Source organism: Streptomyces sp. NPDC017202 (assembly GCF_044331705.1).
Lineage (GTDB): Bacteria > Actinomycetota > Actinomycetes > Streptomycetales > Streptomycetaceae > Streptomyces.
This window is the reverse complement of sequence record NZ_JBIRNP010000007.1, coordinates 57,672-115,342: the sequence shown is the minus strand read 5'-3', so window position 1 is coordinate 115,342 and position 57,671 is coordinate 57,672. Positions and strand designations below refer to the sequence as shown.

Below are 57,671 nucleotides of genomic sequence, written 5' to 3'. Positions count from 1 at the left end.
CCTCAAGCAGATGGTCGCCCGGGCCGACGAGGCCTACGGCAAGTACGACCTCGAGGCCAAGGCCAAGGCGCTGAAACTGGAGAACCCGCTCCAGGTCATCACGGTCGCCAGCCTGGTCCAGGCGGAGGGCAAGACGCACGACGACTTCCGCAAGATGGCGGAGGTGGTCTACAACCGCCTCAAGCCGACGAACACCGAGACCAACCAGCTGCTCCAGTTCGACTCGACCTTCAACTACCTGAAGAACGAGAGCAACATCCACATCAGCGAGTCCGAGATCAACAGCAACCAGGACCCGTACAACACGTACACCCAGAAGGGCCTTCCGCCGGGACCGATCGGGAACCCCGGGGCCGAGGCGCTGACGGCGGCGCTGACCCCGACGAGCGACGGCTGGATCTACTTCGTGGCGACCGACGGCGAGAACAAGACCGAGTTCGCCAAGACCTACGCGGAATTCGAACGGCTCAAGGACAAGTTCAACGAGAGCGCCGGTAACTGAGGACATGACCGACACCACCCGGACCGAGCACGTCCACCGGCACCGCGCCGCCGTGCTCGGCAGCCCCGTCGCCCACTCCCTCTCCCCGGTGCTGCACCGTGCCGCGTACCGGGCGATGGACCTGACGCAGTGGACGTACGACCTCTTCGACGTGGACGAGGCGGCCCTGCCCTCCTTCGTCGAGGGGCTCGGGGCCGAGTGGGCGGGACTGTCGCTGACCATGCCGCTCAAGCGCGCGGTCGTCCCCCTGCTGGACGAGGTCAGCGAGACGGCGGCCGCCGTCGAGGCGGTCAACACCCTGGTGTTCACCGAGGACGGCCGCCGCGTCGGCGACAACACCGACATCCCCGGCATGGTCGCCGCCCTGCGCGAGCACGGCGTCGAGCAGGTCGACTCGGCCGCGATCCTCGGCGCCGGCGCCACCGCCTCCTCCGCGCTGGCCGCGATGTCCAGGGTCTGCGCCGGCGAGGTCGTGGTCTACGTGCGCAGCGCGGACCGCGCCGCCGAGATGCGGCAGTGGGGCGAGCGCCTCGACGTCGACGTCCGCACGGCCGACTGGGCCGACGCGGCCGAGGCGCTGCGCGCCCCCCTGGTGATCGCCACCACGCCCGCCGGCACCACCGACGCGCTCGCCGCCGCCGTGCCGGAGCGGCCCGCCACCCTCTTCGACGTGCTCTACCACCCCTGGCCGACCGAACTGGCCGCCCGCTGGTCGATGTTCGGCGGCGCCGTCGTCAGCGGCCTCGACCTGCTGGTGCACCAGGCGGCGCTCCAGGTGGAGCGGATGACCGGGCGCTCCCCGGCCCCCCTGGACGCGATGCGCAAGGCCGGAGAGCACGCGCTCGCCTCCCGCCCGTAGCGGGATCCCCGCGTCCGGTCCGGCTCGCGGGAGCCCGCCCGCCGGTACTCGACGTCCGCCAGATGGACCGGCGGCCGGTTGCGGGCGGTGGACGTGGGAGGATCGGGGGTGGCGGACCAGGGTCGCGCACCCGGTCGCGCCGTTGCCGTACGCGAGGACGCGCGTACGCAGGGCAGGACCAGGCGCGAGACTGAGGAGCACCGTTGAGCAGGTTGCGCTGGCTGACCGCGGGGGAGTCCCACGGTCCCGCACTCGTGGCGACGCTGGAGGGCCTTCCCGCCGGCGTGCCGATCACCACGGACATGGTGGCGGACCATCTGGCGAGGCGCCGGCTCGGCTACGGGCGCGGTGCACGGATGAAGTTCGAGCGGGACGAGGTGACCTTCCTCGGCGGTGTCCGCCACGGCCTCACCCTCGGTTCCCCGGTCGCGGTCATGGTGGGCAACACCGAGTGGCCGAAGTGGGACCAGGTCATGGCGGCCGACCCGGTCGACCCCGAGGTGCTCGCCGGGCTCGCCCGCAACGCACCGCTGACCCGCCCCCGCCCCGGCCACGCCGACCTGGCCGGCATGCAGAAGTACGGCTTCGACGAGGCCCGGCCGATCCTGGAGCGCGCCTCCGCGCGCGAGACGGCCGCCCGCGTCGCCCTGGGCGCCGTCGCCCGGTCGTACCTGAAGGAGACGGCCGGCATCGAGATCGTGTCCCACGTCGTGGAGATCGCCGCCGCCAAGGCGCCGTACGGCGTGTACCCGACCCCCGCCGACGTCGAGAAGCTCGACGCCGACCCGGTGCGCTGCCTGGACGCGGACGCGTCGAAGGCGATGGTCGCCGAGATCGACCAGGCCCACAAGGACGGCGACACCCTCGGCGGAGTCGTCGAGGTGCTGGCCTACGACGTGCCGGTGGGCCTGGGCTCGCACGTGCACTGGGACCGCAAGCTGGACGCCCGGCTGGCCGGTGCCCTCATGGGCATCCAGGCGATCAAGGGCGTCGAGGTCGGCGACGGGTTCGACCTCGCGCGCGTGCCCGGCTCGCAGGCGCACGACGAGATCGTCGGCACCCCCGAGGGGCTCCGGCGGGCCTCCGGCCGCGCCGGCGGCACCGAGGGCGGTCTGTCCACCGGCGAACTGCTGCGCGTGCGCGCGGCCATGAAGCCGATCGCCACCGTGCCGCGCGCGCTGCGCACCGTGGACGTGGCCACCGGCGAGGCGACACAGGCCCACCACCAGCGCTCCGACGTCTGCGCCGTGCCGGCGGCCGGCATCGTCGCCGAGGCCATGGTCGCGCTCGTCCTCGCGGACGCCGTCGCGGAGAAGTTCGGCGGCGACAGCGTCGCCGAGACCCGCCGCAACGTGCGGTCGTACCTCGACCACCTCCCCGTCCGATGAGCGGGCCGCTGGTCGTCCTGGTCGGGCCGATGGGTGTCGGCAAGTCCACCGTCGGTCAGCAGCTGGCCGAGCGGCTCCAGGTCGCCTACCGGGACACCGACGACGACATCGTCGCCGGGCAGGGCCGCGCCATCGCCGACATCTTCGTCGAGGAGGGCGAACCCGCCTTCCGCGCCCTCGAGAAGGCGGCCGTGCTGCGCGCGCTCGCCGAGCACGACGGCGTCCTGGCGCTCGGCGGCGGCTCGGTCCTCGACGAGGAGACGCGCGGCCGGCTGGCCGGGCAGCGGGTGGTCTACCTGTCGATGGACGTCGAGGAGGCCGTCAGGCGGACCGGCCTCAACACGGCCCGCCCGCTGCTCGCCGTCAACCCGCGCAAGCAGTGGCGCGAGCTGATGGAGGCGCGCCGGCACCTCTACGAAGAGGTCGCCACCGCGGTCGTTCCGACGGACGGCCGTACGCCCGAAGAGGTCACCCAGGCAGCCCTGGACGCGTTGGAGTTGAAGGAAGCATGAGTGAGGCAGTGACGCGGATCCGGGTCGGCGGCAGCGCCGGCTCCGAGCCGTACGAGGTGCTGGTCGGCCACCGGCTCCTCGGCGAGCTGGGCGGGCTGATCGGCGACCGCGCGAAGCGGGTCGCGGTGATCCACCCCGAGGCGCTCGCCGAGACCGGGGAGGCGCTCCGCGCCGACCTGGCCGGACAGGGCTTCGAGGCGGTCGCCATCCAGGTCCCCAACGCGGAGGAGGCCAAGACCGCCGAGGTCGCGGCCTACTGCTGGAAGGCGCTCGGCCAGTCCGGGTTCACCCGCACCGACGTCGTGGTGGGCGTCGGCGGCGGCGCGACCACCGACCTCGCCGGGTTCGTGGCCGCCACCTGGCTGCGCGGGGTGCGCTGGATCGCCATCCCGACCACCGTGCTCGCCATGGTGGACGCGGCCGTCGGCGGCAAGACCGGGATCAACACCGCCGAGGGCAAGAACCTCGTCGGCGCCTTCCACCCGCCGGCCGGCGTGCTCTGCGACCTGGCCGCGCTGGACTCCCTGCCGACCCACGACTACGTCTCCGGGCTCGCCGAGGTCATCAAGGCCGGCTTCATCGCCGACCCGGTCATCCTCGACCTCATCGAGGCCGACCCCGAGGCCGCCCGCACCCCGGCCGGCCCGCACACCGCCGAGCTGATCGAGCGCTCCATCCGGGTCAAGGCGGACGTCGTCTCCTCCGACCTCAAGGAGTCGGGCCTGCGGGAGATCCTCAACTACGGCCACACGCTCGCCCACGCCATCGAGAAGAACGAGCGCTACAAGTGGCGGCACGGCGCGGCCGTCTCGGTCGGCCTGCACTTCGCCGCCGAGCTGGGCCGCCTGGCAGGCCGGCTGGACGACGCCACGGCCGACCGCCACCGCACCGTGCTGGAGTCGGTGGGACTGCCGCTGCACTACCGGCACGACCAGTGGCCCAAGCTGCTGGAGAACATGAAGGTCGACAAGAAGTCCCGCGGCGACCTCCTGCGCTTCATCGTCCTCGACGGCCTGGCCAAGCCCACCGTCATCGAGGGCCCCGACCCGGCCGTGCTGCTCGCAGCGTACGGCGAGGTGGCCGAGTAAGTCCGCAGGGTCCCCATCCGTCCGATTCGCTTGCCGCACCGGGCACTTCGCACCGCCCCCGGCCGTTCACCAAAGGACGGCCGGGGGCGGTACCGTTCGGGGGGAAGTGAGGGCCCGCACCCTCGCGGCCAGCGTCAATCGCCTGTACGAGACGGACCTGTACGAGACGGAGTGGCACCGGATGCAGCACGCAGTGGGTTCTCCGCTGCCGCCGCCCCATCAGCCGGGGCACGGACCGGCCGTCGGCTGGTCGCCGGCCGCGCAACACCCGGGTCCGCACCAGCCCGCCGGCACCCCCGGACGGCCCGTGCCCCCGCCGCCGCCTCCGGGCTTCACCGCCCCGCCGCCGGGCCCGCTCCGGCCCGCGCCCCCGGCCCCGCCCGCCGCGCACCCCCCGGCTCCGCAGCACGCTCCGCCCCCGCGGCACGCCCCGCCGCCCGGCGACGTCACCGGACACGTACCGCTGCCCCCCGGCGGCCCCGTCGGCATGCCGAGCGCACCGCCGGCCCCGGCGGCGCCCGACCCGGCGGCCACCACGCTCGCGGTACTGCTCATCGGGCCGGCCGGCGCCGGGAAGACCAGCGTCGCCAAGTTCTGGGCCGACCACCGCCGGGTGCCCACCGCCCACATCAGCCTCGACGACGTCCGCGAATGGGTCCGCTCCGGCTTCGCCGACCCCCAGTCGGGCTGGAACGACCACTCCGAGGCGCAGTACCGCCTGGCCCGCCGCACCTGCGGCTTCGCCGCGCGCAACTTCCTGGCCAACGGCATCTCGTGCATCCTCGACGACGCGATCTTCCCCGACCGCCCGGCCGTCGGGCTCGGCGGCTGGAAGCGGCACGTGGGGCCGGGCCTGCTCCCGGTCGTCCTGCTCCCCGGCCTCGAAGTCGTCCTGGAACGCAACGCGGAGCGCTCCGGCAACCGCCGCCTCGCGGACGAGGAGGTCGCCCGCATCCACGGGCGCATGGCCGGCTGGTACGGCTCCGGACTCCCGATCATCGACAATTCCCAGCTGGACGTCCCGACGACGGCACGGGTCCTGGACGACGTGCTGGCGCGAGCGATAGCCAGCCCGCCGAGCTGGTGATCACACCGGTGACCACCGCGATGCGGTAGCCGCGGCACCAGCGCCCCGTCCTCCCGCCCACCCCGCTCGGCGCAGCCCAACCGGCACAATCCGGACAGGCCTCCTACGCTCGACACATGTCAGAGGTGTACGCGGCTCGCCGCAAACGGCTCAGGGAACGGTGCAGTGCCGGCGGCAGCGCGAGCGCACTGGTCTCCCGTCCCTCCAATGTGAGATACCTCGCGGGCGCGGCCCCCCAGGGCGCCGTCCTGCTGCTGAGTGCGGACGAGGAACTCCTCGTGTGCACGGACCCACCCGACGACCGGCCCCACGAGGGCAGGCCCGACGAGGCCCTCGAGGTCCAGGTGCTGTCCCGCTCCGGAGGCGATCCCGCGGTGGCCGCCGCGGGCATCCTCGCGGACCGCGGCACCGATTCCCTGGCGGTCGAGGAGCACCACCTCACGGTGGCCCGGCACCGCGCCCTGCGGTCGGTCGCGCCCCGGCTGCGCCTCGCCGACCTCGGCGGTGCCGTGGAGCAGCTGAGGGTCGTCAAGGACGAGGAGGAGATCTCCTGCCTTCGCATCGGCGCCGAGATCGCCGACCAGGCCCTCGGTGAACTGCTGGAGTCCATCCTCGTCGGCCGTACCGAACGCCACCTCGCCCTGGAGCTGGAGCGCCGCCTCGTCGACCACGGAGCCGACGGCCCCGCCTTCACTCCGTCCGTGGGCACCGGCCCGAACTCGGGGCGGCGGGGTCACCGGCCCACCGACCGGCGTGTGGAGGAGGGCGATTTCCTGTCGGTCTGCCTGGGGGCGACGTACCGCGGCTACCGCTGCGAGATCGGCCGTACGTTCGTCATCGGCACCTCTCCCGCGGAGTGGCAGATCGAGCTCTACGATCTCGTCTTCGCCGCTCAGCGGGCCGGACGCGAAAGCCTGATGCCCGGTGCCGCGTACCGCGACGTGGACCGTGCGGCACGGCAGGTGCTGGACTCCGCGGGGTACGCCGAGGGCCTCACGGCACTCACCGGGCACGGTGTGGGACTCGAAATCGAGGAGGACCCGCAGCTGGGCCCCGCGGCCATGGGTAAACTGGACGCTTGCGTGCCGGTCACCGTCGAACCGGGGGTCCACCTCCCGGGCCGGGGCGGTGTCCGGATCGATGACACGCTCGTCGTGCGCCCCGAGGCGGACGGCGGACCCGAGCTACTCACCATCACGACCAAGGAGCTGCTCGCACTATAGCTACAGGCAGGTGCGTGCCCCCGGGGTCGTCCACGTCAGTCCAGGAGATTCCGCAACCGTGGCTTCCACGAACGACCTCAAGAACGGCCTGGTGCTCAAGCTCGAAGGCGGCCAGCTCTGGTCCGTCGTCGAGTTCCAGCACGTCAAGCCCGGCAAGGGCCCGGCCTTCGTGCGCACCAAGCTCAAGAACGTGCTGTCCGGCAAGGTGGTCGACAAGACCTTCAACGCCGGCGTCAAGGTCGAGACGGCCACTGTCGACAAGCGCGACATGCAGTTCTCCTACATGGACGGCGAGTACTTCGTCTTCATGGACATGGAGACCTACGACCAGCTCATGGTCGACCGCAAGGCCGTCGGTGACGCCGCCAACTTCCTGATCGAGGGCTTCACGGCCACCGTCGCGCAGCACGAGGGCGAGGTGCTCTTCGTCGAGCTGCCGGCCGCCGTCGAGCTCGTCGTGCAGGAGACCGAGCCCGGCCTCCAGGGCGACCGCTCCACCGGTGGCACCAAGCCCGCCACTCTGGAGACCGGTCACCAGATCCAGGTCCCGCTCTTCATCACCACCGGTGAGAAGATCAAGGTCGACACCCGTACGAGCGACTACCTCGGCCGGGTGAACAGCTAACCGTGGCTGCCCGCAACACGGCCCGCAAGCGCGCCTTCCAGATCCTCTTCGAGGGCGACCAGCGCGGCGCCGACGTCCTGACGGTCCTCGCGGACTGGATCCGGCTCTCCCGGGCCGACACCCGGCAGCCTCCGGTGAGCGAGTACACGATGCAGCTGGTCGAGGGATTCGCGGAGCACGCGCGGCGCATCGACGAGCTGCTCTCCCAGTACTCGGTCGGCTGGACGCTCGACCGGATGCCGGTCGTCGACCGCAACATCCTGCGGCTCGGCGCGTACGAGCTGATCTGGGTCGACGAGACCCCGGACGCCGTCGTCCTCGACGAGATGGTGCAGCTGGCGAAGGAGTTCTCCACGGACGAGTCGCCCTCGTTCGTGAACGGCCTGCTCGGCCGGCTGAAGGAGCTCAAGCCGTCGCTGCGCCGGGAGGCGTGAGCGGTACCGCCGACGCCGGAGGGCCCGTGGACAGCACGTCCGCGGGCCCTCCGGCATGTTCCGGCCGTCCCGGCCCGTCGGTGTTCCCCTCGGCCTTGAGGGGCCTTGAGGGGCCTTGAGGGGCCTTCCGGGACCCCTGGGGCTCCACGGGCCGGGACAAAGCCGCCGGGGCGGCCGGAACCTTTCGGTCCGGCCGCCCCGGCGGCACGTTTCTGCTGAGGCGCCGCGGCGCTCAGCCCTCCTCGTGGGAGACGGCGCGACGCGCGTCCGCGTCCAGGACGCCCCAGCTGATCAGCTGCTCGGTCAGGACCGAGGGCGACTGGTCGTAGATGACGGCGAGCGTGCGCAGGTCGTCCTGGCGGATCGAGAGCACCTTGCCGTTGTAGTCGCCGCGCTGCGACTGGATCGTGGCCGCGTACCGCTGGAGGGGGCCGGCCTTCTCGACCGGCACGTGGGCCAGCCGCTCCAGGTCCAGGACCAGCTTCGGCGGCGGCTCGGCGGCACCGCCCGGAGTGGTGCCCGGGAGCAGCTCCTGCACGGGAACACCGTAGAAATCGGCCAGCTCCGCAAGGCGCTGCACGGTGACGGCGCGGTCGCCGCGCTCGTACGAACCGACCACGACCGCCTTCCACCGTCCCTGGGACTTCTCCTCGACACCGTGGAGGGAAAGGCCCTGCTGGGTGCGGATCGCCCGGAGCTTGGCCCCGAGCTGTTTGGCGTATTCGCTGGACATATAGCTCCCCGGCACTGGGTCGACGCGACTGGGTGAGGTTTCCATGCCGCGCGGCTGGTAACTCACTGTGAGGTTACGCAGCGTGATTCTTCTGCGTCAAGCCGAATGGTCCACACCGACTCTTCCGTGGTATCCGCGGCCCATTGGGCCAATGGGGTGAACAAAGGTGTCCCCCCGGCCTGCTACCGTGGATGGCGCAAATCCGACGTCCTTTAAGGTCCGTCCCGTGAGGCGGAGAAGGAGGTCCGTTTCCTATGGACACGTACGACAATCAGGACGGGCGGGACCCGCAGGGCCCGCACGCCGCCCAGGACGCGCGGCCCGTCCTCGAAGGCCCCGACATCGCGCGGGTGCTGACCCGCATCGCCCACGAGATCGTCGAGCGCGCCAAGGGCGCCGACGACGTGGTCCTCCTCGGCATCCCGACCCGGGGTGTCTTCCTCGGCCGCCGGCTCGCCGCCAAGCTCGAGCAGATCACCGACCGCAAGATCCCGGTCGGCTCCCTCGACATCACCATGTACCGCGACGACCTGCGCATGCACCCGCCGCGGGCGCTCGCCCGCACCGAGATCCCCGGCGACGGGATCGACGGCAAGCTGGTCGTCCTCGTCGACGACGTGCTCTTCTCCGGCCGCACCATCCGCGCCGCCCTCGACGCCCTGAACGACATCGGGCGCCCCCGCGCGGTGCAGCTCGCGGTCCTCGTCGACCGCGGTCACCGCGAACTGCCCATCCGCGCCGACTACGTCGGCAAGAACCTCCCCACGTCGCTGCGGGAGACGGTCAAGGTCCAGCTGGCCGAGGAGGACGGTCGCGACACCGTGCTGCTCGGTGTCCGGCAGACCGCCCCGGGCGCACAGCACTAGCACTCCGACGTACGCCCCCGAGTGCGTGCCTCCACGCGCCCGCATGCCCGAAAACTCCCCATGCCCTACGGAGCCTGACAGATGCAGAGTCATCTCATCTCGGCCGCCGACCTCACCCGCGACGACGCCGTCCATGTCCTCGACACCGCCGAGGAGATGGCCCGGGTGGCGGACCGGCCCATCAAGAAGCTGCCGACCCTGCGCGGCCGCACCATCGTCAACCTCTTCTTCGAGGACTCCACCCGGACCCGCATCTCCTTCGAGGCCGCCGAGAAGCGCCTGTCCGCGGACGTCATCAACTTCTCCGCCAAGGGCTCCAGCGTCTCCAAGGGCGAGTCGCTCAAGGACACCGCCCAGACCCTGGAGGCCATGGGCGTCGACGCCGTCGTCATCCGGCACGGCGCCTCCGGAGCGCCGTACCGCCTCGCCACCTCCGGGTGGATCGACGCGGCCGTCGTCAACGCCGGTGACGGCACCCACCAGCACCCCACCCAGGCGCTGCTGGACGCCTTCACCATGCGCCGCAGGCTCGTCGGCCGCGACGCCGGTCTCGGCCAGGACCTGTCCGGCAAGCGGATCACCATCGTCGGAGACGTCCTGCACAGCCGGGTCGCCCGCTCCAACGTCGACCTGCTGCACACCCTCGGCGCCGAGGTCACCCTCGTCGCCCCGCCCACCCTGGTGCCGGTCGGCGTCGAGACCTGGCCCTGCGAGGTGTCGTACGACCTCGACAGCACGCTGCCCAAGTCCGACGCCGTGATGATGCTGCGCGTCCAGCGCGAGCGGATGAACGCCGCGTTCTTCCCGACCGAGCGCGAGTACTCGCGGCGCTACGGCCTCGACGGCGACCGGATGGCGCGGATGCCCGAGCACGCCATCGTGATGCACCCCGGCCCGATGGTCCGCGGCATGGAGATCACCGCCGAGGTCGCCGACTCCGACCGCTGCACCGTCGTCGAACAGGTCGCCAACGGCGTGTCGATCCGGATGGCCGTCCTCTACCTGCTCCTGGGCGGGAACGAACCCGCCGTCAGCCACGCCCGTACCACCGAGGAGAAGTAAGAACCATGAGCAAGACCCTTATCCGTGGTGCGCGGGTCCTCGGCGGCGAGCCGCAGGACGTCCTGATCGACGGCGAGGTCGTCGAGGCCGTCGGCAGCGGGCTGTCCGCCGAGGGCGCCGAGGTCGTCGAGGCCGGGGGCAAGGTGCTGCTGCCGGGCCTCGTCGACCTGCACACCCATCTGCGCGAGCCGGGCCGCGAGGACTCCGAGACCGTCCTGACCGGCACCCGCGCCGCCGCGAGCGGCGGTTTCACGGCCGTCTTCGCCATGGCCAACACCTTCCCCGTCGCGGACACCGCCGGCGTCGTCGAACAGGTCTGGCGACTGGGCCGGGAGCACGGCTACTGCGACGTGCAGCCGATCGGCGCCGTCACCGTCGGCCTGGAGGGCAGGAAGCTCGCCGAGCTGGGGGCGATGCACGAGTCCGCCGCCGGCGTCACCGTCTTCTCCGACGACGGCAAGTGTGTCGACGACGCCGTGATCATGCGCCGCGCGCTGGAGTACGTGAAGGCCTTCGGCGGCGTCGTCGCCCAGCACGCACAGGAACCGCGGCTGACCGAGGGCGCCCAGATGAACGAGGGCGTCGTCTCCGCCGAGCTGGGGCTCGGGGGCTGGCCGGCCGTCGCCGAGGAGTCGATCATCGCGCGGGACGTGCTGCTCGCCGAGCACGTCGGCTCCCGCGTCCACATCTGCCACCTGTCCACCGCCGGCTCCGTCGAGATCGTCCGCTGGGCCAAGTCCCGCGGCATCGACGTCACCGCCGAGGTCACCCCGCACCACCTCCTCCTCACCGACGAGCTGGTGCGTTCCTACGACCCGGTCTACAAGGTGAACCCGCCGCTGCGCACCGAACGCGATGTGCGCGCTCTGCGCGAGGCGCTCGCCGACGGCACCATCGACATCGTCGCCACCGACCACGCCCCGCACCCGCACGAGGACAAGGACTGCGAGTGGGCCGCGGCCGCCATGGGCATGGTCGGCCTGGAGACCGCGCTGTCGGTGGTCCAGGAGACGATGGTGGAGACGGGCCTGCTGGACTGGGCCCAGGTCGCCGACCGCATGTCCTTCACGCCGGCCCGCATCGGGCGGGCCCAGGGGCACGGCCGCCCCGTCTCGGCTGGTGAGCCCGCCAACCTCACGCTCGTCGACACGGCATACCGTGGGCGGGTGGACCCCGCGGGCTTCGCCTCGCGCAGCCGGAACACCCCGTACGAGGGGCGTGAGCTGCCGGGCCGTGTGACGCACACCTGGCTCCGGGGCAAGGCCACGCTCGTCGACGGGAAGCTCACGTGACATCTGTAATCCTGCTCGCGGCCGAGAGGGAATCGGCCGAAGTGACCGACTGGGCCGCCCGCGTCGGCTGGGTCGTCGGCCTCGGCCTCTTCGTCGCGCTCGTCTACTGGCTGATGCGCGAGGGCTGGAAGTGGCGCGGCACGCTCCAGGGCGACCTGCCGGAGCTGCCCGCCGCGCCCTCCGAGCCCGGCGAGGCGAAACCGACTGTGCTGTCGATGAGCGGTCGCTACCACGGCTCCACCACCGCAGGCCAGTGGCTGGACCGCATCGTGGCGCACGGCCTGGGCACCCGCAGCAGGGTCGAGCTCACCCTGACGGACGCGGGACTGGACGTCGTGCGCCCCGGCGCGAACGACTTCTTCATTCCGGCCGGCGCGCTGCGCGAGGCGGTGCTCGGCAAGGGCATCGCCGGCAAGGTCCTCACCGAGGGCGGACTGCTCCTGGTGACCTGGGAGCACGGCGGCACACTGATCGACTCCGGTTTCCGCTCGGACCACGCGGCCGAGCACACCGAGTGGGTCGAGGCCATCAACTCCATGATCAACAAGAGGGAAACGGAAGGCGCACGATGACGACCTCCATCCAGGGGATCGCCTCGCAGAGGCACAAGGCGGCTCCCGCCGTACTCGTCCTGGAGGACGGCCGCACCTTCCGCGGCCGTGCCTACGGGGCCGTGGGGGAGACCTTCGGCGAAGCGGTGTTCTCCACCGGCATGACCGGCTACCAGGAGACCCTGACCGACCCCTCCTACGACCGTCAGATCGTCGTGGCGACCGCGCCGCAGATCGGCAACACCGGCTGGAACGACGAGGACGACGAGTCGGGCCGCATCTGGGTCTCCGGCTACGTCGTCCGCGACCCCGCGCGCGTGCCGTCCAACTGGCGCTCCAGGCGCTCCCTGGACGACGAGCTGGTCGCGCAGGGGGTCGTCGGCATCTCCGGCATCGACACCCGCGCCCTCACCCGGCACCTGCGCGAGCGCGGCTCCATGCGCGCCGGCATCTTCTCCGGCGAGGCGATCGCGGCCGGCCCCGAGCTGCTCGCACGGGTGCAGGCCCAGCCGCACATGAAGGGCGCGAGCCTCTACGAGGAGGTCGCCACCAAGGAGGCGTACGTCGTCCCCGCGGTCGGCGAGAAGCGGTTCACCGTCGCCGCCATCGACCTCGGCATCAAGGGCATGACCCCGCACCGCATGGCCGAGCGCGGCATCGAGGTGCACGTGCTGCCCGCGACCGCCACGGCGGACGAGGTGTACGCCGTCGGCCCGGACGGCGTGTTCTTCTCCAACGGCCCGGGCGACCCGGCCACCGCCGACGGCCCCGTGGAACTGATGAGCGAGGTGCTCCGGCGCCGGACGCCCCTGTTCGGCATCTGCTTCGGCAACCAGATCCTCGGCCGCGCCCTCGGCTTCGGCACCTACAAGCTCAAGTACGGCCACCGCGGCATCAACCAGCCGGTCCAGGACCGTACGACCGGCAAGGTCGAGGTCACCGCGCACAACCACGGGTTCGCCGTGGACGCGCCGCTCGACAAGGTCAGCGACACCAGGTTCGGGCGCGTCGAGGTCTCGCACGTCTGCCTGAACGACAACGTCGTGGAGGGGCTCCGGCTGCTCGACCAGCCGGCCTTCTCCGTCCAGTACCACCCCGAAGCGGCAGCGGGCCCGCACGACGCCGCCTACCTGTTCGACCGCTTCACGTCTTTGATGAACACTGTCCTGATGGAGGGCCAGCGTGCCTAAGCGCACCGATATCCAGTCCGTCCTGGTCATCGGCTCCGGCCCGATCGTCATCGGACAGGCAGCCGAGTTCGACTACTCCGGCACCCAGGCGTGCCGCGTCCTGCGCGCCGAGGGCCTGCGCGTGATCCTCGTCAACTCCAACCCGGCGACGATCATGACCGACCCGGAGATCGCCGACGCCACCTACGTCGAGCCGATCACCCCGGAGTTCGTCGAGAAGATCATCGCCAAGGAGCGGCCGGACGCCCTGCTGCCCACCCTGGGCGGCCAGACGGCCCTCAACACCGCCATCGCGCTCTCCGAGAACGGCGTCCTGGACAAGTACGGCGTCGAGCTGATCGGCGCCAACGTGGAGGCCATCCACAAGGGCGAGGACCGCGACCGGTTCAAGGACGTCGTGGAGGAGGTCCGCCGCAAGATCGGCCACGGCGAGTCCGCCCGCTCCGTCATCTGCCACACGATGGACGAGGTCCTCGCCGGCGTCGACGAGCTGGGCGGCTACCCGGTCGTCGTCCGCCCCTCCTTCACCATGGGCGGCGCCGGCTCCGGCTTCGCCCACGACGAGGAGGAGCTGCGCCGCATCGCCGGCCAGGGCCTCACGCTCTCGCCGACCACCGAGGTGCTCCTGGAGGAGTCCATCCTCGGCTGGAAGGAGTACGAGCTGGAGCTGATGCGCGACAAGCACGACAACGTCGTGGTCGTCTGCTCCATCGAGAACTTCGACCCCATGGGCGTGCACACCGGCGACTCGATCACCGTCGCGCCCGCCATGACACTGACCGACCGCGAGTACCAGATCCTGCGCGACGTCGGCATCGCCGTGATCCGCGAGGTCGGCGTGGACACCGGCGGCTGCAACATCCAGTTCGCGGTGAACCCCGAGGACGGCCGGGTCATCGTCATCGAGATGAACCCGCGCGTGTCCCGCTCGTCGGCGCTGGCCTCCAAGGCGACCGGCTTCCCGATCGCCAAGATCGCGGCCAAGCTCGCCGTCGGCTACACCCTCGACGAGATCCCGAACGACATCACCCGGGAGACCCCGGCCTCCTTCGAGCCCACGCTCGACTACGTGGTCGTCAAGGCCCCCCGCTTCGCCTTCGAGAAGTTCCCGAGCGCCGACTCCACGCTCACGACCACCATGAAGTCGGTCGGCGAGGCCATGGCCATCGGCCGCAACTTCACCGAGGCCTTCCAGAAGGCGCTGCGCTCGCTGGAGAAGAAGGGCAGCCAGTTCACCTTCGTCGGCGAGCCCGGCGACAAGGACGAGCTGCTGCGCGAGTCCGTGCGCCCCACCGACGGCCGGATCAACACCGTCATGCAGGCCATCCGCGCGGGCGCCACCCCGGAGGAGGTCTTCGCGTTCACGAAGATCGACCCCTGGTTCGTCGACCAGCTGTTCCTGATCAAGGAGGTCGCGGACGAGCTGGCCGCCGCCGACCGCCTCGACGGCGACCTGCTCGCCGAGGCCAAGCGGCACGGCTTCTCCGACCAGCAGATCGCCGAGATCCGCGGCCTGCGGGAGGACGTCGTCCGCGAGGTCCGGCACGCGCTGGGCGTCCGCCCCGTCTACAAGACGGTCGACACCTGCGCCGCCGAGTTCGCGGCGAAGACGCCGTACTTCTACTCCTCCTACGACGAGGAGAGCGAGGTCGCGACCCGCGAGAAGCCGGCCGTCATCATCCTGGGCTCCGGCCCGAACCGCATCGGCCAGGGCATCGAGTTCGACTACTCCTGCGTGCACGCCTCCTTCGCGCTGTCCGACGCCGGGTACGAGACCGTGATGGTCAACTGCAACCCGGAGACCGTCTCCACCGACTACGACACCTCCGACCGCCTGTACTTCGAGCCGCTGACGCTCGAGGACGTGCTGGAGATCGTCCACGCGGAGGCGCAGGCCGGCCCGATCGCCGGTGTCGTCGTCCAGCTCGGCGGCCAGACCCCGCTGGGTCTGGCGCAGGCGCTCAAGGACAACGGCGTGCCGATCGTCGGCACGCCCCCCGAGGCGATCCACGCGGCCGAGGACCGGGGCGCCTTCGGACGCGTCCTCGCCGAGGCCGGCCTGCCGGCGCCGAAGCACGGCACCGCCACCACCTTCGCCGGGGCCAAGGCCATCGCCGACGAGATCGGCTACCCGGTCCTCGTCCGCCCGTCGTACGTCCTCGGCGGCCGCGGCATGGAGATCGTCTACGACGAGACCCGGCTGTCCGCCTACATCGCCGAGTCGACCGAGATCAGCCCCACCCGGCCGGTCCTCGTCGACCGCTTCCTCGACGACGCCATCGAGATCGACGTCGACGCGCTCTACGACGGCGAGGAGCTGTACCTCGGCGGCGTCATGGAGCACATCGAGGAGGCCGGCATCCACTCCGGCGACTCGGCGTGCGCCCTGCCCCCGATCACCCTCGGCGGCTTCGACATCAAGCGCCTGCGGGCCTCCACGGAGGCCATCGCGCGCGGAGTGGGCGTCCGCGGTCTGATCAACATCCAGTTCGCGATGGCCGGGGACATCCTCTACGTCCTGGAGGCCAACCCGCGCGCGTCCCGCACCGTCCCCTTCACCTCGAAGGCGACCGCGGTGCCGCTGGCCAAGGCCGCCGCCCGGATCTCCCTGGGCGCGACCGTCGCCGAACTGCGTGCCGAGGGGCTGCTCCCGGCGACCGGTGACGGCGGCGAGCTGCCGCTGGACGCGCCGATCTCCGTCAAGGAGGCCGTGATGCCGTGGACCCGCTTCCGCGACACCTCCGGCCGCGGCGTCGACACCATCCTGGGCCCGGAGATGCGCTCCACCGGCGAGGTCATGGGCATCGACTCCGTCTTCGGCACGGCGTACGCCAAGTCGCAGGCGGGCGCCTACGGCCCGCTGCCCACCAAGGGCCGCGCGTTCATCTCGGTCGCCAACCGCGACAAGCGGTCGATGATCTTCCCGGCGCGCGAGCTGGTCGCCCACGGCTTCGAGCTGCTCGCCACCTCCGGCACCGCCGAGGTCCTCAAGCGCAACGGCATCAACGCCACGGTCGTGCGCAAGCAGTCCGAGGGTGTGGGCCCGAACGGCGAGAAGACCATCGTCCAGCTCATCCACGACGGCCAGGTCGACCTCATCGTCAACACCCCGTACGGCACCGGTGGCCGTCTCGACGGCTACGACATCCGTACGGCGGCGGTGGCGCGCTCGGTGCCCTGCCTGACGACGGTCCAGGCGCTCGCCGCCGCCGTCCAGGGCATCGACGCCCTCAACCACGGGGACGTGGGGGTGCGTTCCCTCCAGGAACACGCCGAGCATCTGACCGCGGCCCGCGACTAGCAGCCCCAGGGGGACACCGGAAACGGTGTCCCCCTCTGTATGAGGTCTTCGAGGACACACTCATGTACCAGCTCTTCTTCCGTCTGGTCTTCTCCCGGATGGACCCGGAGAAGGCCCACCACCTGGCCTTCCGCTGGATCCGGCTCGCCGCCCGGATCCCGGTGCTCCGCACGTTCGTCGCGGCCGCCCTCGCCCCCCGCCACCGGGAACTGCGCACCGAGGCCTTCGGCCTGCGCATGCACGGCCCCTTCGGGCTCGCCGCCGGCTTCGACAAGAACGCCGTCGCCGTCGACGGCATGGCGATGGTGGGCTTCGACCACGTCGAGATCGGCACGGTCACCGGGGAGGCACAGCCCGGCAACCCCCCCAAGCGGCTGTTCCGCCTGGTCGCCGACCGGGCACTGATCAACCGCATGGGCTTCAACAACGAGGGCTCGCTGACCGTCGCCGCGCGCCTGGCCTCCCGCGAGCCCGTCTTCAAGACCGTCGTCGGCGTCAACATCGGCAAGACCAAGGCCGTACCGGAGGCCGAGGCGGTCGCCGACTACGTGAAGTCGGCCGAGCGGCTCGCCCCGTACGCCGACTACCTGGTCGTCAACGTCTCCTCCCCGAACACACCGGGACTGCGCGACCTCCAGGCCACCGAGGCGCTGCGGCCGCTGCTGAGCGCCGTGCGGGAGGCCGCCGACCGCACGGTCGCCCACCGACGGGTGCCGCTGCTGGTGAAGATCGCCCCCGACCTCGCCGACGAGGACGTGGACGCCGTCGCCGACCTCGCCGTGGAGCTGGGTCTGGACGGGATCATCGCCACGAACACCACCATCGCGCGCGAGGGCCTCGGCCTGACCTCGTCACCCGCCCTGGTGCAGGAGACCGGCGGTCTGTCGGGGGCACCGCTCAAGGCGCGCTCCCTCGAGGTCCTGCGGCGCCTCTACGCGCGCGTGGGCGACCGCATCACCCTGGTGGGCGTCGGCGGCATCGAGACCGCCGAGGACGCCTGGGAGCGCATCCTGGCGGGCGCCACCCTCGTCCAGGGCTACAGCGCCTTCGTCTACGAGGGGCCCTTCTGGGCCCGCGCGATCCACAAGGGGCTCGCCGCCCGCCTGCGCACCAGCCCGTACGCCACCCTCGCCGACGCGGTCGGCGCCGACGTGAGGAAGACGGCATGACCCTGGAACCCTTCGGCGCCCGCCTGCGCCGCGCCATGGACGAGCGCGGCCCGCTGTGCGTCGGCATCGACCCGCACGCCTCGCTGCTCGCCGAGTGGGGCCTGGACGACACCGTCGCCGGTCTGGAGCGGTTCAGCCGGACGGTCGTCGAGGCCATGGCCGACCGGGTCGCCGTCCTGAAGCCGCAGAGCGCCTTCTTCGAACGGTTCGGCTCGCGCGGGGTCGCCGTCCTGGAGAGGTCGGTCGAGGAGGCGCGGGCGGCCGGCGCCCTGGTCGTGATGGACGCCAAGCGCGGCGACATCGGCTCCACCATGGCCGCCTACGCCGAGTCCTTCCTGCGCAAGGACGCCCCGCTCTTCTCGGACGCGCTGACCGTCTCGCCGTACCTCGGCTACGGGTCGCTCTCGCCGGCCGTGGCCCTCGCGCGCGAGAGCGGCGCCGGACTCTTCGTGCTGGCGCTCACCTCCAACCCGGAGGGCGGCGAGGTCCAGCACGCGGTGCGCGCGGACGGCCGTACCGTCGGCGCGACGATGCTGGCGCACCTGGCGGCCGAGAACGCCGGGGAGGAGCCGCTGGGCTCCTTCGGCGCGGTCGTCGGCGCGACGCTCGGTGACCTGTCGACGTACGACCTCGACATCAACGGCCCGATCCTCGCGCCCGGCATCGGCGCCCAGGGGGCCACGCCGGCGGACCTGCCGCACGTCTTCGGGGCCGCGGTGCGCAACGTCGTGCCGAACGTCAGCCGCGGAGTGCTGCGCCACGGCCCCGACGTGGTCGCTCTGCGTGACGCCGCGGACCGGTTCGCGCAACAGGTCAGGTCCGCGGTCGAGGCCGCCTGACCGCCCGAGGCCGTCCGGCCGGGACCCCCGCCGGACGGTCGCGGACCGACTTGAGCCTGAATACATTCTCAAATCCGGGGCAATTTGTCTTAAATATCCATCCCGGCAGAGGCTGACCAGGACTTTTCCGCTGTTCTCGCTGACTCTGGCGGTGTTGGCCGCTAGTCTCCGAGCGGAGGGTCAACGGGCAACCGTGTTGCTCGCGGCTCTCCAGGTGTGGGGCGACTAGGTTCCTCACCGGTCCGTATCCGACAGTTCGACATCCGAGGTGACGTAGGCGTGGCTCTTCCGCCCCTTACCCCCGAACAGCGCGCAGCCGCGCTCGAAAAGGCCGCCGCGGCTCGCCGGGAGCGGGCCGAGGTCAAGAATCGACTCAAGCACTCCGGCGCCTCCCTGCACGAGGTCATCAAGCAGGGCCAGGAGAATGACGTCGTCGGCAAGATGAAGGTCTCCGCGCTCCTGGAGTCCCTGCCCGGCGTGGGCAAGGTCCGCGCCAAGCAGATCATGGAGCGGCTCGGCATCTCCGAGAGCCGCCGGGTGCGCGGTCTCGGCTCCAACCAGATCGCCTCCCTGGAGCGTGAGTTCGGCGACACGGCCAAGTGAGTCCGACGTGCTCCGGGCACAGCGTCCCGGGCACGGCGTGACAGCTGGAATAATCGCTGCATGGCAGTAACACCCCGGGGGACGACCCCCGAACCCCCGGACGCACGTCCGCGGCTGACCGTGCTCTCCGGCCCCTCCGGGGTCGGCAAGAGCACGGTCGTCGCTCATATGCGCAAAGAACACCCCGAGGTCTGGCTCTCGGTCTCGGCGACGACCCGCAGGCCCCGCCCCGGCGAGAAGCACGGCGTCCACTACTTCTTCGTCACCGACGACGAGATGGACAAGCTGATCGCCAACGGCGAGCTGCTGGAGTGGGCCGAGTTCGCCGGCAACCGCTACGGCACGCCGCGCGCGGCCGTGCTGGAGCGACTGGAGGCGGGCGAGCCCGTCCTCCTCGAGATCGACCTCCAGGGCGCGCGGCAGGTCCGCGAGTCCATGTCCGAGGCCCGGCTGGTGTTCCTGGCTCCGCCCTCCTGGGAGGAACTGGTGCGCAGGCTCACCGGCCGCGGCACCGAGCCGCCCGAGGTCATCGCCCGTCGTCTGGACGCGGCCAAGGTCGAACTCGCGGCCGAGCCGGAGTTCGACGAGACCCTGGTCAACACCTCCGTCGAGGACGTGGCGCGCGAGCTGCTAGCCTTGATGGATGTTGTGTGATCACGACTGTGTGATCATGCCCCGTCTTTTCCCACCTATCGGAAGGTAGAGCGTGTCCTCTTCCATCTCCGCTCCCGAGGGCATCATCAACCCGCCGATCGACGAGCTCCTCGAGGCCACCGACTCGAAGTACAGCCTCGTGATCTACGCGGCCAAGCGGGCCCGCCAGATCAACGCGTACTACTCGCAGCTCGGCGAGGGCCTCCTCGAGTACGTCGGTCCGCTCGTCGACACCCACGTCCACGAGAAGCCGCTCTCGATCGCGCTCCGCGAGATCAACGCGGGTCTGCTGACGTCCGAGGCCATCGAGGGCCCGGCTCAGTAGTATTTTCAGCTCGCAGTAGGTTTTTCCACAGGCCCGGCGGCGCGACCGCCGGGCCTGTGGTGTGTGATGGACCCATGCGCCGGGATCCGCGGCGTACGGTTTCCGAGGTCCGGGGAGAGACGGTGGACAAACCCAAGGTCGTGCTCGGGGTCAGCGGTGGCATCGCCGCCTATAAGGCCTGCGAGCTGCTGCGCAGGCTGACCGAGTCGGGTCACGACGTGCGCGTCGTCCCCACCGCCTCCGCCCTGCACTTCGTCGGCGCGGCCACCTGGTCCGCCCTCTCCGGCCATCCGGTCTCCACCGAGGTCTGGGACGACGTCCACGAGGTCCCCCACGTCCGCATCGGCCAGCACGCCGACCTCGTGGTCGTCGCCCCCGCCACGGCCGACATGCTCGCCAAGGCCGCCCACGGACTGGCCGACGACCTGCTCACCAACACGCTGCTCACCGCCCGGTGTCCGGTCGTCCTCGCCCCGGCGATGCACACCGAGATGTGGGAGCACCCGGCCACCCAGGAGAACGTGGCGACGCTGCGCCGCCGCGGTGCCGTCGTCGTCGAACCGGCCGTCGGCCGGCTCACCGGCGCCGACACCGGCAAGGGCAGGCTGCCCGACCCCGCCGAGATCTTCGAGGTCTGCCGACGCGTCCTGGCCCGCGGACCGCGGGAGCCCGATCTGGCCGGGCGGCACGTCGTCGTCAGCGCGGGTGGCACCCGCGAGCCCCTCGACCCCGTCCGCTTCCTCGGCAACCGCTCCTCCGGCAAGCAGGGCTACGCCCTCGCCCGTACCGCCGCCGCCCGCGGCGCCCGCGTCACGCTCGTCGCGGCCAACACCGCGCTGCCCGACCCCGCCGGCGTCGACGTCGTCCAGGTCGGCACCGCCGTACAGCTGCGCGAGGCCGTGCTGAAGGCCGCGGCCGACGCCGACGCGGTGGTCATGGCGGCCGCGGTCGCCGATTTCCGGCCCGCCGCCTACGCGCCCGGCAAGATCAAGAAGAAGGACGGGCAGGATCCGGAACCCATCGTCCTGCTGCGGAATCCGGACATCCTCGCGGAGATCTCCGCCGAGCGCGCCCGCCCCGGCCAGGTGGTCGTCGGCTTCGCCGCCGAGACCGACGACGTGCTGGCCAACGGCCGGACGAAACTGCGCCGCAAGGGCTGCGATCTGCTGGTCGTCAACGAGGTGGGGGAGCGCAGGACCTTCGGCTCGGAGGAGAACGAGGCGGTCGTCCTGGGCGCCGACGGCAGCGAGACCCCCGTCCCGCACGGCCCCAAGGAAGCACTGGCCGAAATCGTGTGGGACCTGGTGACGCGGCGACTGGCGTGATTGTTTGATGCGCACGGTCCCCCGACCTTCGCCCGTTCGGCGTGGCACCCCTGGCCAACAGCGGCCGGCATTCGGCAGAATGCCTGTGCCGCAGGTCACAGCGCTCCCGAGAGGCGAGACAGGTGGGCCGGTGGTGAAGCGCGACCGATAAACTGTTGTCGGACGACGCCGGGCGCAGCTCCCGTCGCGTCCGCCCATGATCAGCCAGCAGCCGCTGCAACCCCAGGGAGCGTTGTGTCCCGTCGCCTGTTCACCTCGGAGTCCGTGACCGAGGGTCACCCCGACAAGATCGCTGACCAGATCAGCGACACCATTCTCGACGCGCTTCTGCGCGAGGACCCGACGTCCCGGGTCGCCGTAGAGACCCTGATCACGACCGGCCTGGTGCACGTGGCCGGTGAGGTCACCACCAAGGCGTACGCGCCGATCCCGCAGCTGGTCCGGGACAAGATCCTGGAGATCGGCTACGACTCCTCGAAGAAGGGCTTCGACGGCGCCTCCTGCGGCGTCTCGGTGTCCATCGGCGCGCAGTCCCCGGACATCGCCCAGGGCGTCGACACGGCGTACGAGACGCGGGTCGAGGGTGACGACGACGAGCTGGACCGGCAGGGCGCGGGCGACCAGGGCCTGATGTTCGGCTACGCCTCCGACGAGACGCCGACGCTGATGCCGCTCCCGATCTTCCTGGCCCACCGCCTGTCGAAGCGCCTCTCGGACGTCCGCAAGAACGGCACCATCCCCTACCTGCGCCCCGACGGCAAGACCCAGGTCACCATCGAGTACGACGGCGACAAGGCGGTCCGCCTGGACACCGTCGTCGTCTCCTCGCAGCACGCGTCCGACATCGACCTGGACTCGCTGCTCGCGCCCGACATCCGCGAGTTCGTCGTGGAGCCGGAGCTGAAGGCGCTGCTGGACGAGGGCATCAAGATCGACACCGAGAACTACCGTCTGCTGGTCAACCCCACCGGCCGGTTCGAGATCGGCGGCCCGATGGGCGACGCGGGTCTGACCGGCCGCAAGATCATCATCGACACGTACGGCGGCTTCGCCCGCCACGGCGGCGGTGCCTTCTCCGGCAAGGACCCGTCCAAGGTCGACCGCTCCGCCGCCTACGCGATGCGCTGGGTCGCGAAGAACGTCGTCGCCGCCGGTCTGGCCGCGCGCTGCGAGGTCCAGGTCGCGTACGCGATCGGCAAGGCCGAGCCGGTCGGTCTGTTCGTCGAGACCTTCGGCACGCACAAGATCGACCCCGAGAAGATCGAGAAGGCCATCGACGAGGTCTTCGACCTCCGCCCGGCCGCGATCATCCGCGACCTCGACCTGCTCCGCCCGATCTACGCCCAGACCGCCGCGTACGGCCACTTCGGCCGCGAGCTGCCCGACTTCACGTGGGAGCGCACGGACCGCGTGGCCGCGCTGAAGGAGGCGGCGGGCCTCTGAGGCCACCGTCACCGCGACTCACCGGGCCCGGCCTCCCCAGGGAGGCCGGGCCCCGGCGTTGCGCGGCGCCGCCCCGCGGCCGACAGGGCCGGCGGGGGCGGGCGGCGCGGACGCTCGGGGGCGGCCGTTGTCAGCGGCGTTTGGTATGAATGCAGGCGTGAGCAGCGAGAACGGGCAGCGGGAGGGCGGCGGGGACGGGGCGCCGCCGGAGCAGCTCGCGCTTCTCCGCGAGAGCGTGCGGCAGGCCAAGGCGCCGCGGGCGAAGCCGCGGACGTGGCGGGGGGCCGCGCTCGCCGAGAGGCTGCCGGTCGCGCGGGTGCTCGTCGACAAGGGCGTCCTGCATCTCGACCGGTACTTCGACTACGCGGTGCCGGCCGAGCTGGACGCGGACGCCCAGCCGGGCGTGCGGGTGCGGGTGCGGTTCGGGGCCGGTCGCGGGCGGGTGCGCGAGGGACGCCGTGAGGGCGGCGGGCTGATCGACGGTTTTCTCGTCGAGCGGCTCGCCGAGTCGGACTACGCCGGGCCGCTGGCCGCTCTCGCCCAGGTCGTGTCGCCCGAGCCCGTGCTGAGCCCGGAACTGCTGGGGCTGGCGCGGTCCGTCGCCGACCGGTACGCGGGCAGCCTGGCGGACGTGCTCCAGCTGGCCGTGCCGCCGCGCAGCGCCCGCGCCGAGCAGCGGCCCTCGCCCGCGCCCCTCCCCCCGCCACCGGCGCCGTCACCGGGCTCGTGGGCGCGGTACGAGCACGGGGCCGCGTTCCTCGACGCGCTGGCCCAGGGAGGGTCCCCGAGGGCGGTGTGGAACGCGCTGCCCGGTCCCGAGTGGAGCGATGAGCTGGCGCGGGCCGTCGCCGCGACGCTGGCCTCGGGCCGCGGCGCACTCGTCGTCGTACCGGACGGGCGGGCCGCCGCACGCGTGGACGGCGCTCTGACGGCCCTGCTGGGGGAGGGGCGGCACGCCCTGCTCACCGCCGACGCCGGGCCGGAGAAGCGGTACCGGGAGTGGCTCGCGGTGCGGCGCGGAAGTGTGCGGGCGGTCGTCGGGACCCGGGCCGCCATGTTCGCGCCGGTGCGCGACCTGGGACTGGTCGCGGTGTGGGACGACGGGGACGGCAGCCACAGCGAGCAGCATGCCCCGCAGCCGCACGCGCGCGACGTGCTGCTGCTGCGGGCGGCGCAGGACAAGTGCGGCTTCCTGACGGGGGGTTGGAGCTGCACCGTCGAGGGGGCGCAGCTCGTCGAGAGCGGGTGGGCGCGGCCCCTGGTGGCCCCCCGGGAGCAGGTGCGCCGGGCCGCGCCGCTGGTGCGGACCGTGGGGGACCAGGAACTCGCCCGGGACGAGGCCGCCCGGGCCGCCCGGCTGCCCAGCCTCGCCTGGCAGGCCGTCCGCGAGGGCCTGCGGCACGGGCCCGTGCTCGTGCAGGTGCCGCGGCGCGGCTACGTGCCGCGCATGGCGTGCGCAGCCTGCCGGGCACCCGCCCGGTGCCGGCACTGCTCCGGGCCCCTGGAGGCGCGGGACGGCGGGGCGCTGTGGTGCGGTTGGTGCGGGCGCGAGGAGGGGGCCTGGCACTGCCCGGAGTGCGGTGGCTTCCGGCTGCGCGCGCAGGTCGTCGGGGCGCGGCGGACCGCCGAGGAACTGGGCCGGGCGTTCCCCGCCGTACCGGTGCGGACGTCGGGGCGGGAGCAGGTGCTGGACACCGTGCCGGGCACACCCGCGCTCGTCGTGAGCACACCGGGTGCCGAGCCCGTCGCCGAGGGCGGGTACGCGGCGGCCCTGCTGCTGGACGGCTGGGCCATGGTCGGACGGCCCGACCTGCGGGCCGGGGAGGACGCGCTGCGGCGCTGGATCGCGGCCGCCTCCCTGGTACGGCCGCAGGGCGACGGGGGGACCGTGGTCGTCGTCGCCGAGCCGACCCTGCGACCGGTGCAGGCACTGGTGCGGTGGGACCCCGTCGGACATGCCGTGCGCGAACTGTCGGAACGGGCCGAGCTGGGCTTTCCCCCGGTGTCGCGGATGGCTGCCGTCACCGGGACGGGGGAGGCGGTGGCCGCTTTCCTCGGCTCCGTGGAGCTGCCCCGGGAGGCCGAGCTGCTGGGACCCGTCCCGCTGCCGGCCACTCCCGCGGGGCGGCCCCGGCGGCCGGGGGCGCCGCCGCCCGGCGAGCAGTGGGAGCGGGCGCTGGTCCGGGTGCCGCCGGGGAAGGGGGCCGCCCTGGCCGCCGCGCTCAAGGCGGCGCAGGCCGCGCGGATGGCGCGGGGCGGTGCGGCCTTGCGGGGCGAGGGGGCTTCGGGGGCGGTGTGGGTGCGGGTGGATCCGCCGGACATCGGGTGACGGTCGGCCGGGGCGGGAGGGTGCGCCGTCGGCCGTCCGTGGTGGGCTGTCGGTGGTCGGTCGGCACCGGTCGGCCGCGGCCGGGCTGCGGGGCACCCGACACGGGGTCCTGACCACGGGCCGTGGCCCACGATGGACCTGGCCCACGAGTCACCTGGCCTACGAGGCGCTTGGTCTACGAGGCACCTGGCCCACAAGTCACCTGGCTCACGAAGCACTTGGCCCACGAGGCACGTCGGCCAAGCCCTGCGGCCTGCTCCAGGGGGCGCCCCGTGCTGCTCTCCTCCGCCTCGGCACACCTCCGCCGGGCCGGCCCCGGCATGCGTCTGCCCCCTCGGGCGCGCCGAGGGGGCAGGGGGAGGGGTCAGCCGTTCCGCAGGCCGGGGAAGGCCGTGGGTCTGACGTCCTCGCGCAGGGACGAACTGCCCGCCGTCGGCTGGGTCGGCATCGAGCGGGCCGCGGGGACCGTGGGGACCACGGAGATGCCGGTGCCCACGTTGACCGTGCGGGGGGCCGGTGTCTCGGCCGCCGTCCGGTCGGCCTCCGCGGCCGTCTGGGCGGCGGCACGGCGGGCGCCGTAGCGGCGGTGGACCGCCTGCTTGGTCACGCCGAGCGCGGAGCCCACCGCGTCCCACGAGAAGCCGAGCGAGCGGTCGAAGTCCACCGCCGCGGTGACCAGGGTCTCGACGCTGTCCCGCAGTTCCTGGGCGAGGCGGACCGTCGGGGCGGGGGCGCGTCCGTAGACGACGAAGCCCGTGGACGGGCCGGAGCGGCGCGGGCGGTAGACGTTGCCCAGCTGGGCCGTCAGGGTGCGCAGCGCGTCCACCTGCCGGCGGACCCGCTCGATGTCCCGCACCAGCAGTTGCAGGCTGGCACGGGCCTGGGCGTCGTGGGTTGCGTGGTCGGCCATGAACAAGCCTCTCGAACCGGCGTTGAAGAGATAAGGGGCGGCCCGCGGCGAGGCGCGGTCCGGTGTGGTCAACTCTGTCTTGACCAACGCGGATGCGCTCCGCTGGTCACGGTGTGGGGGCGTATGGGCGTCCGCGTACGCCCCCGGCGAGAGCGCCCGCCGCCCTTCGGCCCGCCGTGGGTGTTCCGTGCCGTCGGCTGCTCTCCCCGGTGGCGCAATAAACTTGTGCGTCGCCCGTCGTCCGTTCCCTCCGAGAGGCCCGTGCCCACTCATGAAGCTCGTCTTCGCCGGTACCCCCGAGGTCGCCGTTCCCGCTCTGGACGCCCTGCTCGCCTCCGGACGGCACGAGGTGGCCGCCGTCGTCACGCGGCCCGACGCGCCGGCGGGGCGGGGGCGCAGGCTGGTCGCCTCCCCCGTGGCACAGCGGGCCGAGGAGGCCGGGATCGAGGTGCTGAAGCCGGCCCGGCCGCGCGAGCCGGAGTTCCTGGCACGGCTCGGGGAGATCGCCCCGGACTGCTGTCCCGTCGTCGCCTACGGCGCCCTGCTGCCCAGGGTGGCCCTCGACATCCCGGCCCACGGCTGGGTCAACCTGCACTTCTCGCTGCTGCCCGCCTGGCGCGGGGCCGCGCCCGTGCAGCACGCCGTCATGGCGGGGGACGAGATCACCGGCGCCTCCACCTTCCTCATCGAGGAGGGGCTCGACTCCGGGCCCGTCTACGGCACGGTGACGGAGGAGGTCCGGCCCACCGACACCAGCGGTGACCTGCTCACCCGGCTGGCCTTCGCCGGCGCCGGGCTGCTCGCCGCCACCATGGACGGGATCGAGGACGGCTCGCTGAAGGCCGTACCGCAGCCGCAGGACGGCATCACCCTCGCGCCGAAGATCACCGTCGAGGACGCGCAGGTCGACTGGGCCGCTCCGGCACTGCGCGTCGACCGGGTCGTGCGCGGGTGCACTCCCGCGCCGGGTGCCTGGACGACGTTCCGCGGTGAGCGGCTCAAGCTCATCCAGGTGCGGACCGCGCCGGGGCGTGACGACCTCGCGCCGGGCGCCCTGGCCGTCGGCAAGAACAGCGTGCACGTCGGCACCGGATCGCACGCCGTCGAGCTGCTGTGGGTGCAGGCGCAGGGCAAGAAGCCGATGCGGGCGGCCGACTGGGCCCGCGGGGTGCGCATCACGGACGGCGAGCGGGTCGGCGAGCCCGTCGGGGAGCGGGCGGGCGAGTAGCCGACGCCGTGGCCGGGGCGGCGGCCGCCGGGAGCAGCGGGAGCAGCGGCCGGAACGCCGGCCGGGCAGGCCGCCGGGGGAGTCACCGGAAGGGCCGCCGGGGGAGCGACCGGAAGGGCCGCCGGGGGAGCGGCACAGGGAGCGGCCGGGGGAGCGATGCTCGCGCACCGGGGCCGGCCCGCCCGTCGTAGGCTGGGCGTACCGTCGTCCTGCAATCCGGAGCACCTTTTTCGTGAGCGAGCAGCCCCGCCGTCCCCGCACCACCGGCAAGCCCCACCGTCGGCCCAAGAAGGACCCCGTCCGCTTCCTCGCGTTCGAGGTGCTGCGGGCCGTGGACGAGCGGGACGCCTACGCCAACCTCGTGCTGCCGCCGCTGCTGCGCAAGGCGCGGGCCGGCGGGGACTTCGACGGGCGGGACGCCGCCCTCGCCACCGAGCTGGTGTACGGGACGCTGCGCCGGCAAGGGACGTACGACGCGGTCGTCGCCGCGTGTGTCGACCGGCCGCTGCGGGAGGTCGACCCGCCCGTGCTCGACGTGCTCGGCCTCGGTGTGCACCAGCTGCTCGGGACCCGGATCCCGACGCACGCCGCCGTGTCCGCCTCCGTCGAGCTGGCGCGGGTGGTGCTCGGCGACGGGCGGGCCAAGTTCGTCAACGCGGTCCTGCGCAAGGTCGCCCAGCACGACCTCGACACCTGGATCGAGAAGATCGCGCCGCCCTACGACGACGACCCCGAGGAGCATCTCGCCGTCGTCCACTCGCACCCGCGCTGGGTCGTCTCCGCGCTGTGGGACTCCCTCGGCGGCGGCCGGGCCGGCATCGAGGAACTGCTGGAGGCCGACAACGAGCGGCCCGAGGTGACCCTGGTCGCCCGGCCCGGCCGGGCCACGACGGACGAGCTGCTGCACGAGGAGTCCGCCGCCCCCGGACGCTGGTCGCCGTACGCCGTGCGGCTCACCGAGGGCGGCGAACCCGGCGCGATCGAGGCCGTGCGGTCCGGGCGCGCGGGTGTGCAGGACGAGGGGAGCCAGCTGGTGGCGCTCGCGCTCGCCAACGCGCCGCTGGAGGGCTCCGACACGCGCTGGCTCGACGGCTGCGCCGGGCCCGGCGGCAAGGCCGCGCTGCTGGCGGCGCTCGCCGCCGAACGCGGCGCCGTGCTGCTCGCCTCGGAGAAGCAACCGCACAGGGCCGGGCTCGTGGCCAAGGCGCTCGCCGGGAACCCCGGCCCGTACCAGGTCGTCGCCGCCGACGGGACGCGGCCGCCGTGGCGGCCCGGTTCCTTCGACCGGGTGCTGATGGACGTCCCCTGCACCGGGCTCGGCGCCCTGCGCCGCCGGCCCGAGGCGCGCTGGCGGCGCAGGCCCGAGGACCTGGACGGCTTCGCACCCCTGCAGCGCGGCCTGCTGCGGACCGCGCTGGAGTCCGTACGGGTCGGGGGCGTCGTCGGGTACGCCACCTGCTCCCCGCACCTCGCGGAGACCCGGGCCGTCGTCGCCGACCTGCTCAAGCAGTTCCCGGAGGCCGAACTGGTCGACGCGAGGCCCCTGCTCCCGGGCGTACCGGCCCTCGGCGACGGGCCCGACGTCCAGCTGTGGCCGCACGTGCACGGGACCGACGCGATGTACCTGGCGCTCATTCGGAGGACTGGCTGACCGGCGCTTCCGGCCGGGGCTCCTGCGCCGCCCCGCCGTCCCGGTGGGCCAGCGGGTGCGGCCACCACACCTTCCTGCCCACGTCCAGGAAGAGCGCGGTGACCAGGACGGAGCGGACGACGAAGGTGTCCAGCAGCACGCCCAGCGCGACCGCGAAGCCGATCTCGGCGAAGCCCAGGACGGGAAGCGTGCCGAGCGCGGCGAAGGTGCCGGCCAGGACCAGGCCGGCCGAGGTGATCACCGCCCCGGTCGTGGCCAGGCCGGTGACCACGCCGGGCCGGGTGCCCTGACGGACCGACTCCTCGCGGATGCGGGTCGTCAGGAAGATGTTGTAGTCGATGCCCAGCGCCACCAGGAACACGAACACGAACAGGGGGAAGGCCACGTCCTCGCCCGCGTAGCCGAAGACGTGCCGGAAGGCGAGGGCGCTCAGTCCGAGCGCGGTGGCCAGGGACAGCACCACCGTCCCGACCAGCAGCAGCGGCGCCACCAGGGCGCGCAGCAGCGCACTCAGCACGAGCAGCACCACGACCAGGACGAGGGGGATGACCAGGTAGTTGTCGTGGGTCTGGGCCTCGTCCATGTCCAGCAGGGCTGCGGTGCCGCCGCCCACCCGCGCGTCGGCACCGGGCACGGCGTGCACCGCGTCGCGCACGCGCTCCACGGTCGCCTTGGCCTCGGAACTGTCGGCGGGGGCGCGCATCGTCGCCTCCAGCAGCACCTTCCCGTCGTGCTCGGGCGCGGTCCCGGGCGGTGTGCCGACGCTCGCCGGGACGACACCCGGGTCCGCGGCGACCGTGCGGCCCACCCGCTCGGCCCGGTCCGCGTTCGACACGATCACCAGCGGATCACCGGCGCCGGCCGGGAAGTAGCGCGCCGACACCTTCTGCCCGGCGATCGAGTCCGGTTCGCCGGTGAGGGCGTCCGCGTTGGCGATGCCCGCCGCGCGCAGCTGGAACAGACCGAGGGACAGGGCCGCCAGCACCGCGGCCGTGATGCCCCACACCATGCGGGGGCGGCGGGCGATACCGCGGCCGGTACGGGCCCACACGCCGCCCGTGGTGGGATCGGCGGACCCCTCGTGCGGAACGGCCGGCCAGAAGATCCAGCGGCCGAAGACGAGCAGCAGGGCCGGGAAGAGGGTGAGCATCGCCAGCAGGGCGACCGCGACGCCGATGGCGGCGACCGGGCCCAGGCCCCGGGTCGAGTTCATCTCGGCGACCAGCAGCACCAGCATGCTCAGCACGACCGTGGCGCCGGAGGCGAGGACCGCCGGGCCGGCGCGGTCGAGGGCCAGTTGCATCGCCTCGTGCCGGTCGTGGTGGCGGCGCAGCTCCTCCCGGTAGCGGGCGACCAGCAGCAGCGCGTAGTCGGTGCCCGCGCCGAAGACGAGCACCGTCAGGATGCCCGCGCTCTGGCCGTTGACGGTCAGGCCGGCGTGCGTGGCGAGGACGTGGATCAGCGCCTGGGCCGTGAACAGCGCGGCCACCACCCCGAGCAGCGGCACGAACAGCAGGACCGGGCTGCGGAAGGTGAACAGGAGCATCACGACCACGACGGCCATCGCGGAGAACAGCAGCGTGCTGTCGATGCCCTCGAAGGCCTTGGAGAAGTCGGCCGAGGTGCCGCCGGGTCCCGTGATGTGGACGGTGAGTCCGTCCTCGCCCCGGCCCACGTCGTCGCGGATGGAGTCGACCGCGGGTGCGATGCGCTGCCAGCCCTGCGCGTCCATGGTGATGGGCACGTAGATCTGGGCGGCCCGCGGTGCCGTCGGCCGGTCGAAGACCGGGCCCTTGACCTCCGCGCCGCGGATGCCGTGCGCGCGCAGCGCGCTCACCTCGCGGACGTCCTCGGCGATGCGCTGCCGGTCCTGGTCGGTCAGCCCGTCGGCGCGCGCGTAGACGACGACCGCGGGGATCTGCTCCGGCCGGAACTCCTCGGAGACGCTGAGGACCCGGGTGGACTCGGCGGAGCCCGGCAGCCAGGACTGGGCGTCGTTGTCCTGCGCGTCGTTCAGCTTCGCGCCGAAGGGCGCCGCGATCACCAGGACGACCAGCCAGAGGACCAGGACCAGCCACTTGGACCGCCGTCCGCAGACGAGCCGGACGGCGCCCCGCTTCCAGATGTCGAACTGCCTCACCGTTGCCCCCGTTCCCGGACGTGGTGGCGGTGGGCCGCCCGGAACGGCACGCGCGGCCCCCGCGGAACACCCGGCGGACGTCCTGGATACGGACCGGCGCGAACGAACCCGCCCGGACATGGCAGTCTTGGGTCATGGCCGCGCAGATCAACCCCAGCATCCTGTCCGCCGACTTCGCCCGCCTCGCGGACGAGGCGAAGGCGGTCGAGGGAGCCGACTGGCTTCACGTCGACGTCATGGACAACCATTTCGTCCCGAACCTCACGCTCGGTGTGCCGGTCGTGGAGTCCCTGGCCCGTGCGACGGACACGCCGCTGGACTGCCATCTGATGATCGAGGCCCCCGATCGCTGGGCGCCCCAGTACGTCGAGGCGGGGGCCGGTTCCGTCACCTTCCACGTCGAGGCGGCCGCCGCGCCGGTCCGGCTCGCCCGCGAGATCCGCGCCAAGGGGGCGCGCGCCTCGATGGCGCTGAAGCCGGCGACGCCCGTCGAACCGTACGAGGACCTGCTCCCCGAGCTCGACATGCTGCTGATCATGACGGTCGAACCGGGCTTCGGGGGACAGGCGTTCCTCGACATCATGCTGCCGAAGATTCGCCGCACCCGCGAGTTGATCAGCAAGCACGGCCTCGAGCTCTGGCTCCAGGTGGACGGCGGGGTCTCGGCCGCCACCATCGAGCGGTGCGCCGAGGCGGGCGCCGACGTCTTCGTCGCCGGCTCGGCGGTCTACGGGGCGTCGGACCCGGCCGAGGCGGTACGTGCACTGCGCACGCAGGCCGAGGGGGCGACCGCCGAGGCGTCCTGGGCGTGCGCCCACTGACGCACGGGTGGGCGACCGCGGGACCAAGGGAATGTGAACGGCCGCGATCAGGGCCGATCGAGTGCGCCGCATCTGCAAGGATGAACGGCGAATCCAGAGTGTGAACAGCAGTGAGGAGATCGCCGTGTCGGGTATGTCGGCGGGCCGGTCAGCCATGCGGATGGGACCCGCTGAGCTGGTGCAGGCGGCGGCCATGGCCCGCCGCTTCTACCTCGAGGGCAAATCCAAGATCCAGATCGCCGAGGAGTTCGGCGTCAGCCGCTTCAAGGTGGCCCGGGTCCTGGAGACCGCCCTCGAACGGGATCTCGTGCGGATCGAGATCCGCGTGCCGGCCGAACTGGACGCCGAGCGCTCCGACGCGCTCCGCGCCAGGTACGGCCTCAGGCACGCCGTGGTGGTCGAGTCCCCGGCCGACGCCGAGGAGTCGCCCGACCCCGAGAACCTCGGGGAGGTGGCCGCCGACCTGCTCGGCGAGCTGCTCGACGAGGGGGACGTCCTGGGCCTGGCCTGGGGCCGGTCCACCATCCACATGGCGGCGGCGCTGGACCGGCTGCCGCCCTGCACGGTGGTGCAGCTGACGGGCGTGTACGACGCCGGGACCGCCGAGCGCGGCTCCGTCGAGGCCGTCCGCCGCGCCGCCCAGGTGTCCGGCGGCGACGCGCACCCCATCTACGCGCCGATGCTGCTGCCGGACGCGGCCACCGCGATCGCGCTGCGCCACCAGACCGGGATCGCCCGGGCCTTCGAGTACTTCGACAAGGTCACGGTCGCCTGTGTCTCCATCGGTTCGTGGGAGCCGGGCATCTCGACGGTGCACGACATGCTCAGCGACGAGGAGCGGGCGCACTACGCCTCGCTCGGGGTCGCCGCCGAGATGTCCGCGCACCTCTTCGACTCCGAGGGGCGCCGGGTCGGCCGGGACCTCGGTGAGCGGTGCATCACCGTCAAGGCGGACCAGCTCCGCCGTATCCCCGAGGTCGTCGCGATCGCGGGCGGGCAGCGCAAGGCGGCCGCGATCGACGCGGTGCTGCGCTCGGGGCTCGTCACCAGCCTGGTGACCGACACCTCGGCCGCGGACTACCTGATGACGGCGGGTCCGACGCCCAGGCCCGCCCTGAACCGGGCGGACCCCGACGGGGCCTGACCGCCCCCGACGGCAGGTCATGAGGGGACGGCCGTGACAGCGTCGGCGCACGCTGCCGCGGTGCGTCCCCCGTGTGCTTCCCCGCCCGCCCGTCACCCACCGTACTCACTGCACCGACGACCACCCGACTCGTTCAGGACGGTACCGAGATGACGCAGCACGTGGTCACGCTGGACCTCGACGGGGTCACGGACAAGGCGGGCCTGATGGACCGTGCCGCCCGTGCCCTGGACCTCCCGGAGTGGTTCGGGCGCAACTGGGACGCGCTCGCCGACTCCCTCGCCGACCCCGGCGTCTGGCCCGCCGGGTGCGCCGACCGGGGGCTGCTGGTCGTCGTACGGGGCTGGCGGCCGTACGCGCGGGAGAACGCGCGGGAGTGGGCGGTCGCCGAGGAGGTGTTCGCGCAGGCCGTGGACCGCACGCCCCGGCTGTCGGTGGCGCTCGCCCTCGGGGGCCTCCCGCGCGCTTGACCGGCGGGCCCCGCGGGTGTCCCTCGGACGATCCTCCGAACACCCTCCTGACCAGCCTGGACGATTCTCCCGGGCCGGACGTCACGGCTCTCATGGGACAATGAAGTACGTGCTCTTCCCCCTGGCCGGCCGGTCCGGGGGTCACCTCTGATCGACTGGGATGTGCGGCACGTGCGTTTCCTCAACGACATCCAGCCCGCGTACGACCTCACGTACGACGACGTCTTCATGGTCCCGAGCCGCAGCGCGGTCGGATCGCGTCTGGGCGTGGACCTCAACTCCCCGGACGGCACGGGTACCACGATCCCGCTGGTCGTGGCCAACATGACCGCCGTCGCCGGGCGCCGGATGGCCGAGACCGTGGCGCGGCGCGGCGGCCTCGTGGTGATCCCCCAGGACATCCCGATCGACGTCGTCACCGACGTCATCTCCTGGGTCAAGAGCCGCCACCTCGTGCTGGACACCCCGATCATGCTCGCCCCGCACCAGACCGTCGCCGACGCGCTGGCCCTGCTGCCCAAGCGGGCGCACAACGCGGGCGTCGTCGTCGACGGGGACGCCCGCCCCGTCGGTGTCGTCACGGACACGGACCTCAGCGGCGTCGACCGCTTCACCCAGCTCACCGAGGTCATGTCCAAGGACCTGCTGCTCCTGGACGCGGACATCGACCCCCGTGAGGCCTTCAACACCCTCGACGCGGCCAACCGGCGCTACGCCCCCGCGGTCGACGCGGACGGCCGGCTGGCCGGCATCCTCACCCGCAAGGGCGCTCTGCGCGCCACCCTGTACACGCCCGCCACCGACGCGCGGGGCAGGCTGCGGATCGCCGCCGCCGTCGGCATCAACGGCGACTTCGCCGAGAAGGCCAAGCTGCTGCTGGACGCGGGCGTCGACACCCTCGTCATCGACACGGCCCACGGCCACCAGGAGTCGATGATCAGCGCGATCCGGCTGGTGCGCGACCTCGATCCGCAGGTCCCGATCGTCGCCGGCAACATCGTCTCCGCCGAGGGCGTCAAGGACCTCGTCGACGCGGGCGCCGACATCATCAAGGTCGGTGTCGGCCCCGGCGCCATGTGCACCACCCGCATGATGACCGGCGTGGGCCGGCCGCAGTTCTCCGCGGTCCTGGAGTGCGCGGCCGAGGCGAGGAAGTACGGCAAGCACGTGTGGGCCGACGGCGGCGTCCGCCACCCGCGCGACGTGGCGATGGCCCTCGCGGCCGGCGCGTCCAACGTGATGATCGGCTCCTGGTTCGCGGGCACCTACGAGTCCCCGGGCGACCTCCAGCAGGACGCCGACGGACGGCTCTACAAGGAGTCGTTCGGCATGGCGTCCGCGCGCGCGGTGCGCAACCGCACCTCCGAGGAGTCGGCGTACGACCGGGCCCGCAAGGCGCTGTTCGAGGAGGGCATCTCCACCTCGCGCATGTTCCTCGACCCGGGCCGTCCGGGCGTCGAGGACCTGATCGACTCGGTCGTCGCGGGCGTCCGCTCCTCCTGCACCTACGCCGGTGCCGCCTCCCTGGAGGAGTTCGCCGAGAAGGCCGTCGTCGGCCTCCAGAGCGCGGCCGGCTACGCGGAGGGCCAGCCCCTGCACGCCAGCTGGAGCTGAGCGCCCCGCGGGGCGCCGCCGTCACCGCCGAGGACACCGCGGGTCCGGCCGTCGCAGGGCCCGCGTCCTTCCGGGCCTCCGACGGACCCATGTCCCTCCGCGCCGCCGACGGACCCGCGTCCCTCCGCGCCTCCCCGCCGCCGACGGGCTCCGCCGTCACCGCGCAACGAATGGGCACTCCGCCGCGACAGACGCAACGATCTTGCGGATACGCGCAAGGTTGCTGCATTACACCGGCAACGCTCCCCCTCGTAGGGTCGTGCGCTGTACAAGGTGCGGCGGGGACCCCGCTCGGTGGGTTCCTGTTCGCGCAGGGGTGCCGCCGGTCCCCGTCGCTCCGATCGGCAGCGACGAAGGAGTCAGCGCGTGCTCGACCAAGGCGCACCCCCGCAACAGCGCAGTCGGACCGTCCCCGCACCCCCCGGGCTCGGCGCGCGCCTGATGCGGCGCAAGCCCGTGGAACGCCTGGTCGCCGAGGGTGGACAGGGTGAGGGAGGATCCCTGCGGCGCTCCCTCGGACTGTGGCAGCTGACCATGATCAGCATCGGCGCGACGCTCGGCACCGGCATCTTCGTCGTCCTCGGCGAAGCGGTCCCCAAGGCCGGACCGGCCGTCACGCTGTCCTTCGTGATCGCCGGACTCACGGCGCTGTTCTCGGCCCTGTCCTACGCCGAACTGGCGGGCACCATCCCGGTCGCCGGCTCCTCCTACTCGTATGCGTACGCAACGATGGGCGAGCTGATCGCCTGGGTCTGCGGCTGGTGCCTGGTGCTGGAGTACGGCGTGTCGGTCGCCGCGGTCGCGGTCGGCTGGGGCGAGTACCTCAACGAACTGCTCGACGGCACGATCGGCGTCACCATCCCGGCCGCACTGTCCGCCCCGCCCGGTGACGGCGGCGTCTTCAACCTGCCCGCGCTGATCGTCGTCCTGCTCACGATGGCGTTCCTGCTCGGCGGCGCCCGCGAGTCCGCCCGCGCCAACACCGTCATGGTCGTCGTGAAGATCGCCGCGCTGGTGCTCTTCTGCGCCATCGGCGTCCAGGGCTTCCGCTCCGGCAACTACGCCGACTTCATGCCGCTCGGCATGGCCGGCGTCAGCGCCGCCGGGGCCACCCTCTTCTTCTCGTACATCGGTTTCGACGCCGCCTCCACCGCCGGTGAGGAGGCGACGAACGCACAGCGCGACCTGCCCCGCGCGATCATGCTGTCCCTCGTCATCGTGACCGCCCTGTACGTCCTGGTCGCCGCCGTCGCCGTGGGCGCCAAGCCCTGGCGGGGCTTCACCGACTCGGAGGCCGCGCTCGCCCAGATCATGCGCGACGTCACCGGCCAGGCCTTCTGGGGCACCCTGCTGGCCTTCTGCGCGGTCATCGCCATCGCCAGCGTCGTCCTGACCGTCCTGTACGGCCAGACCCGCATCCTCTTCGCGATGTCCCGGGACGGGCTCGTGCCCAAGGTGTTCTCCCGCGTGCACCCGAAGACCGGCGCGCCCCGCGCCAACACGCTGATCGTCTCGCTGTTCTGCGGTGTCCTGGCCGCCGCCGTCCCGCTCGGCCAGCTGGCCGACGCCACCAGCATCGGCACCCTCTTCGCCTTCGCCCTGGTCAACGTGGCCGTCGTGGTGCTGCGCCGGACCCGCCCGGAGATGCCCCGCACCTTCCGCGTCCCGCTGTCGCCGGTGCTGCCCGCGCTGGGCTTCGCCTTCTGCGTCTGGATGATGGGCAGCCTCTCCGCCGTCACCTGGGTGGTCTTCGGTGTCTGGACGGCGGTCGGGCTCGTGTTCTACTTCCTCTACGGCCACCGCCGCTCCCGCCTCGCGTCATCCGAAGTGAAGTGAACGACCCGCAGTGCTGAACGATCTCGACGAACGCATCGTGCACGCCCTCGCCGAGGACGCCCGCCGCTCCTACGCGGACATCGGGCAGCTCGTCGGACTCTCCGCACCCGCCGTGAAACGGCGCGTGGACCGGCTGCGGGCCACCGGGGCCATCACCGGGTTCACGGTGCGCGTCGACCCGGCGGCCCTGGGCTGGGAGACCGAGGGGTACGTCGAGATCTACTGCCGGCGCAACACCTCGCCGGAGACCATCCAGCGGGGCCTGGAGCGCTACCAGGAAGTCGTGGCCGCCTCCACCGTCACCGGGGAGGCGGACGCGATCGCCCAGGTCTTCGCCGCCGACATGCGCCACTTCGAGCGGGTCCTGGAGCGGATCGCGGGGGAGCCCTTCGTGGAGCGCACGAAGTCGGTGCTGGTGCTCTCCCCGCTGCTGCGCCGCTTCTCCTCCGGCTCGCCGACCTGAGAGCCGCCGGTTCCGCGGGGCCCGGTTCTGCGGGGCCCAGCCCCGCGGCCGCCGACTCCGCGAAGCCCGGGGCCGCGACCACCGGCTCCGCGAAGCCCGGGGCCGCGCCCGCGCCGGCTTCACAAAGCGCTGGTGAGCGGGCCGGGCCCAGGTCTACCCTCGGTCCCATGACCTGGCGACATTGATCCAGCAGCCGTGCCTCCCGAGGGCCGCCTCGGACGCCGTACCCCCGGTGTCCGAAACGTCCCTGCGGGAAGGCCCCATGACTCACTCACCTGCCCGTGCGCCCCTCGGCGCACCGGGCGTACGGCGGCTCACGACCACGCTGTACGGCTATGCGTTCCTGGACGAGTTCGTCCTGCTCTACCCGGTGTACGCGCTGCTCTTCGCCGACACCGGGCTGTCCGTCGGGCAGATGTCCTCACTGTTCGTCCTCTGGTCGGCGACCGGCGTCCTGCTGGAGATTCCCTCCGGCGCCTGGGCGGACGCCGTCTCCCGACGGCTGCTGCTGTGGCTGGGCCCGCTGCTGGGCGCGGCCGGCTTCGCGCTGTGGGTGCTGTTCCCGTCGTACGGGGCCTTCGCCGCCGGCTTCGTGCTGTGGGGCGCCCGCGGGGCGCTCGGCTCGGGCGCCCTGGAGGCCCTGGTCTACGAGGAGCTGGAGCGGCTCGGCGCGGCGGACCGGTACGCCCGCCTCATGGGCCGGGCCCACGCGGCCGGGCAGGCCGCGGCGATGACGGCGATGGCCCTGGCCGGTCCGGTGTTCGCGGGGTACGGCTATCCGGCGGTCGGCGCGGCCAGCGTGCTGGCCTGTCTGCTGTGCGCCGCGACGGCGACCCGCTTCCCCGAGCACCGCGCCCCCGCTCCCGCCGACGGTGACGACGAGGGCTGGGCGGCGGCCCTGCGGGCCGGCCTCGCCGAGGCCCGCCGCGACCGCTCCGTGCGCGGCGCCCTCCTGCTCGTCCCGGCCGTCGCCGCCGTCTGGGGCGCGCTCGACGAGTACACCCCGCTGCTGGCGCGGGACACCGGCGCCCCCGACGCGTCGATCCCCCCTCTGCTGATGATGATCTGGGCCGGCGTCACCGCCGGAAGCCTGCTGGCCGGCCCGGCCGGGCGCCTGGGCCGCAGGGGGTTCGCCGCGCTGCTCACCGCCGCCGCGCTCGCCCTCGCCGTCGGGGCGGGCACCGGCACACCGGCGGGCCTGGCCCTGGTGGCCCTGGCCTTCGGCGGCTTCCAGCTGGCGACCGTACTGGCCGACGCCCGCCTCCAGCGGCGCATCGAGGGCTCCGGCCGGGCCACGCTCACCTCTGTCGCGGGCCTGGGCACCGAACTCACCACGATCGCGGTGTACGTCACCTACGCCCCGCTCGCCTCGGCGACCGCGCACGGCACCGCCTTCGCGCTGTTCGCGGCGCCCTGTCTGGTGACCGCGCTGCTGGTGGCCGTACGGCGGTGATCCCGCGACGACGTCCCCGCGGCCGTGATCCCGCGGCCGTGGTCCGCGGCGCTGACCCGGGCGCGGGGCCGCGCAACGAATCGCCGCCCCGCGCCCCCCGCACGCAACGAACAGCTCACCGGCGCGCAACGGCTCCTCCTTGTCCGCCCCGGTCGGCGGACCGTACCGTCTAGGTGTCCCCCACACCCTTCCGCCTCCGGTGAGGAACACGCATGCGCATCGCCCTGCTCCAGAGCTCCGGCCGCCCCGGCTCCGTCGTCGAGAACCTCAAGGTCCTCGACGCCGCCGCGGGCCGCGCCGCCGCCGCGGGCGCCGGGCTGCTGGTCGCGCCGGAGATGTTCCTGACCGGGTACGCGATCGGCGACGACGTCGCCCGCCTCGCCGAGCCCGCCGACGGCGACTCCGCGGACGCGGTCGCCGACCTCGCCGGGCGGCACGGTCTCGCGGTCGCCTACGGATACCCGGAGCGCGACGGCGAGACGGTGTACAACGCCGCGCAGCTGATCTCCGCCGACGGGGTCCGCCTGGCGAACTACCGCAAGACGCACCTCTTCGGCTGCTTCGAGCGGGACCACTTCACACCCGGCGACCGGCCCGTCGTCCAGGCGGAACTCGGCGGCCTGACCGTCGGCCTCATGATCTGCTACGACGTCGAGTTCCCGGAGAACGTCCGCGCCCACGCCCTGGCCGGCACCGGCCTGCTGGTGGTGCCGACGGCGCAGATGCACCCCTTCCAGTTCGTCGCCGAGTCGATGATCCCGGTGCGCGCCTTCGAGAACCAGATGTACGTCGCCTACGTCAACCGGGTCGGCCGGGAAGGGGAGTTCGAGTTCGTCGGGCTCTCCACCCTGGCCGGTCCCGACGGCGTCGCCCGCGCCCGCGCCGGACGCGACGAGGAACTCGTGTTCGCCGACGCCGACCCCGCCTTCGTGGCCGCCTCACGCGAGGCGAACCCGTACCTGAAGGACCGCCGCCCCGGCCTCTACGGGTCCCTGGTCTGAAACCCCCTGTCTTCCCTTCCTCGTCGCCGCAAGGAGTCCGCACCTCATGACGTCCACCGTGCCCAACGCCGTCGAGCACGCAGACGAGCAGCAGCCGCCGATCACGATGTTCGGCCCGGACTTCCCGTACGCCTACGACGACTTCCTCGCCCACCCGGCGGGCCTCGGCCAGATACCGGCCACCGAGCACGGCACCGAGGTCGCCGTGATCGGCGGCGGGCTGTCCGGGATCGTCGCCGCCTACGAGCTGATGAAGATGGGCCTCAAGCCCGTCGTGTACGAGGCCGACCGGATCGGCGGACGGCTGCGCACGGTGGGCTTCGACGGCTGCGACCCCTCGCTGACCGCCGAGATGGGCGCGATGCGCTTCCCGCCGTCCTCCACGGCCCTCCAGCACTACATCGACCTGGTGGGCCTCGAGACCCGCCCGTTCCCCAACCCGCTCGCCGAGACCACGCCCTCGACCGTCGTCGACCTCAAGGGCGAGTCCCACTACGCCGAGACGATCGACGACCTGCCGCAGGTCTACCGGGACGTCGCCGCCGCCTGGAACAAGTGCCTGGAGGAGGGAGCCGACTTCTCCGACATGAACCGCGCGATGCGCGAGCGGGACGTGCCGCGCATCCGCGAGATCTGGGCGAAGCTCGTCGAGAAGCTCGACAACCAGACCTTCTACGGTTTCCTCTGCGACTCCGAGGCCTTCCGGTCCTTCCGGCACCGCGAGATCTTCGGCCAGGTCGGCTTCGGCACCGGCGGCTGGGACACCGACTTCCCCAACTCCATCCTGGAGATCCTCCGGGTCGTCTACACCGAGGCCGACGACCACCACCGCGGCATCGTCGGCGGCTCCCAGCAACTGCCGCTGCGGCTGTGGGAGCGCGAGCCGGAGAAGATCGTCCACTGGCCCTACGGCACCTCGCTCGCGAGCCTGCACGAGGGCGGTGAGCCCCGCCCGGCGGTGACCCGCCTCCACCGCACCGCGGGCAACCGCATCACCGTCACCGACGCGAACGGGGACATCCGCACCTACCGGGCCGCCGTCTTCACGGCGCAGTCCTGGATGCTGCTGTCGAAGATCGCCTGCGACGACTCGCTCTTCCCGATCGACCACTGGACGGCGATCGAGCGCACCCACTACATGGAGAGCTCCAAGCTCTTCGTCCCCGTCGACCGGCCGTTCTGGCTGGACAAGGACGCGGACACGGGCCGGGACGTCATGTCGATGACGCTCACCGACCGCATGACCCGCGGCACCTACCTCCTCGACGACGGCCCCGACCGGCCCGCCGTGATCTGCCTGTCCTACACCTGGTGCGACGACAGCCTGAAGTGGCTGCCGCTGTCCGCGAACGAGCGGATGGAGGTCATGCTCAAGTCGCTCGGCGAGATCTACCCGAACGTCGACATCAGGAAGCACGTCATCGGCAACCCGGTCACCGTCTCCTGGGAGAACGAGCCCTACTTCATGGGCGCGTTCAAGGCCAACCTACCCGGCCACTACCGCTACCAGCGGCGCCTGTTCACCCACTTCATGCAGGACCGGCTGCCCGAGGACAAGCGGGGCATCTTCCTCGCCGGCGACGACATCTCCTGGACCGCGGGCTGGGCCGAGGGCGCCGTCCAGACCGCCCTCAACGCGGTGTGGGGCGTGATGCACCACCTCGGCGGGACGACGGACGCCACCAACCCCGGCCCGGGCGACGTGTACGACGAGATCGCCCCGGTCGAACTGCCGGAGGACTAGGGTCCCTCGTTCGGATCAGGCCGGGCTCGCGCCGTCCGGCCGGTCCTCCGGCAGGGGGGTGAGGAGCATGCGGCCCGCGAGGCCGACCGCCGCGTCGAGGCGGTCGGTGAACTCCCCGGCGACGTCCGGGAGACGGCGCAGGGCCCACAGGGCGCGGGCCGCGGACCAGGTGGCCTCGCGGGCCCGCTCCAGGTTCCAGGAGCCGAGCAGGTGGGTGAGCGGATCGGCGATCCGGAGCAGGTCGGGGCCGGGCATCAGGTCCTCGCGCACGCGCTCCTCCAGCGCCACCAGGAGATCGCCCACCCGGTCGAACTCGTCCTCCAGTTCGGCCGGTTCGCAGCCGAGGCTCCGACAGGCGTCCACGACGGCGAGCGCGAGGTCGTGCCCGATGTGGGCGTTCACGCCCGCGAGCGCGAACTGCGGCGGCCGTACGCCCGGATGACGGCGGAGCTGGAACAGCGGGCGCCAGCAGGCCGGGGGACGGCGGTCGGCCGTGGCCGCGTCGACGGCGGCGAGGTAGCGCTCCGCGAACCGGACGTCCAGCGTGACCGCGGCTCGGGGGGCGCCGAACCGGCCGGTGCCGACGTGCCGGTCCACCTCCTCCGTCACGGCGAGGTAGACGCGGTTGAAGACGGCGATCCCGTCCTGGGGCGGGAGGGCCGCGTCGAGGGCGCGCATACGGGAGAGCACCCCGTCGACGCCGGCGGACGCGCCGGGGGGAGGGACGAACTGTTCCGGGTGCGGCATGCAGGAAGGGTCGCAGCCCCGGGCGGTTCGCGGGCCCGCAGGCCCGCTGCTTCCCCGGAACGAGCGAACAGGTCCGCCGCGTGGGAGCGCGGGAGGCGGAAGGCGCGTGCGGGCCACACCCGAGCCGCGGGTCGGGCGGCGGGGCGCCGCACCCGCCGCCGCACCGGCCGCGACGGTGATCGGGCGGGCGCCCCGGTACGCCTACGAGCCGGCCTCGTCGTAGGAGCTGGTGCCCTCGTCGAGGAGCGGCGGCTGGGTCTTGAGGTGGGCGGGGGCGAAGGCGCGCAGGGCGTGGTAGCCGGTGATGACGACCAGGGTGCCGAGGGCGATGCCGCTGAGCGAGAAGGTGTCGGTGAACTCCATGGTGACGTTGCCGACGCCGATGATGATGCCCGCGGCGGCCGGCACCAGGTTCAGCGGATTGCGCAGGTCGACCCCGGCGTTGAGCCAGATCTGGGCACCGAGCAGGCCGATCATGCCGTACAGGATGACGGTGATGCCGCCGAGGACGCCGCCCGGGATCGCGGCCACCACCGCGCCGAACTTGGGGCACAGGCCGAACAGCAGCGCGAAGCCCGCCGCGGCCCAGTAGGCGGCCGTGGAGTAGACGCGGGTCGCGGCCATCACGCCGATGTTCTCCGAGTACGTGGTGGTGGGCGGGCCGCCGACCGCCGTGGACAGCACGGAACCGATGCCGTCGGCCGAGATCGCCGTGCCCAGCTTGTCGTCCAGCGGATCGCCGGTCATCTCGCCGACCGCCTTGACGTGCCCGGCGTTCTCCGCGACCAGCGCGATGACGACGGGGAGGGCCACCAGGATCGCCGACCACTCGAAGCTCGGGCCGTGGAAGGAGGGCAGGCCGATCCAGTCGGCCCGGCCCACGGCGGAGAGGTCCAGCCGCCAGTGGTCGACGACCTTGCCGCTCGCGTCCGCCGAGTGGATCCGGCCGAAGATCCGGTCGAACGCCCAGGAGATGCCGTAGCCGAAGAGCAGACCGAGGAAGATCGCGATGCGGGACCAGAAGCCGCGCAGGCAGACCACGGCCAGACCGGTGAACAGCATGACCAGCAGGGCCGTCCACTGGTCCTGCGGCCAGTAGGTGGAGGCGGTGACGGGGGCGAGGTTGAAGCCGATCAGCATCACGACCGCGCCCGTCACGACCGGTGGCATCGCGACGTGGATGATCCGGGCGCCGAACCGCTGCACGGCCACGCCCACCAGGAAGAGCGCGACACCCACGACGAGGACCGCGCCGGTGACGGTGGCGCTCGTGCCGCCCTGGGCGCGGATGACCGCCGCGACGCCCACGAACGACAGCGAGCAGCCGAGGTAGCTGGGCACCCGGCCGCGGGTCGCGAGCAGGAAGATCATGGTCGCGACGCCCGACATCATGATGGCCAGGTTGGGGTCCAGGCCCATCAGGACGGGGGCCACGAAGGACGCCCCGAACATGGCCACCACGTGCTGTGCGCCGAGGCCGGCCGTGCGGGGCCAGGAGAGCCGCTCGTCGGGGCGGACCACCGCTCCGGGCTCCGGCGTGCGCCCGTCGCCGTGCAGTTTCCAGCGGACGCCAAGATCCATGGTGGGTTTCGCTTTCGTTCGTGCGGCGTCGAAGCCGTTCCGGTGCGGTGAGGAGATCGTCCCGGTGCGGAAGTCGTCCGGCGCGGTGTGGATGTCCGGCCCATTCTCACGCGAATCCGGAGGGTGAGCGACCGCTTAGGATAGGGGTGCTTGCCTCGTACATCTTCCTCGTACGTCCCTCTTCGCCCCCAGGAGCCCCGCCCGTGACCGCCGAAGCCCCGGCCGCCCCCGCCCTGTCCCACGGCCGGCTGATGCCCGTCACCGTCCACTTCGACGACCTCGACGCGCTCGGACTGCTGCACAACGCCCGCTATCCGCTGATGGTCGAGCGGGCCTGGACCGAGCTGTGGCAGGAGCACGGCGTGCGCTTCGAGGGGGACTGGGCCGCGGCCGGCGACGCCTGCAACGCCGTGAAGGAACTGCGCATCGGCTACGAGGCGCCCGTCACCAGGCCGGGTGCCTACGCCGTCCACCTGTGGCTGGAGCGGCTCGGCAACACCGGCCTGACCTACGGCTTCCGGTTCTGCTCGGCCGACGGGGCGTTCACCTACGCGCACGGCACCCGCGTCCTGGTCCGCCTCGATCCCGCGACCATGCGCCCGGCGCCGTGGAGCGAAACGTTCAGGAGCGCGGGCCGGGCACTGCTGCGTCCGGCGGACTGACCTTCACGGACCCGCGCTCGCCGCCGCGCAGCACGCCCGCGAACACGACGAGCCCGAACGCCAGCACCGTCACCACGCCGAACGACACCACCAGGCTGCTCGCCTGCGCCACCCCGCCGATCAGGCTCGGCGCGATCAGCCCCGAGGTGTAGGTGATGGTCGCGACGCCCGCGATGGCCTGGCTGGGGTTCGGGCCGCTGTGCCCGGCCGCCGCGAAGCACAGCGGGACGACGACGGCGATGCCGAGGCCCATCATCCCGAACCCGCCGATGGCCGTCGCCGGGTGGTCCGCCACCACGATCAGCAGCCCGCCCGCGGCGGCCAGCACCCCGCCAGCGCGGACCGTGCGGACCGCGCCGAACCGGTTCACCACGGCGTCCCCCACGATCCGGGCCACCGCCATGGTGAGCATGAAGCCGGTCGTGCAGGCCGCCGCGAGACCGGCCGAGGTGCCGAGGTGGTCGTCCAGGTAGACCGCCGACCAGTCCAGGCTGGCGCCCTCCGCGAACACCGCGCAGAACCCGACCGCGCCGATCAGCAGCGCCGAGCGGGGCGGCAGGGTGAAGCGGGGCGGGGGCTCCTCGTCCTCGGCGGGCCGCAGGTCGAGCACCCACCGGCAGGCCAGCAGGCCGAGCGCGGTCAGCGCGGCCGCCGCCAGGACGTGGTGCAGGCGCGCGTCCGTGCCCAGGTGCGCGGCGAGGGTACCGGCCGCCGAGCCGAGCAGCGCGCCCGCGCTCCACATGCCGTGCAGCCCCGACATGATCGACTTTCCGAGCCGCTGCTCGACCTCGACGCCGAGGGCGTTCATCGCCACGTCGGCCATGCCCGCGGTGGCGCCGTAGACGAACATCGCCAGGCACAGGGTGAGCATGTCCGGCGCGAGGGAGGGCAGGACCAGCGCCAGCGTCCACAGCGCGAGCAGTGCGCGCAGGGCGGCCCGGCTGCCGAGGCGGTGGGTGATCCGGCCGGCCAGCGGCATGGCGCAGGCCGCGCCGAACGCGGTGAAGGCCAGGGCGAAGCCGAGCTGACCGGCGCTCACGGAGGCGTGGTCCTGGATCCACGGCACCCGCGTGGCGAAGGAGCCGGTGACCGCGCCGTGCACGGTGAACACGGCGGCCACCGCGTACCGGGCCCGCCGCACCTCCGACGGTGCGTGTGCCGCTTCGCTCATTCCCGGGCCCCTCCTCGCCGGTGTGCCGCCCGGCGCGATGCCGTGCGCAGGCCGCGTCCGTGCGGCGCCCGCGTAAACTATCAGGAACCCTGCCTGATAAATAGAGGCCGGTCCGGGGTGACGCTCCGGCGCCCATGGGAGGATTCCGCGCATGCCCGCATCCCCGAGCACCGCCCGGGCCATCAACGACCGGCTCGCCCTGCGGCTCCTACAGGACGAAGGCCCCTTGACGGCGGGGCAGTTGAAACAGCTCACCGGCCTGTCCCGGCCCACCGTCGCCGACCTCGTCGAACGCCTCACCGCCTCCGGCCTGATCGAGGTCGTGGGCGAGGCGGGGGAGCAGCGGCGCGGCCCGAACGCCCGGCTCTACGGCATCGTCGCGGACCGGGCCCACCTGGCGGCCCTGGACGTCCGCACCGAGGGCGTCGCCGTACTCGTCTCCGACCTGGTGGGGCGGGTGCTCGCCGAGGCGTCCGTGCCCATCGGCGGCGACATCGGCACGGGGCCCGCCGTGGAACAGGCGGTGACCCTGGTCGAACGGGCCGTGAAGGAGGCCGGGGCCGACCGGCTGCACACCGTCGGCATCGGCGCGCCCGGCCTCATCGACCCCGCCAGCGGCGAACTGCGCGACTCCTCCGGTCTGCCCGCCTGGCACCGCCGTCTGGTGGCCGCCCTCCAGGAACGGCTGCCCACGGCCCGCGTCACCGTCGAGAACGAGACCAACCTCGCCGCCCTGGCCGAACAGCGCGAGGGCGTCGCCCGGGACCGCGACACCTTCGTGCTGCTGTGGCTGGGCCACGGCACGGGCGCGGCCGTCGTCCTGGACGGCACCCTGCGCCGGGGGGCCTCCGGCGGCACCGGCGAGATCGGTTTCCTGCCGGTCCCCGGCACCACCGGCCTGCCGTCGGCCACGGACTGCGAGGGCGGCTTCCACTCCCTGGCCGGCTCGGCGGCGGTCGCGGCGCTGGCGCGGGAGCACGGGCTGGGCCCGGCCCCGGACCCGGTGCCCGGCGAACCGGAGGCGGCCGGCCTGGTCCGGGCGGCGGTGGCGCGGGTGGATGCCGACGCGGGCGACGGCCGGGACGCCCCCGGCAGCGCCTCCGACAGCGACTCCGCCGGCGCTTCCGCACGCTTCCTCGACTCCCTCGCCGACCGGCTGGCCATCGGCGCCGCCTCCGTCGTCGCCGTCCTCGACCCCGGATGCGTGGTCCTCGGCGGGGAGGTCGGCCGGGCCGGCGGCGAGATCCTCGCGGCCCGGGTGGCGCGACGGCTGCGGCGGATGGCGCCGCTCCCCACCCAGGTGCGCCCGAGCCCCCTGGGCGGCGCGGCGGTACTGCGCGGCGCACTGCTGACGGCACGGGAGTCCGCCCAGGCGGAGCTGTTCGGAGGCCGTGACGGCTGAGTTCTCCAGGGGGCCGGGTCGTGGAGAGGCCCGGTGGCGGGCAAGGGCCGTCGTCACCGCCACCGGGCCGGTCGTACGGGGTCAGCAGGAACCGAGGTCCCGCCACACCCCCCAGTCACCGGTGGTGCCGGGCTCCTCGCCCCGCGTCCACCACTGGGCGCGCCAGGTGTGACCCTTGTGGGACACCTGGCTCCCGCCGGCGTACTCCGCCGTCGCGGTCCAGGCGGGGACGGTGCACTGCCCGCTCCCGCCGGAGGGCGACGGGGAGACGCTGCCGGACGGGCTCGGGCTCGCACTCGGGCTCGCACTCGCACTCGGGCTCGCGCTCGGACTGGCCGGAGCCGACGGCCCCGGTTCCACCACCGTGGTGCCGCGCGCCAGGTCACCGGCCAGCGCGTACGTCCGTCCGCCGAAGGTCACCGTCCAGTTCGAGGGCGTCGACACCGGGAGGTGGTAGACGAAGTCCAGCTCCGCCGACGCGCCCGGCGCCAGCGTCTGCCAGGCCGGCAGCTTCAGCGAGCCCCGGTGGTGGGCGCCCTTGAGGCCGCCGACGTTGTTCCCCGTGTGATCGCTGCTGATCACCGAAGTGCCCCAGCCGGACTGGTCCTTGGCGTTGCCGGGCGCCGACGTGCCGTAGTCGAAGCGGAACTCGGTGCCGCCGGGCAGGGTCGTGGACGTGTTGTTGGTGATCCTGAGCTTGGGGCTGATCGGGTAGTTGGAGTCGCCGAGCGGGAACTGCCCGAACTCCACGTCGATCTTCAGCGCCTCCGCCGGCAGCTCCACCGTCGACCGCTTCGCGCCGTACGGCGCGGCCGACCGGAACCTCTCGTACATCGTGGAGGTCAGCGTCGACCCCGGCTCGTACTGCCCCTTGGCCGCGTTCCAGCCGTAGTCACCGGCCAGCTCCCACACCATGGTGCCGCCGATGCCCTGGTCGACGACGTAGTCGGCCTTGGCGGCGACGGACTGCTCGTCCTCGGTGGACAGGAACACCTTCTTCTCGGCGTTCCACAGCCAGGGCGCGACCAGCGTGGCGTCGTACCTGCGGGCGTACGTGCCGGTCAGCCGGGTGCCGGCCGGGAAGCCGTAGCGCGTGACGTAGTCCCCGACGACGCCCTTCTCCAGGTTCTTGGCGTGCCACATCGGGTTGGATCCGGCGGGCGCCTCCTTCCCGGCGGTGTCCAGGTCGTGCCAGAGGTTGTCGATGCCGACGGCACCGTCCCCGCACCTGGTGAGGCCGGACCCGGCCGGACAGGTGGTCGTGGCCGCCCTGCCCCACAGCCCGTCGGTCCCGCCGGTGACGTTCTTGAACCCCCGGGTGTAGTAGGGGAGCCCGATGTTGATGCGGCCGGCCGGCATCGACCCGCGGAAGTAGTGGTAGGCCCAGTCGGTGTTCAGGTAGCCGATCCCGCCGTACTGCGATGTCGAGTACACGCCCGCCGCGGCGAGTTCGGCGTCCTTGCCGTCGTCGAAGAGGGAGGCGTTCGGGCCGACGTACTCGTTCCAGGCGCCGTGCAGGTCGTAGGACATGATGTTGACGTAGTCCAGGTACTTCTGGACCTGGAAGGTCTCCATGCCGCGCAGCAGGTATCCGGACGAGGGCGCGGCCACCGACAGCAGGTAGTGCTTCCCGTCCGCCGAGCCCGCGCGGTCGAGCTTCTCGCGCAGCGTCCTCATCAGCGCCGCGTAGCCCTTGACGAGTCCGGCGCGGCGGGCGTTGGAGAGGGACCAGTCGAGCGGGTTGCCCGCGTCCTTCATGGTCGTCGGGTACTCGTAGTCGATGTCGACACCGTTGAAGCCGTACTTCCTGACGAAGTCGACGGCGGAGTCCGCGAAGGTGTCGATGCCGGCCTGGTTGACCGAGCCGTCCGCGTTCGTGGCCATGGAGTAGAAGCCGCCCGAGCCGACGCGGGTGCCGTCGGCGGCGAAGTGGCCGCCGGTCTCCGCCCAGCCGCCCACGGAGATCAGGGTCTTCACGTCGGGGTGCTGCTTCTTGAACTTGTTGAGCAGGTTGAAGTGGCCCTGGTAGGGGAGTGCCGGGTCCATGTCGGCACCGGCCACGCCCGGCCAGGTCATCCCGGTCGCCGCGTTGGCGGCGCCGTCCGCGCCGACGGAGAGCTTGCCGGACCCGTCGACGTGCGCGAACGCGTAGTTGAGGTGGGTGACCTTGTCCCACGGGATGTCCGGGGCCAGATAGGCGGGTGTGCCGTCCTTGCCGGTGCGCCAGCCGGTGAAGTAGCCGATCACCCGGCGCTGGTGGTCGGCGCCCATCTTCTCCCGGCCGGCCGTGTCGTAGACCGAGCAGTAGGGGACGTCCGCGCCCGGCGTCTCGTAGAGGCCGTCGGGACGGCAGGACTCCTGGTCGGCGGCGTTCGAGACGGTGGCCGGCAGTCCGGCGAGCAGCAGGCCCGCCACCGCCGCCGCGGCGGCGAGCAGCGCGGGTCTCGCCCGGTGTCGTGAGGGGGACAGCACAGTCGGTTCCTCTCCACGGAAGTTGCGCAGACCCTAGAGAGGACTAGACCAGTGCGTCAATAGGTATGGACCAATCCGGAGAGGGGGTGCCCCGGTCGAGGGCCGGGGCGCCGGGCGGCCCGGCCGGGATGTCCCCGCGCCTCCCTGTGAGCCACTCCACAGACGTCACCCGCATGGACGCGTACCCGGCGTGGCACACTGACCCTGTACCTAAAGCAGCGCACTCCGGGGTCGGTGAAATTCCGAACCGGCGGTTACAGTCCGCGACCCGACCGCTTCCAGCGGCCGGTTGACCAGGTGAAATTCCTGGACCGACGGTTAAAGTCCGGATGGGAGGCAGTGCGCGGCGGGCGGGCATTCGTGCGCGCCGCCGTATCCGTACCCGTCCGCGGACGGGTCTGTCCGGCGTCGCCCCTCGGTGTCCTCACCCGTTTCACTCTGTCGTCATCGACAGGCCCCGGAGTCCGTGCCCCACGAGGCAGGAGGACCCGGGAAGTGTTCACCGGAATCGTCGAAGAACTGGGCGAGATCACCGCCGTCGAGAACCTCGACGACGCCTGTCGCTTCCGCGTCCGCGGCCCCGTCGTCACCGACGGCGCGAAGCACGGTGACTCCATCGCCGTCAACGGCGTCTGCCTCACCGTCGTCGAACACGAGGGCGACGAGTTCACCGCCGACGTCATGGCCGAGACCCTGAAGCGGTCCAGCCTCGGAGCCCTCACCGTCGGCTCCCGCGTCAACCTCGAACGGCCCACCGCCGTCGGCGCGCGCCTCGGCGGCCACATCGTGCAGGGCCACGTCGACGGCACCGGACAGGTCCTGGAGCGCACGCCCTCCGAGCACTGGGAGATCGTCAGGATCGCCCTCCCCGCCGACCTCGCCCGGTACGTCGTCGAGAAGGGGTCCATCACCGTCGACGGCATCAGCCTCACGGTCGTGGAGGCCGGATCCGACCACTTCACCGTCAGCCTCATCCCCACCACCCTCGACCTGACCACCCTCGGCCTCAAGCAGCCCGGCGACCCGGTCAACCTCGAGGTGGACATCGTCGCCAAGTACGTGGAGCGCCTGATGGCCGCCACCGACGGAGCGGCGAAGTGAACTCCCTGAACTCCGAGGCCTTCGTCCTCTTCGACCAGCACATCCTCTGGTCGGACATGATCGGCAACATCTTCGGACTGGCCGCACTCGCACTCGGCTGGCGCCGGTCCATCTGGAGCTGGCCGGTGCAGTTCCTCTCCGGCCTCATCCTCTTCGGCGCCTTCTTCGGCCACCTCACCGGCAGCGCCGGCAAGCAGGCCGTCGTCATGGCCGTCGCCCTCTACGGCTGGTGGCAGTGGAACCGCGACCGGAGCGGCTCCGCCGACGGCCACATCACCCCGCGCTTCGCCACCTGGCGCGAGCGCGCCGCCATGACCGGCGCCGCCGCCGGCGGCACGGTCGCCGTGGCGCTCCTGTTCACGGCCTACCCCACCCTGTCCTGGGACCCCTGGCCCGACGCCTACATCTTCGTCGGCACCGTCGTCGCCATGTACGCCCAGGCCAAGGGCATGGTCGAGTTCTGGTTCGCCTGGCTCCTCGTCGACCTCGTCGGCGTCCCCCTGAACTTCGCCAACGGCTACGCCTTCTCCGGCTTCGTCTACGTCATCTACGGCGCGCTCGTCCTGTGGGGCATGCGCGACTGGTGGCTGCGCTCCCGCAGGGGTCCGCGGCCCGCCCTGGAAGGAGCGCCCGCATGAGCACGGCACCCGTCCTCCACACCCCCGACGGCGTCGAGGACTTCGCGCTCGACCCGGTCGAGCGGGCCGTCGCCGACATCGCCGCCGGCCGCCCGGTCGTGGTCGTCGACGACGAGAACCGCGAGAACGAGGGCGACCTCGTCATCGCCGCCGAGAAGGCCACCCCCGAGATCGTCGCCTTCATGATGAGCGAGTGCCGCGGGCTGATCTGCGTCCCCATGGAGGGCGACGAACTCGACCGGCTCGAACTCCCGCAGATGGTCGCGGACAACACCGAGTCGATGAAGACCGCGTTCACCGTCTCCGTCGACGCCTGTGCCGCGCACGGCGTGACCACCGGCATCTCCGCCGCCGACCGCGCCACCACCCTGCGGCTCCTGGCCGACGGCACCACCCGGCCCACCGACCTCGTCCGCCCCGGCCACGTCTTCCCGCTGCGCGCCAGGCCCGGCGGCGTCCTCGTGCGCAACGGGCACACCGAGGCCGCCGTCGACCTCGCCCGGCTCGCGGGCCTGCGCCCGGCCGGCGCCATCGTCGAGATCGCCGGCGAGGACGGCCGGATGCTCCGCCTGCCCGAGCTGATCCCCTTCGCCCGCAAGCACGGCCTGACGATCATCTCCATCGAGGACCTGATCGCCTACCGCCGCACCGCCGAGCCCACCGTCCGCCGTGAGGCCGAGACGCGGCTGCCCACCGTCCACGGCACCTTCACCGCGTACGGCTACCGCTCCACCGTCGACGGCGTCGAGCACGTCGCCCTCGTGCACGGCGAGATCGGCGACGGCAAGGACGTCCTCGTCCGCGTCCACTCCGAGTGCCTCACCGGGGACGTCTTCGGCTCCGCGCGCTGCGACTGCGGCCCCCAGCTCGACACCTCCCTGGAACGCATCCAGTCCGAGGGCCGGGGCGTCGTGGTCTACCTGCGCGGACACGAGGGCCGCGGCATCGGCCTGCTGTCCAAGCTCCGGGCGTACGAACTCCAGGAGCGCGGCCGGGACACCCTCGACGCCAACCTCGAGCTGGGCCTGCCCGCCGACGCCCGCGACTACGCGGCCGGCGCCCGGATCCTCGACGACCTGGGCGTGCGCAGCGTACGGCTGATGACGAACAACCCCGAGAAGACCGACGCGCTCACCCGGCACGGCATCGAGGTCGCCGCCCGCGAACCGATGCCCGTCCAGGCGGGCGAGCACAACATCCGCTACCTGCGCACCAAGCGGGACCGGATGGGACACGACCTGCCCTGGCTGGACACGGCCCCCGTGTCCCCCTGCGGCAACCAGTAAGCACGGCACGAAGGAGAGACGTGAGCGGCAAGGGTGCACCGGAGCTGTCCGTACGCAACGTGGGTGACCTCAGGGTCGCCGTCATCGCGGCGCAGTGGCACGAGAAGGTGATGGACGGTCTGGTCGACGGCGCCCTGCGCGCCCTGCACGACCTCGGCATCGACGAGCCGACCCTGCTCCGGGTCCCCGGCAGCTGGGAACTCCCGGTGGTCGCCAAGGTCCTCGCGGGCCGCGGCTACGACGCGATCGTCGCCCTCGGCGTCGTCATCCGCGGCGGAACCCCGCACTTCGAGTACGTGTGCCAGGGCGTCACCCAGGGCCTGACCCAGGTCTCGGTCGACACCGGCGTGCCCGTCGGCTTCGGCGTCCTCACCTGCGACACCGAGGAGCAGGCCCTGGACCGGGCCGGCATCGAGGGCTCCACCGAGGACAAGGGACACGAGGCGGTGACGGCGGCGGTGGCGACCGCGGCCACCCTGCGCTCAGTATCCGAACCCTGGCGGTAGGCCGGCCCGGACAACGGCTAGGGTGGGACCACCATGTCCAAGAAGACGTTCGAGGAGCTGTTCACCGAGCTCCAGCAGAAGGCCGCCGACGGCGACCCCGCCACTTCCCGCACCGCAGAACTGGTCGGGAAGGGGGTCCATGCCATCGGCAAGAAGGTCGTCGAAGAGGCCGCCGAGGTCTGGATGGCCGCCGAGTACGAGGGCAAGGACGCCGCAGCCGAGGAGATCTCGCAGCTGCTGTACCACGTCCAGGTGATGATGGTCGCCCGCGGCATCTCGCTGGACGACGTCTACGCCCACCTGTGAGCCCCGCCCGCCACCCCCGAACCACACCACGCGAAGGAAGCCGACCTCATGCTGCGCATCGCCATCCCCAACAAGGGTTCCCTGTCCGGACCTGCGGGGGAGATGCTGCATGAGGCCGGCTACCAGCAGCGCCGCGAGTCCAAGGAACTGCGGATCGTCGACCCGGAGAACGAGGTCGAGTTCTTCTACCTCCGCCCCCGCGACATCGCGATCTACGTCTCCTCCGGCCGCCTCGACATCGGCATCACCGGCCGCGACCTGCTCGTCGACTCCGGCGCCGACGCCGAGGAGATCCTCCCGCTCGGTTTCGCCCGCTCCACCTTCCGCTTCGCCACCAAGCCCGGCACCGCCGGCGGCGTCGAGGACCTCAAGGGCATGACGGTCGCCACCTCCTACGAGGGGATCGTCGCCAGGCACCTCGCCGACCACGGCATCGACGCCTCCGTCGTCCACCTGGACGGCGCCGTCGAGACCGCCATCGAGCTGGGTGTCGCCGAGGTCATCGCCGACGTCGTCGAGACCGGCACCTCCCTGCGCAACGCGGGCCTGGAGGTCATCGGCGAGCCCATCATGAAGTCCGAGGCCGTCGTCATCCGCCGCACCGGCGCCGACGGCGAGGAACCCAAGGTGCGGCAGTTCCTGCGCCGCCTCCAGGGCGTCCTGGTCGCCCGGACGTACGTGATGATGGACTACGACTGCCGCGTCGAGCAGTTGGAGAAGGCCGTCGCGCTCACCCCCGGCCTGGAGTCGCCGACCGTCTCCCCGCTGCACAACGAGGGCTGGGTCGCCGTCCGCGCCATGGTCCCCGCCAAGGAGGCCCAGCGCATCATGGACGACCTGTACGACATCGGCGCCCGCGCCATCCTCACCACGGCCATCCACGCCTGCCGCCTCTGAGAACCCCGGGAAGATGTCCGACCAGCCCACGCTCCCCGTCACCTTCCGGCCGAGCCGCACCCGCGCGGTGCTCCTCTCGGCCGGAGCGGTGCTCTTCCTCGTCATCTCCGCCATCGCCCTGCTGCTGGAGCTCGGGCCGGGGGAGCGGCTCAGCTTCGTCCTCACCGGCGCCCTCTGTTTCTGGGTGCCGGCCCAGCTCGCCCGGGTCAGGGTCGTCGCCGACGACTCCGGCGTCACCGTGGTGAACATCGCGAGCAGGCGGCGCCTGGAGTGGGCCGAGATCCTCCAGGTGAACCTCCGGCAGGGCGACCCCTGGGTGTTCCTCGACCTCAGCGACGGCACCAGCCTGCCCGCGCTCGGCATCCAGCCGGGCATCGACAAGCAGCAGGCCATCGCCCACGCGCGCGCCCTGCGCAGCCTCGTGGACGCCCGGTCCGTGCACGGCCCCGACCCGGATCAGGGCTGACGCGAAGCGGGATCAGGGCTGACTCGGGGGCGTCCACCCTGCCGCTGGAGCCCCTGTCTTGATTAATCTGGTGACGGAGGCGTCCCCTTTGCGCCTCCACCCCCGTCGTGCCCTGCCGGGCGCACGGGGGGTCCTGCTACCCGAGGAGTGACCCTCTCCGGCGATGGACGGTTCGTCCTGTAGTACCTGCGCCGCCCCCTCCGAAGCGGAGGCGGCGGCTTCATGACCATCCCCCTGCTGCTCCTGGCAGCAGCTTTCCTGCTCATCCTCGCGAACGGCTTCTTCGTGGCCGCCGAGTTCGGGCTCGTCACCGTCGAGCGCCAGGAGGCCGAGAAGGCCGCCGCCGAGGGCGACCGACGGGCCCGTACGGTCGTCGAGTCGCTCAAGGAGCTGTCCTTCCAGCTCTCCGGCACCCAACTCGGCATCACCATCACCTCCCTCGTCGTCGGCATGCTGGCCGAACCGGCACTCGCCGAGCTGCTCGGCGGCCCCCTCACCGCGATCCGCGTCCCCGAGGGCGCCGTCTCCGGGGTGGCCGTCGTCATCGGCATGCTGCTGGCCTCCGCCGTGCAGATGGTGATCGGTGAACTCGTGCCGAAGAACTGGGCGGTCTCCCGGCCCCTCCAGGTCGCGCGATTCGTCGCCGGCCCGCAGCACGCGTTCGCCCGCCTGTTCCGGCCGGTCATCGCCGGCCTCAATGCGGTCGCCAACCGGCTCGTGCGCGCCCTGGGCGTCGAACCCACCGAGGAACTGGCCTCCGCCCGCACCCCCGGCGAACTGGTCTCCCTGGCCCGGCACTCCGCCCGGGCCGGCACGCTCGAACAGGACACGGCCGACCTCTTCGTGCGGACCCTGTCCCTGGCCGAGCTGACCGCGCAGCACGTGATGACCCCGCGGGTGAAGGTCAGCGCCCTCCAGGCGTCGGCCACCGCCGAGGACGTGGTCAATCTGACCCGCGCCACCGGCCTGTCCCGCTTCCCCGTCTACCGCGAGAAGATCGACGAGGTCGTCGGCATGGTCCACCTCAAGGACGCCCTGGCCGTCCCCGTCCACGACCGGCTGCGCACCCCGCTCGGCCGGATCGCCCGCCCGGCCCTGCTGGTCCCCGAAACCCTGCCCGTGCGGCCCCTGCTGGCCCGGCTGCGCAGCGAGCAGCCCATCGCCGTCGTCGTGGACGAGTACGGCGGCACGGCCGGCGTGGTGACCCTGGAGGACATCGTCGAGGAGATCGTCGGCGAGGTCCGCGACGAGCACGACGGCCTGGACACCCCCGAACTGGCCGCCGCACCGCCCGAGGACGGCAGGCCCGCCTGGGACGTCGACGGCAGTTGCCGCGTCGACACGCTCCGGCGCATCGGCCTCGACGTGCCCGAGGGACCGTACGAGACGGTCGCCGGGCTCGTCGCCGACCTGCTCGGCCGCATCCCGGCCGTCGGCGACCGGGCCGAGCTGCCCGGCTGGCGGCTGTCGGTCCGCCGCGTCGGCCACTACCGGGCCGAGCGGGTCCGGATCGTCCGCACCGGAGTGGTCGTGGAGGTCGCCCGATGAGCGTGCTCCAACTCCTCTTCGCCGGCCTCCTCGTGCTCGCGAACGGCTTCTTCGTCGGCGCCGAGTTCGCCCTCGTCTCCGTCCGCCGCAGCCAGATCGAGCCGCTGGGCACCGCGCGGGCCCGCCAGGTCCTCCACGGTCTGGAACACCTGCCGCAGATGATGGCCGCCGCCCAGTTCGGCATCACCGTGTGCTCGCTGACCCTGGGTGCCGTCGCCGAGCCGACGGTGGCGCACCTGCTGGAGCCGGTCTTCGAGGGCATCCACCTGCCGCACGGCATGATCCACCCGCTCGGTTACGTCATCGCCCTGGCGGCCGTGGTCTTCTTCCACCTCGTCGTCGGCGAGATGGTCCCGAAGAACCTCGCCATGGCGGCCCCGGAGAAGGCCGCGCTGTGGCTCAGCCCCGGTCTGGTCGCCTTCGCCCGTCTCTGCCGGCCGGTCACCGTCGCCCTCGGCGCCTGCGCCCAGGGCATCCTGCGCCTCTTCAGCGTCGAGCCCAAGGACGAGGTCGAGGCCGTCTTCACGAGCGAGCAGCTCAACCGGCTGGTGGAGGACTCCGGTCAGGCCGGCCTGCTCGATCCCGAGGAGCAGGAGCGGCTGGAGGACGCGCTGGAGCTTGGCTCCCGCCCGGTCACGGACGTCCTGCTCAAGCGCGAGTCGCTGGTGACGGTCCCGCCGTCGGTCACTCCCGGGCAGATCGTCGCCCTCACCGCCCGCACCGGCTACTCCCGCTTCCCCGTCGCCGCGGAGAAGGGCGCCTTCATGGGCTACCTCCACGTGAAGGACGTCCTCGACCTCGAGGAGTCCGACCGGGCGGTGCCCCAGCAGGTGTGGCGCCCGATGACGACGCTCCGCTCCGAACTGCCGCTGGACGACGCGCTGACGGTGATGCGGCGGGCGGCGACGCACCTGGCGCAGGTCGCGGACGCCTCGGGCCGGGTGCTCGGGCTGGTCGCCCTGGAGGACGTCCTGGAGCTGCTGGTGGGCGAGGTCACGGACCCCGCCCACCGG

At 72.5% G+C, this 57,671-nt stretch carries 52 protein-coding genes and 1 riboswitch (2 of these 53 cut by a window edge); of the genes, 45 read left to right on the top strand and 7 right to left on the bottom strand.

Features of this window, described 5'->3' with window-relative positions:
• From mltG to nusB, 9 genes are all read left to right on the top strand, one after another.
• On the top strand, positions 1–502 hold the 3' portion of the coding sequence (mltG, locus tag ACH4N1_RS16295) for an endolytic transglycosylase MltG (protein ID WP_398097668.1). 1,223 nt of this gene lie to the left of the window's left edge; only the last 502 of its 1,725 coding nucleotides appear in the window; its start codon lies beyond the left edge, outside the window; the stop codon is at positions 500–502.
• 4 nt (positions 503–506) lie between these two features.
• Positions 507–1,361, top strand: coding sequence for a shikimate dehydrogenase (locus ACH4N1_RS16290; protein WP_398097666.1), 855 nt, complete (start codon positions 507–509; stop codon positions 1,359–1,361).
• 203 nt (positions 1,362–1,564) lie between these two features.
• Positions 1,565–2,749 (top strand): chorismate synthase, encoded by a 1,185-nt coding sequence (gene aroC / locus ACH4N1_RS16285; protein ID WP_366057822.1) that lies wholly within the window; start codon positions 1,565–1,567, stop codon positions 2,747–2,749.
• Complete coding sequence (locus ACH4N1_RS16280; protein ID WP_398097665.1) at positions 2,746–3,261, top strand: shikimate kinase; 516 nt, start codon at positions 2,746–2,748, stop codon at positions 3,259–3,261. Before aroC ends, ACH4N1_RS16280 begins: the two co-directional genes overlap by 4 nt.
• A complete protein-coding gene (gene aroB / locus ACH4N1_RS16275; RefSeq protein WP_398097664.1) occupies positions 3,258–4,349 on the top strand; it encodes a 3-dehydroquinate synthase in 1,092 nt (363 codons plus the stop codon). The genes ACH4N1_RS16280 and aroB overlap by 4 nt, the downstream gene beginning before the upstream one ends.
• 181 nt (positions 4,350–4,530) lie before the next feature.
• Entirely contained in the window at positions 4,531–5,436 is a 906-nt protein-coding gene (locus tag ACH4N1_RS16270) for a Pro-rich N-terminal domain-containing protein (RefSeq protein ID WP_398097931.1), read from the top strand.
• Positions 5,437–5,552: 116 nt separating this feature from the next.
• Positions 5,553–6,659 carry an aminopeptidase P family protein gene (locus ACH4N1_RS16265; protein ID WP_398097662.1) on the top strand — a complete coding sequence of 369 codons (1,107 nt, stop codon included), beginning with the start codon at positions 5,553–5,555 and terminating at the stop codon, positions 6,657–6,659.
• A gap of 58 nt (positions 6,660–6,717) precedes the next feature.
• On the top strand, positions 6,718–7,284 hold the full coding sequence (efp, locus tag ACH4N1_RS16260; protein WP_020117452.1) for an elongation factor P: 567 nt from the start codon (positions 6,718–6,720) through the stop codon (positions 7,282–7,284).
• A gap of 2 nt (positions 7,285–7,286) precedes the next feature.
• Positions 7,287–7,718, top strand: coding sequence for a transcription antitermination factor NusB (nusB, locus tag ACH4N1_RS16255; protein ID WP_363091379.1), 432 nt, complete (start codon positions 7,287–7,289; stop codon positions 7,716–7,718).
• A gap of 232 nt (positions 7,719–7,950) precedes the next feature.
• On the opposite strand, the gene bldD is transcribed toward nusB, so the two are convergent.
• Positions 7,951–8,451 (bottom strand): transcriptional regulator BldD, encoded by a 501-nt coding sequence (bldD, locus tag ACH4N1_RS16250; protein ID WP_020128858.1) that lies wholly within the window; start codon positions 8,449–8,451, stop codon positions 7,951–7,953.
• 254 nt (positions 8,452–8,705) lie between these two features.
• Between bldD and pyrR the strand changes: the two genes are divergently transcribed.
• The 14 genes from pyrR (at position 8,706) to ACH4N1_RS16180 (ending at position 25,400) form a co-directional block, all read left to right on the top strand.
• Entirely contained in the window at positions 8,706–9,317 is a 612-nt protein-coding gene (gene pyrR, locus ACH4N1_RS16245) for a bifunctional pyr operon transcriptional regulator/uracil phosphoribosyltransferase PyrR (RefSeq protein WP_382784453.1), read from the top strand.
• 81 nt (positions 9,318–9,398) lie between these two features.
• Positions 9,399–10,379, top strand: a complete 981-nt coding sequence (locus ACH4N1_RS16240; protein ID WP_398097661.1) for an aspartate carbamoyltransferase catalytic subunit — start codon at positions 9,399–9,401, stop codon at positions 10,377–10,379.
• 5 nt (positions 10,380–10,384) lie between these two features.
• Entirely contained in the window at positions 10,385–11,671 is a 1,287-nt protein-coding gene (locus tag ACH4N1_RS16235) for a dihydroorotase (protein ID WP_398097660.1), read from the top strand.
• Positions 11,668–12,243 (top strand): hypothetical protein, encoded by a 576-nt coding sequence (locus tag ACH4N1_RS16230; RefSeq protein WP_398097658.1) that lies wholly within the window; start codon positions 11,668–11,670, stop codon positions 12,241–12,243. The genes ACH4N1_RS16235 and ACH4N1_RS16230 overlap by 4 nt, the downstream gene beginning before the upstream one ends.
• The gene (gene carA, locus ACH4N1_RS16225; protein WP_398097656.1) at positions 12,240–13,412 is read left to right on the top strand and encodes a glutamine-hydrolyzing carbamoyl-phosphate synthase small subunit; all 1,173 of its coding nucleotides are present in this window, start codon (positions 12,240–12,242) and stop codon (positions 13,410–13,412) included. Before ACH4N1_RS16230 ends, carA begins: the two co-directional genes overlap by 4 nt.
• Complete coding sequence (gene carB / locus ACH4N1_RS16220; protein WP_398097654.1) at positions 13,405–16,713, top strand: carbamoyl-phosphate synthase large subunit; 3,309 nt, start codon at positions 13,405–13,407, stop codon at positions 16,711–16,713. Before carA ends, carB begins: the two co-directional genes overlap by 8 nt.
• Before the next feature lie 62 nt (positions 16,714–16,775).
• The gene (locus ACH4N1_RS16215; RefSeq protein ID WP_398097652.1) at positions 16,776–17,882 is read left to right on the top strand and encodes a quinone-dependent dihydroorotate dehydrogenase; all 1,107 of its coding nucleotides are present in this window, start codon (positions 16,776–16,778) and stop codon (positions 17,880–17,882) included.
• Complete coding sequence (gene pyrF, locus ACH4N1_RS16210) at positions 17,879–18,721, top strand: orotidine-5'-phosphate decarboxylase (RefSeq protein WP_398097651.1); 843 nt, start codon at positions 17,879–17,881, stop codon at positions 18,719–18,721. Before ACH4N1_RS16215 ends, pyrF begins: the two co-directional genes overlap by 4 nt.
• Before the next feature lie 279 nt (positions 18,722–19,000).
• Complete coding sequence (locus ACH4N1_RS16205; protein ID WP_073493500.1) at positions 19,001–19,324, top strand: integration host factor; 324 nt, start codon at positions 19,001–19,003, stop codon at positions 19,322–19,324.
• A gap of 60 nt (positions 19,325–19,384) precedes the next feature.
• Positions 19,385–19,978: a guanylate kinase gene (gene gmk, locus ACH4N1_RS16200; RefSeq protein ID WP_398097649.1), complete on the top strand. Its 594-nt coding sequence runs from the start codon at positions 19,385–19,387 to the stop codon at positions 19,976–19,978.
• A 52-nt stretch (positions 19,979–20,030) separates the two neighbouring features.
• Positions 20,031–20,303, top strand: a complete 273-nt coding sequence (gene rpoZ / locus ACH4N1_RS16195) for a DNA-directed RNA polymerase subunit omega (protein ID WP_003977348.1) — start codon at positions 20,031–20,033, stop codon at positions 20,301–20,303.
• A 122-nt stretch (positions 20,304–20,425) separates the two neighbouring features.
• Complete coding sequence (coaBC, locus tag ACH4N1_RS16190) at positions 20,426–21,628, top strand: bifunctional phosphopantothenoylcysteine decarboxylase/phosphopantothenate--cysteine ligase CoaBC (RefSeq protein ID WP_398097648.1); 1,203 nt, start codon at positions 20,426–20,428, stop codon at positions 21,626–21,628.
• A gap of 234 nt (positions 21,629–21,862) precedes the next feature.
• Entirely contained in the window at positions 21,863–23,071 is a 1,209-nt protein-coding gene (gene metK, locus ACH4N1_RS16185; RefSeq protein WP_366057805.1) for a methionine adenosyltransferase, read from the top strand.
• 157 nt (positions 23,072–23,228) lie between these two features.
• Positions 23,229–25,400: a primosomal protein N' gene (locus ACH4N1_RS16180; protein WP_398097646.1), complete on the top strand. Its 2,172-nt coding sequence runs from the start codon at positions 23,229–23,231 to the stop codon at positions 25,398–25,400.
• 364 nt (positions 25,401–25,764) lie between these two features.
• Here the strand turns inward: ACH4N1_RS16180 and ACH4N1_RS16175 are convergent, their stop codons facing one another.
• A complete protein-coding gene (locus tag ACH4N1_RS16175) occupies positions 25,765–26,310 on the bottom strand; it encodes a hypothetical protein (RefSeq protein ID WP_398097644.1) in 546 nt (181 codons plus the stop codon).
• 271 nt (positions 26,311–26,581) lie between these two features.
• Here ACH4N1_RS16175 and fmt point away from each other — a divergent pair, with 271 nt between their 5' ends.
• Together fmt and ACH4N1_RS16165 are read left to right on the top strand one after the other, a co-directional pair.
• On the top strand, positions 26,582–27,538 hold the full coding sequence (fmt, locus tag ACH4N1_RS16170) for a methionyl-tRNA formyltransferase (RefSeq protein WP_398097643.1): 957 nt from the start codon (positions 26,582–26,584) through the stop codon (positions 27,536–27,538).
• A 232-nt stretch (positions 27,539–27,770) separates the two neighbouring features.
• Entirely contained in the window at positions 27,771–29,189 is a 1,419-nt protein-coding gene (locus ACH4N1_RS16165) for an RsmB/NOP family class I SAM-dependent RNA methyltransferase (RefSeq protein WP_398097641.1), read from the top strand.
• Here ACH4N1_RS16165 and ACH4N1_RS16160 read toward each other — a convergent pair.
• Positions 29,170–31,449 carry an MMPL family transporter gene (locus ACH4N1_RS16160; RefSeq protein ID WP_398097640.1) on the bottom strand — a complete coding sequence of 760 codons (2,280 nt, stop codon included), beginning with the start codon at positions 31,447–31,449 and terminating at the stop codon, positions 29,170–29,172. The genes ACH4N1_RS16165 and ACH4N1_RS16160 overlap by 20 nt on opposite strands.
• Before the next feature lie 14 nt (positions 31,450–31,463).
• Here ACH4N1_RS16160 and rpe point away from each other — a divergent pair, with 14 nt between their 5' ends.
• From rpe to ACH4N1_RS16115, 9 genes are all read left to right on the top strand, one after another.
• Positions 31,464–32,150, top strand: a complete 687-nt coding sequence (gene rpe, locus ACH4N1_RS16155) for a ribulose-phosphate 3-epimerase (RefSeq protein WP_366057797.1) — start codon at positions 31,464–31,466, stop codon at positions 32,148–32,150.
• A 100-nt stretch (positions 32,151–32,250) separates the two neighbouring features.
• Positions 32,251–33,294 (top strand): sugar-binding transcriptional regulator, encoded by a 1,044-nt coding sequence (locus ACH4N1_RS16150; RefSeq protein WP_382781501.1) that lies wholly within the window; start codon positions 32,251–32,253, stop codon positions 33,292–33,294.
• A 149-nt stretch (positions 33,295–33,443) separates the two neighbouring features.
• On the top strand, positions 33,444–33,764 hold the full coding sequence (locus ACH4N1_RS16145; protein WP_398097639.1) for a barstar family protein: 321 nt from the start codon (positions 33,444–33,446) through the stop codon (positions 33,762–33,764).
• A gap of 171 nt (positions 33,765–33,935) precedes the next feature.
• A complete protein-coding gene (locus ACH4N1_RS16140; protein WP_398097638.1) occupies positions 33,936–35,378 on the top strand; it encodes a GuaB1 family IMP dehydrogenase-related protein in 1,443 nt (480 codons plus the stop codon).
• A gap of 366 nt (positions 35,379–35,744) precedes the next feature.
• The gene (locus ACH4N1_RS16135) at positions 35,745–37,214 is read left to right on the top strand and encodes an amino acid permease (protein ID WP_398097637.1); all 1,470 of its coding nucleotides are present in this window, start codon (positions 35,745–35,747) and stop codon (positions 37,212–37,214) included.
• Positions 37,215–37,224: 10 nt separating this feature from the next.
• Positions 37,225–37,677 carry an Lrp/AsnC family transcriptional regulator gene (locus ACH4N1_RS16130; RefSeq protein WP_073493514.1) on the top strand — a complete coding sequence of 151 codons (453 nt, stop codon included), beginning with the start codon at positions 37,225–37,227 and terminating at the stop codon, positions 37,675–37,677.
• A gap of 262 nt (positions 37,678–37,939) precedes the next feature.
• Positions 37,940–39,130 (top strand): MFS transporter, encoded by a 1,191-nt coding sequence (locus ACH4N1_RS16125; protein WP_398097636.1) that lies wholly within the window; start codon positions 37,940–37,942, stop codon positions 39,128–39,130.
• A gap of 212 nt (positions 39,131–39,342) precedes the next feature.
• Positions 39,343–40,131 (top strand): carbon-nitrogen hydrolase family protein, encoded by a 789-nt coding sequence (locus ACH4N1_RS16120; protein ID WP_398097635.1) that lies wholly within the window; start codon positions 39,343–39,345, stop codon positions 40,129–40,131.
• Positions 40,132–40,177: 46 nt separating this feature from the next.
• Entirely contained in the window at positions 40,178–41,875 is a 1,698-nt protein-coding gene (locus ACH4N1_RS16115; RefSeq protein ID WP_398097633.1) for a flavin monoamine oxidase family protein, read from the top strand.
• Positions 41,876–41,890: 15 nt separating this feature from the next.
• Here the strand turns inward: ACH4N1_RS16115 and ACH4N1_RS16110 are convergent, their stop codons facing one another.
• A complete protein-coding gene (locus tag ACH4N1_RS16110) occupies positions 41,891–42,622 on the bottom strand; it encodes a DUF5995 family protein (RefSeq protein WP_398097631.1) in 732 nt (243 codons plus the stop codon).
• A gap of 201 nt (positions 42,623–42,823) precedes the next feature.
• Complete coding sequence (locus tag ACH4N1_RS16105; protein WP_398097630.1) at positions 42,824–44,203, bottom strand: uracil-xanthine permease family protein; 1,380 nt, start codon at positions 44,201–44,203, stop codon at positions 42,824–42,826.
• A gap of 203 nt (positions 44,204–44,406) precedes the next feature.
• Here ACH4N1_RS16105 and ACH4N1_RS16100 point away from each other — a divergent pair, with 203 nt between their 5' ends.
• Entirely contained in the window at positions 44,407–44,865 is a 459-nt protein-coding gene (locus tag ACH4N1_RS16100; RefSeq protein ID WP_398097628.1) for an acyl-CoA thioesterase, read from the top strand.
• Here ACH4N1_RS16100 and ACH4N1_RS16095 read toward each other — a convergent pair.
• On the bottom strand, positions 44,825–46,036 hold the full coding sequence (locus ACH4N1_RS16095) for an MFS transporter (protein ID WP_398097627.1): 1,212 nt from the start codon (positions 46,034–46,036) through the stop codon (positions 44,825–44,827). The two genes, ACH4N1_RS16100 and ACH4N1_RS16095, sit on opposite strands and share 41 nt — an antisense overlap.
• Positions 46,037–46,187: 151 nt before the next feature.
• On the opposite strand from ACH4N1_RS16095, the gene ACH4N1_RS16090 reads away from it, so the two are divergent.
• A complete protein-coding gene (locus ACH4N1_RS16090; protein WP_398097625.1) occupies positions 46,188–47,438 on the top strand; it encodes an ROK family transcriptional regulator in 1,251 nt (416 codons plus the stop codon).
• An 81-nt stretch (positions 47,439–47,519) separates the two neighbouring features.
• Here ACH4N1_RS16090 and ACH4N1_RS16085 read toward each other — a convergent pair whose 3' ends face one another.
• The gene (locus tag ACH4N1_RS16085; protein ID WP_398097624.1) at positions 47,520–49,910 is read right to left on the bottom strand and encodes a chitinase C-terminal domain-containing protein; all 2,391 of its coding nucleotides are present in this window, start codon (positions 49,908–49,910) and stop codon (positions 47,520–47,522) included.
• Positions 49,911–50,126: 216 nt separating this feature from the next.
• Positions 50,127–50,257: riboswitch (FMN riboswitch) on the top strand.
• Between the two features lie 148 nt (positions 50,258–50,405).
• Here ACH4N1_RS16085 and ACH4N1_RS16080 point away from each other — a divergent pair.
• The 9 genes from ACH4N1_RS16080 to ACH4N1_RS16040 form a co-directional block, all read left to right on the top strand.
• Complete coding sequence (locus ACH4N1_RS16080) at positions 50,406–51,011, top strand: riboflavin synthase (protein WP_398097623.1); 606 nt, start codon at positions 50,406–50,408, stop codon at positions 51,009–51,011.
• Positions 51,008–51,649: a nicotinamide riboside transporter PnuC gene (locus tag ACH4N1_RS16075; protein WP_382788033.1), complete on the top strand. Its 642-nt coding sequence runs from the start codon at positions 51,008–51,010 to the stop codon at positions 51,647–51,649. The genes ACH4N1_RS16080 and ACH4N1_RS16075 overlap by 4 nt, the downstream gene beginning before the upstream one ends.
• A complete protein-coding gene (locus tag ACH4N1_RS16070; protein WP_398097622.1) occupies positions 51,646–52,935 on the top strand; it encodes a bifunctional 3,4-dihydroxy-2-butanone-4-phosphate synthase/GTP cyclohydrolase II in 1,290 nt (429 codons plus the stop codon). The genes ACH4N1_RS16075 and ACH4N1_RS16070 overlap by 4 nt, the downstream gene beginning before the upstream one ends.
• A gap of 20 nt (positions 52,936–52,955) precedes the next feature.
• Positions 52,956–53,441 (top strand): 6,7-dimethyl-8-ribityllumazine synthase, encoded by a 486-nt coding sequence (ribH, locus tag ACH4N1_RS16065; RefSeq protein WP_398097621.1) that lies wholly within the window; start codon positions 52,956–52,958, stop codon positions 53,439–53,441.
• Between the two features lie 33 nt (positions 53,442–53,474).
• Positions 53,475–53,747, top strand: a complete 273-nt coding sequence (locus tag ACH4N1_RS16060) for a phosphoribosyl-ATP diphosphatase (protein ID WP_356280403.1) — start codon at positions 53,475–53,477, stop codon at positions 53,745–53,747.
• 48 nt (positions 53,748–53,795) lie between these two features.
• A complete protein-coding gene (gene hisG, locus ACH4N1_RS16055; RefSeq protein WP_398097619.1) occupies positions 53,796–54,644 on the top strand; it encodes an ATP phosphoribosyltransferase in 849 nt (282 codons plus the stop codon).
• 13 nt (positions 54,645–54,657) lie between these two features.
• Positions 54,658–55,110: a PH domain-containing protein gene (locus tag ACH4N1_RS16050; RefSeq protein WP_398097617.1), complete on the top strand. Its 453-nt coding sequence runs from the start codon at positions 54,658–54,660 to the stop codon at positions 55,108–55,110.
• A 222-nt stretch (positions 55,111–55,332) separates the two neighbouring features.
• Complete coding sequence (locus tag ACH4N1_RS16045) at positions 55,333–56,658, top strand: hemolysin family protein (protein ID WP_398097615.1); 1,326 nt, start codon at positions 55,333–55,335, stop codon at positions 56,656–56,658.
• Positions 56,655–57,671, top strand: partial view of a hemolysin family protein gene (locus ACH4N1_RS16040; RefSeq protein WP_398097614.1) — the 5' portion only. 30 nt of this gene lie beyond the right edge of the window; 1,017 of the gene's 1,047 nt are visible here — the first part of the coding sequence; the start codon lies at positions 56,655–56,657; its stop codon lies beyond the right edge, outside the window. The genes ACH4N1_RS16045 and ACH4N1_RS16040 overlap by 4 nt, the downstream gene beginning before the upstream one ends.

Bases quoted from the DNA above. Each gene is read 5' to 3' on its own strand.
- bldD (WP_020128858.1), bottom strand. From the start codon at position 8,451: ATGTCCAGCGAATACGCCAAACAGCTCGGGGCCAAGCTCCGGGCGATC.
- ACH4N1_RS16060 (WP_356280403.1), top strand. From the start codon at position 53,475: ATGTCCAAGAAGACGTTCGAGGAGCTGTTCACCGAGCTCCAGCAGAAG.
- rpe (WP_366057797.1), top strand. From the start codon at position 31,464: ATGGCCGCGCAGATCAACCCCAGCATCCTGTCCGCCGACTTCGCCCGC.
- pyrR (WP_382784453.1), top strand. From the start codon at position 8,706: ATGGACACGTACGACAATCAGGACGGGCGGGACCCGCAGGGCCCGCAC.
- ACH4N1_RS16120 (WP_398097635.1), top strand. From the start codon at position 39,343: ATGCGCATCGCCCTGCTCCAGAGCTCCGGCCGCCCCGGCTCCGTCGTC.
- fmt (WP_398097643.1), top strand. From the start codon at position 26,582: ATGAAGCTCGTCTTCGCCGGTACCCCCGAGGTCGCCGTTCCCGCTCTG.
- ACH4N1_RS16265 (WP_398097662.1), top strand. From the start codon at position 5,553: ATGTCAGAGGTGTACGCGGCTCGCCGCAAACGGCTCAGGGAACGGTGC.
- hisG (WP_398097619.1), top strand. From the start codon at position 53,796: ATGCTGCGCATCGCCATCCCCAACAAGGGTTCCCTGTCCGGACCTGCG.
- ACH4N1_RS16070 (WP_398097622.1), top strand. From the start codon at position 51,646: ATGAGCACGGCACCCGTCCTCCACACCCCCGACGGCGTCGAGGACTTC.
- ACH4N1_RS16110 (WP_398097631.1), bottom strand. From the start codon at position 42,622: ATGCCGCACCCGGAACAGTTCGTCCCTCCCCCCGGCGCGTCCGCCGGC.
- pyrF (WP_398097651.1), top strand. From the start codon at position 17,879: ATGACCCTGGAACCCTTCGGCGCCCGCCTGCGCCGCGCCATGGACGAG.
- gmk (WP_398097649.1), top strand. From the start codon at position 19,385: ATGGCAGTAACACCCCGGGGGACGACCCCCGAACCCCCGGACGCACGT.
- ACH4N1_RS16175 (WP_398097644.1), bottom strand. From the start codon at position 26,310: ATGGCCGACCACGCAACCCACGACGCCCAGGCCCGTGCCAGCCTGCAA.
- ACH4N1_RS16115 (WP_398097633.1), top strand. From the start codon at position 40,178: ATGACGTCCACCGTGCCCAACGCCGTCGAGCACGCAGACGAGCAGCAG.
- ACH4N1_RS16270 (WP_398097931.1), top strand. From the start codon at position 4,531: ATGCAGCACGCAGTGGGTTCTCCGCTGCCGCCGCCCCATCAGCCGGGG.
- ACH4N1_RS16280 (WP_398097665.1), top strand. From the start codon at position 2,746: ATGAGCGGGCCGCTGGTCGTCCTGGTCGGGCCGATGGGTGTCGGCAAG.
- ACH4N1_RS16095 (WP_398097627.1), bottom strand. From the start codon at position 46,036: ATGAGCGAAGCGGCACACGCACCGTCGGAGGTGCGGCGGGCCCGGTAC.
- ACH4N1_RS16290 (WP_398097666.1), top strand. From the start codon at position 507: ATGACCGACACCACCCGGACCGAGCACGTCCACCGGCACCGCGCCGCC.
- ACH4N1_RS16145 (WP_398097639.1), top strand. From the start codon at position 33,444: ATGACGCAGCACGTGGTCACGCTGGACCTCGACGGGGTCACGGACAAG.
- ACH4N1_RS16050 (WP_398097617.1), top strand. From the start codon at position 54,658: ATGTCCGACCAGCCCACGCTCCCCGTCACCTTCCGGCCGAGCCGCACC.
- ACH4N1_RS16240 (WP_398097661.1), top strand. From the start codon at position 9,399: ATGCAGAGTCATCTCATCTCGGCCGCCGACCTCACCCGCGACGACGCC.
- ACH4N1_RS16215 (WP_398097652.1), top strand. From the start codon at position 16,776: ATGTACCAGCTCTTCTTCCGTCTGGTCTTCTCCCGGATGGACCCGGAG.
- ACH4N1_RS16045 (WP_398097615.1), top strand. From the start codon at position 55,333: ATGACCATCCCCCTGCTGCTCCTGGCAGCAGCTTTCCTGCTCATCCTC.
- aroB (WP_398097664.1), top strand. From the start codon at position 3,258: ATGAGTGAGGCAGTGACGCGGATCCGGGTCGGCGGCAGCGCCGGCTCC.
- ACH4N1_RS16160 (WP_398097640.1), bottom strand. From the start codon at position 31,449: ATGTCCGGGCGGGTTCGTTCGCGCCGGTCCGTATCCAGGACGTCCGCC.
- ACH4N1_RS16090 (WP_398097625.1), top strand. From the start codon at position 46,188: ATGCCCGCATCCCCGAGCACCGCCCGGGCCATCAACGACCGGCTCGCC.
- ACH4N1_RS16105 (WP_398097630.1), bottom strand. From the start codon at position 44,203: ATGGATCTTGGCGTCCGCTGGAAACTGCACGGCGACGGGCGCACGCCG.
- ACH4N1_RS16235 (WP_398097660.1), top strand. From the start codon at position 10,385: ATGAGCAAGACCCTTATCCGTGGTGCGCGGGTCCTCGGCGGCGAGCCG.
- carA (WP_398097656.1), top strand. From the start codon at position 12,240: ATGACGACCTCCATCCAGGGGATCGCCTCGCAGAGGCACAAGGCGGCT.
- ACH4N1_RS16125 (WP_398097636.1), top strand. From the start codon at position 37,940: ATGACTCACTCACCTGCCCGTGCGCCCCTCGGCGCACCGGGCGTACGG.